Raw genomic sequence first — 57,671 nt, 5'->3', positions numbered from 1 at the left:
CTCGATGAAAACCATTGTGGTACCCGCCGCTCATGAATGGGATGATCCACGCTTTGTCATTGCGGATCACAAACTTGAGACTCTTAGCGACTTTACCTCAGAGATGCTGTAACACCGATATCGTTCATGGGCGTTTCCATAAGGCGGCATTGGCCGCCTCTTTTATTTCCATCACTCTCCCACCTCCCTCAGCACCTCGATACACTTTGCCCAAGGAGGGCCGCGCCTCATCATATCTTCTATACTTATCAAGAAAGCCTTATTGGAGAGAAAGTGACGTCCCATCATGAGGAGGAATAATGAAAGACATCACTGACCGGATCGTGAGCTGCCCCCATTGTGGGCACCGTTTTGATATTACGCTTGATTTAAGCGGCGGAAACCAAGAGTTCTATGAAGATTGCCCAAATTGCTGCAATGCCATTCACTACAATATGCAGATTGATGAGTTGCATAAAACGGTCAATTTATTTGTCGATGCAGACGACGAGCAAATCTTTTAACTGATAAGACGCTCTCGGGCCTATCTAACGCGACACACTCAGCGTTGTCCCGTCTGTCAGAAATAAAGGCGCCGTGCCGAGTTTTGCTTTCTCTTTCACCGCTCTAGCACGTATAATCTCCCTCGTATTATCTGTTCCCTCCTTCCCTTTTAGACAACCGTGTTGAGGCAGTCGTGCAGCAGTATCGTGATGAAGCGAGCGCCATAATTAGGCTCAGTATTCCAGTGTTTATCGCGCAAATCGCGCAAACGTCGATGGGCTTTGTCGACACCGTCATGGCCGGTGGCTATAGCGCGACCGACATGGCCGCCGTCGCCGTTGCATCCAGTGTGTGGATGCCAGCTATTTTGTTTGGCATTGGCCTGTTGATGGCTATGGTCCCGATGATTGCTCAGCTTAATGGCGCAAGCAAGGACGACCAGATCCCCTATCAATTTCAGCAAGGCCTCTATATGGCGCTGTTTCTGAGTATTCCTATCGGGTTGGTTTTGTATAAAGCTGGCGTCATCATCAACTTGATGGATGTTGAAGCTGCATTAACCGATAAAACAATCGGTTACTTACACGCGGTGATTTGGGCGGTTCCGGCCTTTTTGGTGTTCCAAGCGATTCGTAACCTTTGCGAAGGCATGTCGATGACCATTCCCGCGATGGTCATTGGTTTTATCGGCCTTGCCGCCAACATTCCGTTAAACTGGATGTTTGTGTATGGCAAACTCGGTGCGCCTGAGCTTGGCGGTGTCGGCTGTGGGGTCGCAACCGCCATTGTGTATTGGCTGATGGCCGTATTGATGTGGATTTATGTGGTATTCAGTAAAAAACTGAGCACCTTACAGCTGTTTGTTTCGCTTTATGCGCCTGCGTTTAAAGAACAAATCCGCCTGTTTCGCCTCGGTTTCCCTGTTGCCGCGTCACTCTTTTTTGAAGTGACCTTGTTTGCAGCCATTGCGATTTTGATTGCTCCGCTGGGACCGATTACCGTGGCCGCTCACCAAGTTGCGATTAACTTTTCGACCATGATTTTTATGCTACCGATGAGCCTCAGTGCAGCGGTCAGTATTCGCGTAGGTCATTTGCTGGGCAAACGCACCACGGTAGGTGCGGGCAATTCGGCCAAAATTGGTATTTGGCTTGGCGTAAGCACCGCGTGTATTACGGCTATTCTTACCGTTTGGCTCCGCGACCCTATCATCGCACTCTATTCGGACAATGTGGAAGTGGCGACACTGGCCTCATCCTTGATGTTATTGGCAGCGGTATATCAAATTACCGACTCTATTCAAGTGGTTGCCGCCGGTGCACTGCGTGGTTATAAAGATATGCGCGCCATCTTCCAACGAACATTGGTGTCTTACTGGGTGTTTGGTTTGCCACTCGGCTACGTATTAGGCATGACAGATTGGCTGGTACCGGCAATGGGCGCTCACGGTTTTTGGGTTGGGATCATTATTGGTATTTCCACCGCCGCCCTCTTGCTCGGTCTGCGATTGTTTTGGATGCGCAACCAGTCCTCTGAGTTTCAACTTGCCATGTCAGAACGCTAATCCTATCGCCCTGCTGAGGTTTTCTTTCAGCAGGGCAACCTCCTCTCCCACCTTTAATCTATTCCCAACGTAAAATCGTCCAATTGGGCTGGTCGGCTTGGGCGCGTAACTGCGAACAAGGGTTGACCAAGTAAACATAATCAGCGTACAAGCATAAAGGCAAGTCGTTGATCGAATCGGTGAAAAAGTGAATCGCTGAATAGTCGGTTGACTGACCATTTAGCCATGCCTCTAAACGTGCCACCTTCCCTTCTCGATAGCTTGGTATGCCAGCAATGGTAGCGGTATAACGATTGTGCGCTGTCACTAAATCAATCCCCAAGGCGTCAGGGATCCCAAGGTGGTGCCCCACCGCCTCGACAAGAAACGTAACGCTGGCTGAAATAATCACCCTATCGATGCCATCACGGTCTAACTGCGCCAGCAATGTTTTCGACTCGGCAAACTGCTTAGGTAAAATTTTGGTGTGCAAACACTCTTCTACCAACGCATGTACCTGTTCGACGGATAAGTCGGTCAGGGGCGCCATCGCAAATTGAAGGTAGCTCGCCATGTCGAGCTTTCCTTGCGTATAAAGCTGCATTAAACGCTGATCTTCCTTTAAAAAATCGGATTGCGTCACCACGCCTTTTTCTACCAAAAACGCGTTAAACAACATGGCACAGTCACCATTAATCAAGGTATCGTCCATATCAAAAACGTACAAAGGTGACGACATAGCTAAGGCCTCACGGGTTGGAGTTCATTAAGGTTAAAAAGCAGCTCGAGCTGACTACCGTTCGCCAACAAACGCTCAGATGAGCGATTGAGTAGATCCACGGTGAGCTGGCAGTCATCGACCGCCACTTGATAGCGAATCACATTACCAAGCAGTTGATGATTATGGATCCGACCGACACGTGGCGCAGAAATATGTGAGCCATATTGGCGTCCCGGCTCTTTGATATAAATGGACTCAGGGCGAATCGCCACTTTCCACTCGGTATCCAGATTAAACAGCTGTTTCGCTTTCTTGGCCTCCACCAAGTTGTAATGGCCCATAAACCCGGCAACAAACTCATTGGCCGGCTGGGTATAAATGGCTTCCGGCGTGCCCGCTTGTACGATTTCACCTTTGTCCATCAAGAAAATACGATCTGACATGATCATCGCTTCTTCTTGGTCATGAGTAACAAAGATCGTGGTCAAATCCATCTCTTTTTGAATGTCACGGATTTGCTGGCGAAGGTGTTTGCGAATTTTGGCATCCAGTGCCGAGAGTGGCTCATCTAGCAATAAAATTCGCGGTTTCACGACCAAAGCGCGAGCAAGTGCAACACGTTGACGCTGTCCGCCAGATAATTGGTGTGGATAGTGTTTTTCCTTCCCCGTCAGATCAACCAGCGCAATAACCTTAGCCACTTCACGTTGGATGTCAGCCGTCCCCCACCGCTTCATTTTCAATCCAAAAGCAATATTGGCTTCAACCGTCATATTGGGGAACAAGGCGTATGACTGAAACACCATGCCAATCCCTCGCTGCTGAGGCGTTTGGTGAGTAATATTTTCACCATTTACCCATATCTCACCATCATCAACGGGGTTCAAGCCAGCCAGGCTGCGTAGCAAGGTTGATTTACCGCAACCACTCGGCCCCAACAAAGTAATAAATTCGCCTTGCTCAATCGTGAACTCAATGTCTTCAAATACAGTGTTATCACCAAAGCGTTTCGTCAGGTTATTGGCACGAACGTAACTCATTATTTCACCCCTCGGCTAAAACGACTTGCGAGCCAAGTCAGTAAGAAAATAAACAGGAAATAGGTCATGACCAAGGCGGAAGTAAAGTGACCACTGGTTTGACGCATATTGTAGAGATAGATTTGCAGAGTCTCGTAACGGGTTCCCACCAAGATATTGGCAAAAACAAACTCGCCGAGTAGAAACGAAAACGACAAGAACAGTGACGCCATGAGGCCTTTCTTCACATTCGGTAGTACGATCAGTAAAAAGGCTTGGCGGGTACTCGCGCCGAGTAAATGAGCGGCATCCATCAGATCATGCAGGTGAATTGCCTCGAAGCTATTGGCAATCGCACGGTACATAAAGGGCAACGCAATGGTGAAGTAGGTGCCAATCAAAATCCAAGGAGTGCCAATCAGTGCAATCTCGCTGTCGGCATAAAGCTGAAGTAACCCCACCGAAGACACCACAGGTGGCACGGCAAAGGGAAGCAGGATCATCACATTCATAAGCTTGTCGAGGGATGGAAAGTAGTAAAACACGACAAAAATTGCCGGTAAGATCAACACCACACTGAGCGTCAACGCGGCGATACAAATAAACAGCGAGCGACCAAATGCTTCTAAAAAACGCGGATCGGTAACCAGCTTTAGGTACCAATCCAACGTAAATCCATCGGGTAACACTGTGGCGCCCCAACGCGATGAGAATGAATAGATTAAGGTCGCTAAGATCGGGACTAGCATCACGCCAACAATGCCGTAAACCACGGTTTTGTGGTATCGGGTATTCATCGTATCCATCGCTATTCTCTCCCCTTTTTGCCCGCGTAGCTTTTTGCAATAAGCCATTGGTTAACGACGGTAATAAACGCCAGTAACACCATCAGAATGACAGAAATCGCCGCTGCCAGATTGGGCTCAAGGAATAAATCGCCCGATACCAAACTGGCAATGCGCACGGTGACAAGGTTGTAATTACCCGACGTTAGCGCATAAACACTGGCATAAGCGCCGATAGCATTGGCAATGAGGATAATAAAGGTGCCAAATAACGCGGGAGAGAGAACAGGCAAGGCCACTCGCGCCCAGTATTGTGATGTGCGAGCCCCCAACAGGGCAGCGGCGGCTTGCCAGTCATCACTCAACGCATCAAACGCGGGATAGAGAAGCAACACCGCAAGTGGAATTTGAAAATAAATATAGATCGCCAACAATCCCCACTTGCCGTAAAGGTCAAACTCGCCCAGTACACCGTATTGCTTGAGGAGCAAGGTAATGGCGCCATTAGTGCCCAAAATAATGATAAAGGCAAACGCCAATGGCACGCCGGCAAAGTTGCTGCTCATATTGGTAAAGGCAATCACGCCATCACGAAGTTTAGAATCGACACGACGTAGCGAAGACACCAACAAGGTTGCGATGGCCAACCCCACCACACTCGACCAAAACGCCAGCCACAAGCTATTACTAAACGCCTGAAGCATAAAGGCAGAGTCGATGATTTCGACATAGTTATCGACGCTTAATGTGTCGTCGTAAATAAAGCTATTAACGAACACCCAGACCATGGGCGCAATCTGAAACAGATAGAAAAAGCAGCCAAAAGGAACTAACCACAGCGCGGGTTTCCAACGTTTAAGTCGAGTCACCCAAGCGAGCTTAGTTTTGGTCGGTGTATGGGTGTGCGTGGGAGTAAGAGAACTGTCCATCATGCTAACAATTCCTGAGTAAAAGGTTTGGGGTGGTCGAGCTGCAATAGCTGACACACAGTGCCGCACAGTTCGGTTTGTTTAACCTTGCAGGCTTGATGGCTAAAACGCTCACCGATAACAAACAAAGGTACATCGCGCTCTTCTGCCAACGTACCACCGTGCGACCTGTCATTATTCATCCCATGATCGCTGGTGATCAGCACTTGATAACCGTCGGCTACCCAAGCTTCGATGTAATTCGCGAGCAAACTATCAATATGCCGCGCACCATTGCGATATTGCTGAGAATCCAAGCCGTGTTTGTGCCCGAGATCATCCATATTCATGGGGTGGATGAGCAAAAAATCGGGCCCGAAAGTACGACGTAAATACTCTGCGTCCAACAACAAGGCTTCATCTGGGTAATGATCCCAATGGTAGAAACAGCCATGCTGAATATTGAGTGATGTGTCATGCGTAAAGCGATCTCTAACCGGCTCAAAAGGCGCACGATTATAGAGCTCGCTGATCCAATGATAGGCCGCAGCCGCGGTTACCTTGCCTTGTGCGCTCGCCAAGCTAAAAACTGAATCATGCTTGGATAAACGCACAATCGTATTGTTGACGATGCCGCTTTCTATCGGGCGGATCCCGGTTAAGATGCACTCATACAAAGGGCGAGACATGGATGGCAATTCACTTTGCAGCTGATAAAGCGTGGTGCGCAGCGCTGATTGGGAATGAGGTTGTTCTACAAGACCGTTCAGATAGCCCATGCAATCACGGGCTACCTGATAATTCAGTCCGTCAAGAACAACAAGGATCACCTTATTATTCATACTAACCGACTTCTATTGCTAGTGGATAAGCACACTTTCTTGCCATTGACGAGGTAGACGGCGCGCTGACTTTTCCCATGCCGAGAAGTTCGTCACTGGGCGCACATTGCTGTATTGGTCATTGGCGATCAGTTTGTCTTGGATCGACTGAGGTAAGGTGACATTGGTACGAATCGGACGAGCATATCCCTCGGCAAGATTAATTTGCCCTTGGTCACTAAAAATGTACTCACGCGCCAACTTCGCCGCGTTGGGGTTTTTCGCGTATTTATTGATAATGGTGGTGTAACCAGAAATCACGGAGCCATCTTGAGGAATATTTACTGTGAAACGCTCACGATCAATTTTGTCGCGGTAATTCAGCGCATTGAAATCCCACATAATAGCCACTTCGATTTCACCTTTTTCAAGGTTCGCAATGCTTGGGTTGGTGAACGATAAGCGTCCCTGCTTGGCCAGTTTTGCAAAGAAATCGATCGCTGGCTTTAGGTTGGATTCATCACCGCCATTGGCAAATGAAGCCGCTAAGACAGCATTGTTTGCCTGAGACGCAACGCCCACATCCCCGACCGTAACCTTGTAGTCCCCTTCAAGTAGGTCCTGCCACGATGTTGGCGCATCTTTCACCAAGTTATTGTTGGCGATAAACGCGATCGTGCCGGTATAAGCCAACGCCCAGTGGCCGTCTTTGTCTTTTGCCCAGTCAGGAATATCATCCCAAGTACTCGGCTTATAGGGCTGGGTGACACCCTTTTTCACCGCAACACGCGCAAATGCAAAGCCGACGTCACCAATATCCGCGGTGGCATTTTTCTTCTCAGCTTCAAATTTGGCAATTTCTTGTGCCGAGCTCATGTCAGTGTCTTGGTGGATTAACCCATAATTTGCCTTCAAATCCGCCCACGTGTCTTTCCAATTCGCCCAACTGTCGGGCATACCCACGCTATAAACAGCCCCCTCTTGCTGGGCAGCCTTGGTCAAAGATTCCAGGTTGGTCTCTTTAGCCACCGCAGGAAACGCCAGTGTAGCGGCGATCAGTGCTGCTGGCACCATACGCTTCGCCGGTAAAGCAACGGAACGACTTAGCAAAGTTTTCATTGTCTCTATCCTTCTGGACTAGGTCAGTAAGTTCGTTTTGCATGCTAGGGCGCAAATATGACGATTAGGCATCAATAGATTGACATTTCTGCTTACATTTCATGTCACTTTTATTGCAGGCATCCTGTGTCCAAGCGACTGATAGCTGTCATATTTCTGTTAACTCTGTGACTTATCTTGCGGGGATACTCTTTACTGGACTAGATCACTAATGAGCGTGACGACAACTCGCCAATACGGTACGCAACTGACATACATCAAGCAGAATCTGCGAGAGCAAATCCAAGCAGGTGTGATACATCAAGGACAGAAACTCCCTTCAGAACGCGAACTCAGTGAGCTCTACGGTACCACGCGTATTACGGTTAAAGACGCCTTGGTTTCACTGGAGACTGAAGGGCTGATTTATCGCGAAGAACGTCGAGGTTGGTATGTGTCCCCCGAGCGAATTGGCTATAACCCTCTATCTCGGACCCACTTCCACCAAATGATCCGCGAACAAGATCGCACCGCGGATACTCGATTAATCAGAGTGCGCAACGAAGTCGCATCCGGCGAGTACGCTCGTGCGTTGGACGCAGGCCCTATGTTGCCCATTCATATCATTGAGCGGTTACGTTATATCGATGGTCGAGCGGTACTGTTTGTCGAGAATGTACTTAAAGCCGCTTTGTTTGAAGGTATCTTAACTGAGGATTTAACCCAGTCACTGACAGGGATTTACCGAGACAAATATCACTACGAAACGAAACGCTCGCGGTTTGAAGTCATCCCCACCTCAGCCCCCGCTCACGTTGCCAAAGCATTGAACCTTGCCAATGGGCAACCCATCCTCAAAATATGCCGAATCAACTACAAGCAAGATGGTGAGTTGATGGATTGCGAATTTGAATATTGGCGACCCGACGCGGTGGTGATCCGTATCGACAGTGTCGACCCCGCTGTTCGATAATCGACCTTATCGGTTCTAGAGCGATGTAACGGGAATAAAACCATCCTACTGACATAAACTCAGTAAGTTGCGTAAACTATGAGACGTGGCGATCGGGTTGCGGGTCGCCTTCGTATCGACTGGCATCGACGCTAAAGGAATCACCGTGTTATGCGCTTACTCGCTCCCCTTCTGATTGTTCTATCGATAAGCTTGCTGACTGCTTGTGAACCAGCCGATCCGGCTAAAGCCATGATGGCCGACTACCAACAACGCCTCGGAAATGTGTTGGATGCTGATCCCTCTCCCCTTAGCCTACCGGCGCTGCCCTCTTTGCCTCGTAAACGGGAGCTGGTACAACCCATCGCCGATCTCCGTTTAGGGTTGCTCGATGCTTATGAACTGCGCCAATGCGGGCTGTTTAATTTAATTGCCGAGCGTAATTCCTCACTGGGGAAAGTCGCCGATCGCTTTCGTCAGCTTGATTACGAACTCAGTTTTATCCGTGTCGCTAAGCAATGCCTGCCAAAGGTGAAAGATGACAGCATCCGAACCGCGCTCAATGACGCCATCGTAAGCAAAACCCAGCAACTTCCCACCGTTATCTGGAATACGGTGATTGATAGCAGCGCCTGGCAAGCACAGTGGTCATTGCCGATTCACACGTTGCCGATTGAACTTCCCGCGCATAGCAATGCGGTCAGCGCGATGACACAATTCGGCCGCTTGGTTCAACAGCCATCGTCGACTCATGAAAGCATTCTTGAGTGGCAAGAAAGTATTGAAAAACAACCGATTTTAGGCGCATTATTCGTCAGTCTGACAGCGCATACGGATTGGCTCAATCAAACTAGCCAGTTGATTGCTGACAATCAATCCAAAGTACTGTGTGGTGAAAATTTTGATACTACCCGCCTCGAGCGATTAAAAACCGTGTTTTACAAATATTATGTCGGTGAAGTACAACCTTATTTAGCGCGCGTAGACGGCTTGTATCGTGATGTATCGCCAACATTAAATCAACTTGCCTCCCTAGAAACGCCTCCGCCTTTTTCTGCGTATAAATCCGCCTATTGGCAAGGCGAGGCATACACGGCGTATAAACAGGCCATTCGTCATCATGCCGATGTATGGCAACAGCTGTTCCAACGCTGCAACGTGACCTTAGGCGGGTAAGTGTCCGCCTGTCACGTCGCGATCATAAAGAAAAATGGTGAAAAACCATCAATTTGACCACCAAATCGCCAAACAGACGTCAATGTGCAAAAAAGTGCGCTCAAGCGCTTGCGTGACACAGATGAACTCGCTACTATTCATCCCGCTTTCAAGCACTGTGCGTCCGTAGCTCAGCTGGTTAGAGTATCGCCTTGACATGGCGGGGGTCGGTGGTTCGAGTCCACTCGGACGCACCACTTTGCTTGAAACGAAAAATTATGCGTCTGTAACTCAGTTGGTTAGAGTGTCACCTTGACATGGTGGAAGTCGGTGGTTCGAGTCCACTCAGACGCACCACATTTTGAAATTCGCGTCCGTAGCTCAGTTGGTTAGAGTACCGCCTTGACATGGCGGGGGTCGGCAGTTCGAGTCTGCCCGGACGCACCATTTCCAGAGAGCCTGCTTTTTAGCAGGCTTTTTTGTTCTCCGCGAATACCGCTACCTGTTCTTTAAAGCAAGATAGGCTCACGCCACATCAGTAAACGACACCATCAATACCATGAAATTAAAACGAGGCAGGCACAAACACCCGCCCCATTGATTTATGCTTGTTCGTTTTACGCTACGGCGCTATCCGCTGCTAACACAAACTTTTCAATCGCTTTGGCCACACCGTGCTCATCATTGCTTTCGGTAATGTAATCCGCGATTTGCTTGGTTGCTTCCATGGCATTAGCCATCGCAATGCCAAGGCCCGCGTATTCCAACATCGCGTGATCGTTTTCAGCATCGCCCATGCAAATCACTTCATCGGGTTGAATACCTAGATGCGCTGCAATGGCGGCCACCCCCGCCCCTTTATTGCTCGCAGGGTTTAGAAACTCGAGGAAGAAAGGCGCACTTTGCACGACCGTAAATTCCTCGCGTAGCGCGGATGGTAACGCACTGATCACTTCGTTTAACTTGCTTGGCTCTGCCACCATCAACACTTTGATAATCGGATGATCATCGCTTAGGGTCTCGAAATCCATCACGGTAATATCTAGGCCGTTGATCTTGCCTTCAATTTCGGTATACGGATTCTGTGCTGGTGTAATTAAACCGTGCTCAGTACTAAACGCGTGCACGTAGGCACCCAATGCTTCAGCATGTCGAGCCAGCGCTTTCGCGGCTTTGCCGTCTAGCCCTTTTTGCAAGATCACCTCATCGGTCCCTACGTTTTTCACCATCGAGCCGTTGTAATACAGCACAAAGTCTTTATCCGACCCGATTCCCAGTTCGTCTAGCTTAGGCTGCATGCCCTCAAGCGGACGGCCAGACGCTAATACCACAGTCACGCCTTTCTCACGCGCGCGGGCAATGGCTTGCTTATTCTCAGCAGATATTGCTTTCTCGCTGTTTAACAAGGTGCCGTCCATATCTAGGGCGATTAATTTGTACATCGTTTACTCGCTTCAACATCAACATAAAATCAGAAATTGTCCCAGAACCGCAAACTAAACGCCGTGCCTACAACAACATATCGTCTTCAATCGCAATAAAGCGATCGACACTGTTCACCAAGGAATTAGCCGTTAGGGAAGGCACACCAAGCACCACCGCTTCAGTGTGATAGCGCAAGCGGATTTTGTTCATCAGCAAATCAAAATCTCCGTCGCCGGATAACAGCACCACGGTATCAACCTCGGGCGCGGCTTCCATCACATCAATGGCAATCCCCACATCCCAATCGCCTTTAGTACTGCCATCGGCGCGTTGAATATAAGGTTTAAGCTTGACGGTAAAGCCAATGTGGCGAAGGGCATCTTGAAATTTGATTTGCTGATCGTCATCGCGGCGAATGGCGTAGGCATACGCGGTTACCACCTCCCCCATATCATTGAGGGTTTGCCACAACTGGCGATAATTAAACTGACGCCCGTAGGCTTGGCGTGTGGTGTAGTAGATATTTTGAACGTCGACAAAAACCGCGATTTTTTTCAAGTCAGGCTCACAGTCGGTGGGAGAATTAAGGTCAGAGAGGATACCACACCACGCTACCATGAAGACAATGACGAGCGTGGCCGCATCTAGCAAAAACAAAAAAGCCGCTGACAACAGCGGCTCTCGCGAGGGTTAGTCTCATTAACTCAACCCAACAATATTACCCTCATCATCAAGGTCAAGGTTCATAAACGCTGGTTTTTCCGGTAGACCGGGCATGGTCATCACGTTGCCACATAAGGCATAGACAAATCCGGCACCCGCGCATAATTTCAACTCGCGGATCGGTACATCAAAGCCTTTGGGAGCGCCTTTTATCGCATCATCGGTTGAAATAGACAGTGGCGTTTTCGCCAAACAGACTGCCAAGCCGTCATATCCTTGCGCTTTAAATTGTTGCAGTTGCTGTTTCGCGGTGTCACTTAACGTCACGCTTCCCGCGCCATAACTAACTTCCGCAACCGCCATTAGTTTTTCTTCCAAGCTTTGCTGGGCGTGATACAAGGGCGAGAATGATGCATTGGTTTTACATTGCGCGACCACTTGTTCCGCCAGTTCACGCGTACCCTCACCACCTTGGGCAAAGCCTTCACTGATCGCTACCCGCACCTTGTTGGGCAGCGCTTCAATCATCGCCTTGAGTGTCGCAAGCTCCGCATCACTGTCTTGTGGAAAGCGATTAATCGCCACCACCGCCGGCACACCATATTGAGTCACATTATTGATATGCCATTTGAGGTTTTCGAACCCTGCTACTAATGCCTCATTATCATCCGCAAAGAGCGCGTCGGGCATAGGCTGACCAGGCTGTAAATTGTAGTGACCCGAGTTGGCTTTTAAGCCGCGCAATGTCGCCACAATCACTGCACAGTCTGGCGCTTTACCGGATGCTTGCGCTTTAATGTTGCAGGCTTTTTCAAATCCCATGTCCGAGCCAAAGCCACCTTCGGTGACGGTATAATCACCTAGCTTAAGCGCAATGTTATCGGCGATAATTGACGAATTACCATGGGCAATATTGGCAAACGGACCGGCGTGAATCAGTGTCGGCACGCCTTCTAGGGTTTGCATCAAGGTGGGTTCAATCGCTTCTTTCATACTGACCGCCATCGCGCCAGCTACTTGTAAATCTTCGGTGGTGATCGGCTCACCGGTATGGCTATAAGCCAACACTATGCGGCCGATGCGCTGACGCAGATCGCGAAGATCGCTCGCCAACGCCAAAATCGCCATTAGCTCAGAGGCGGCAGAGATATCAAACCCGCCTTCACGCTCGTAGCCGTTGATGGTTTTGCCCGGCTCGTTTTTACCCACAGTTACCATACGCAAAGCGCGATCGTTGTGATCCATCACCCGCTTCCAGACCACCCGATTTGGGTCGATTTTTAACGCTTTTAAGCCACTGCGCGCCTCAAAATCGTCATAGCCTCGACGTTGCTCGTGATAAATTCGCGCATCAATAGCCGCAGCAGCCAAGTTGTGCGCCGCGGTCACCGCATGAATATCACCCGTCAGATGGAGGTTGAGCTCCTCCATCGGAGCCACTTGCGAATAACCACCGCCAGCTGCACCACCTTTCACACCAAATACGGGCCCCATCGAAGGCTGACGAATACACGCTGTTACAGAATGATTCAGTTTCGCCAAGCCTTGCGCAAGACCAATGGTGGTGACGGTTTTGCCTTCACCCAAGGGCGTGGGAGTGATGGCGGTGACCAGGACTAACTTTCCCGTTCGGTTGGGGGCAAGACGCTTTAAGCAATCGAGAGAGATTTTGGCTTTATAGCTACCTTGCGTTTTAAACTCTGAGTCAAGGAGGCCAGCTTGCTTGGCAATGGTAGATATGGGGGCGAGTGTGGTGTTACGACAGATCTCGACATCAGGTAGCATGAAACCCTCTCAATAGCGCACAATATGTTCAAAGCAAACGTTTGCGTGAGCATAATACCGCTAAATTGCATATTGTAAAGCGAAAGGACGCTTGCCGTAAGCGTCCTTTAACGTTTTTATCATGCCTTGCGCGTACGCTTTCGCGTGGGAGCGAATCAAGGGAGATTTAGGCGACTTTAAATTGCCCGACCAAGGTATCGAGATCTTGGCCAAGCGAGCTCAGCTCTTCCGCCGCATGTGACGATGCCTCACTGGAGGTCAACAAGCTAGCGACAATGTCGCGAATCGATACCAGATTACGATGAATATCTTCTGTGACCGTGGTTTGTTCTGACGCCGCGCTAGCTATTTGCGAGGTCATATCGTTTACTTGCGAGAACGCCGCACTCACCGAGGTGATTCGTTCGCCAATTTGCGCTGAAATCGTTGCCATGCATTGGCACTCTTGATCGCTATCAGCAATGGTTTTGACGGCACTATCCACATGCACGTGTAGACCATCAAGCATGTCACGGATCTCATGAGTGCTGGTTTGGGTACGACTGGCCAAGGTGCGCACTTCATCGGCCACCACCGCAAAGCCTCTGCCCTGCTCGCCCGCACGGGCGGCTTCAATCGCTGCATTTAGCGCCAGCAGATTGGTTTGCTCGGCAATTTCACCAATCACAGACAGTACCGAGGTGATTTTATCTGACTGAGCTTTAAGCTGATCCACTTGCTGACTCGACTCGCTCATTTTCGCCACCAACCGCTCAACCGACGCGATAGATTCATGCACTTGGGTTTGCGCGTTTTGCGCATCTTGGGTGGCAGACGTAGCGGCATCAGCAACCTGCGTGGTGTTTTGTGCTACTTCCTGCGCAGCAGAGCTCATCTCTGTCACCGCGGTCACCACTTGCTCGGTTTCGTTATCATGAGTTTGTAAGTGCTGGGCTACCGTCGCGGTCTGCCGCGCCATATCACTGGCAGTGCTATTCACTTGTGCGGTGACCTGAGCGACCCGTTGGATAGTTTGCTGTAGTTTGTCCACAAAGCGATTAAACGCATGACCAAGTTGGGCAATTTCATCATGGCCGTGCACATGCAAGCGCTGAGTGAGATCGCCCTCGCCACTGGCAATATCATTAAGCTTATCGAGCATGTTTTTCACTGGTTCACCAATGCGCTGCGTAAACCAGCTCACTAGCAACACTGTGATAATCACCGTGCCCAACCCAAGCAAGGTTAAACGCCAGATCTGAGCATCCAATGCTTGCTCTGCTTCACTGCGATAAGCGGCTACCTCTCGCTCGATATCATCGATATAGGCACCGGTACCAAGCAACCATCGACCATTATTGATCATCACCGCATAGCCAATTTTCTCAATCAGCTGGTCAGCGCCGGGCTTATCAAACATAAAATTGAAAAAGCCATCGCCTCGCTGTGCGGCCTCAAGCAGGCCTTGAATAACCTTGTTGCCTTTCGGATCGGTAAAATCAATCAGGTTTTTCCCTTCAAGGGCTGGTTTAACAGGGTGAAACACATTAATCCCCTGTTTGTTGTAGATAAAAAAGTAACCCGCTTCGCCAAATTTCACATCAGTAAGCGCCGTTTTCAGCGCCGCTAGACGTGCCTCACTGGTACCGGGATTGATGCGTTCTACAATGTTCTCGGCCACCTGAGTCACTTCTTCGAGTTGTTTTTTACGCTCGTTGACTAGTTTTTCCCGAAACGTGGCAATGTTCTCTTCTATTAGTGTCCGCTCGTTATGTGCCGTGATCGCACTCAAAATCAATATCGAGGCAATAAGCGGCACAATGGCAAGCAGCAGTATTTTTGTTTTAAACATCAGCTTCATTAGCATTTACCCTACAGACTAATTTTGTAAGCAAATGCTACTACTTAGCTAGACAGGATAAAACATAACCAGCTGTTTTCTATGAACTAAGCGACACTCAATTAGCGAAGCTGTGATACTGGTTGAAGTGTCATGTAACTGGTAGGAACCGTGTCATATCGTGGCGTGGGTGTGATTTTTCATCCCATGATTATCTGTGGAGAGAGGAACATAGGATCAATTATCGAGCGCACTATGACTTCGCTCTGTGTTAATGACTCTATTTTTACGGTCTAGATATGCACAGACCTTAGACGTCATGATGGAGATAAACGTTATCACACCAGTGTGAATACCTGCTTTGTACTCGCTGAAACCCCAGTATTCGTAGTTTGAAAACAGCTTTATGGTCCCGAAACTGACTAGAAAAGGAAGAGCAACAAAGAGTATTAGGCTTTCAAGTGTTTTTAGTAATAGTGACTTCATTTTGTTTTTATCACGCTTCTATAAAAGACTCTCATCCATGCTTATAACGATTACGTCACTTCCACGCAGGAGTGGGGAGCTAAGCACGTACAAGTTGACGATTATCCGGTGAGTTGCGCCTTAAAATCAAGAGCTTGTAATTACCACCAAACCATTCCCCTGCTTTTTCAGTACGTCATCCAATTGCCATACGCTAACCAACCTTATGCGATAGAGGCAAATAGCGACTTCTTTAAAGTTTATGTAAAATGGCATTAAACCACATTGTCTCATTTTGTGGCCTATTATCTGATGTAAGCCAGGTTTTTCTTATAGTTAGACCACCGACATCCCGAATGACCTGTTCAAAACGCTCTTCATTCATATCCGTGAAGTGACGTTCTCCCTCTTGACGCTCAGAGTCTCCATATTTAAAACTGACGATAAATTTCCCCTCGTTTGAAAGGAATTGAGCCAAATGTTCAAAAGTTTCTGGCAAATTTTTATGAGGGACATGAAGCAAACTTGCGCAGGCCCAGATCGCATCAAAGCTCTTTTGAGATGAGAACTCCATGAACGTACAGCAGTGTACTTTGTGCCCAATAAGTTGCGATGCAGCCTCCGACATAGCTTTACTTGCATCGAACGCTTCAACGTCAAACCCCATTTTTTTAAAATTCAACGCATCACGTCCAGAACCACAACCAGCATCAAGAATAGCAGCTCCAACTGGTAGTAACGGAGTCAGTTGCTGGTAGAGATTACTCATATCAACCTTTTGAGTTGTAAATATAAAAGTAGCGGCATGCTCGTTATAGTAGTGAACGGAGGATTTAACTGTATTACAGTATGTCATTATTCGGTCAATCCATTTTGATAAGCTCATCATTAACAGGATATGGCTCAGTGTCAGGACAAGAAGTTTCAACTTTAACTCAACATCCGGATGTTCTCACGACCGGATCGCAGCAGCCCTTATTGCCTCAACTACTCCATGCTATCAATCATGCCAATGAAATAGAAATAACGGTATCTTTTATCCGCCTTAGCGGTCTTACCCTTATTTTAGATGCCCTCCATGAAGCGCTTGAACGTGGAGCAAGCCTCAAGATATTGACATCTGACTATTTACATATCACTGATCCAAAAGCGCTAGAACAACTGCTCAGTCTGCCTGGGGCGGAGTTGCGGGTCTATCAATGTCAACCGAAAGATGGCTTTCATATGAAAGCGTACATTTTTATCTGCAATGAACAAAGAGAAGGCTGTGCCTTTATCGGCTCAAATAACCTCAGTCGACAAGCATTGACTGACGCCCATGAGTGGGCCTTACGCTATGATCTCATCAAGGATAACAGCTATAGTCAAAACCAGTTTTCCCGAATACGTGAGGCATTTGATTATATCTTTCATCACCACCAGACCACCGAGCTGACATTTGAATGGGTCCAGCAATATATTGTACGGCGTAATCCACCTCAAGTGACTCACTTGTTTCCTTCAGAAATAAAAGAGGCTATCTACCCAAAACCGGACCAAGAGCTAGCTTTAAAAGCTTTGGCTGACACTAGAGAACAGGGGTATCTTCGGGGTTTAGTTGTCCTAGCAACGGGAATGGGGAAAACTTGGTTAAGTGCTTTTGATGCACAGCAGATAAAAGCTGAACGAGTCTTGTTTGTTGCTCATCGGGAGGAAATTTTACGACAGGCTCAGAGTACGTTTTCTCAGCTACTGCCGGACTACAGCACGGGACTTTACGCTAGCAAGGTACGTCAAAAAGATGCTGACTGCTTATTCGCATCTATTCAGACCATCGGGAAAAAAGAGCATCTCGCCCAGTTTGATCCGAGCCATTTTGATTACGTTGTAGTCGATGAATTTCATCATGCAAGCGCGCCAATCTACCGTATCTTGCTTGATTACTTCAAACCTCAATTTATGCTGGGCCTTACCGCAACGCCGGAACGAAGTGACCAAGCTGATATTCTGAGTCTGTGTGATAATAATCTAGTCTTTGAACGCAACCTAGTTCATGGCATAGACAATGGCGCTTTAGTGCCTTTCCATTACTACGGGATCTGGGATGGTCATGTCGATTACACCTCTATACCTTGGCGGAATGGTAAATTTGATCCCGAAGCTTTGGAGCATCAGTTTGCCAGCCAACTTCGAGCTAAGCATGCTCTTGAGACTTGGAATAAATACAAACAGCATCGCACTTTAGCATTCTGTGTATCCACCAAACACGCCGATTATATGGCAGATTATTTTAATCGCCATGGCGTCACATCTGCCGCAGTTCATAGCAAGTCACCTTTGCGTCGAAATCAAGCTCTATCACTCCTAAAAGACGGACAACTGAAAGTCTTATTCACTGTTGACCTGTTTAATGAAGGGGTAGATTTACCGAGCATTGATACTGTTATGATGTTACGCCCCAGTGAATCTAAGATTGTATTTCTACAGCAATTGGGCCGAGGCTTACGATTGGCAGAGAATAAAACTCACTTAGTTGTTATGGACTTTATCGGTAACCATCACAGCTTCCTATTGAAGCCTATGGCCATACTCGGAGCTTCAAGCATCCGGCAAGCCGTGAAGAAGGTGAAATCTCCGGAGCTTCCAAAAGGCTGCTTTACCAACTTTGATCTAGAAATAACAGACTTCTGGCAGAAATTAGCGGAGCAACAGCGCACAACAGCTTTAGAAGATTTGATGTACTTGGAACAAAAACTGGGACATAGGCCAACAGCAACCGAATTTTATCATGAGTACAAAAGCCTGAAGAAAGCCGATAAAAATCATGGTAGCTGGTTTGAACTAGTGGCTGCCTACGAAAAAGATGACAAGGAAGTGCAGAAACTAATCCCATATTTTGAATTTCTGCGACAGGGCGTACAAAAAACAAGCATGACCAAATGTTTTAAAGCGATAACATTGCGGGCTTTTATAGCACTCGATGGCCTACTTACGCCCCCTAGCCTAAACGACTTGGCAGAAAAAAGCTGGTATCTTTTGCAGCATTACCCTCTCCTTGCTGAGCGCGATATCCTTAATAAAATGAAGGGAGAGCCCGCAAATTCTACCGCTTGGTTAGCCTATTGGAAAAATAATCCGATAGCTGCTTTCACCAAGGAGACGAAAACGGCAGCAGCATGGTTTCGCGTCGAAAATAACCGATTTGTTCTCAACTGTCCAGTTAGGCAGGACGATACGGAAGTGCTTAGTAGCGCCATAGTAGAGCTTGTTGACTATCTACTGACAACTTATGGTCAGCGTGGAAATAAAGAAACTTCTAGTTAAGTGTGCAAAAACTTGCTTTAAATAGAGTCAATTGACTCAAAGCCGCTAACCATGAACTCAACATAGTCACTGGACTTAAGTGCAAAGCAAGCTATTGCACAAAACTAGGTTACAGCACTTCAACGGTTCCTACATGTAGCCTAATTACATGCGCTCGGTGATTTGGTGACTATTTTACCTCAATATGCATTCCCACGCAGGAGCGTGGGAACGAGCGCAATAAACAAGGATAGTGTGATCAGCGTAAATCTCCACCAAACCATTCCTCGGTTTATACCGTACACTAAGTGGGTGATAAGGAGATGGTTATGAAAAGTAGCAAGGTTCCTCATGGGCGATATTCTCGGTTAGGAGCACTGGCTTCCCTAGCGGGGCGTGTGGCGTCGAATGTGGCGTGGGAAGGTGCGAAGCAGTTTGCACAAGGCAATCGGCCGAGCCGTAAAGATTTGGTGATGTCGCCGGCTAATATCGCCCATGTAGCGGACAAACTGGCGGATTTGCGCGGTGCAGCGATGAAGGTCGGTCAGTTATTGTCGATGGATGCGGGCGATTTAATCCCACCCGAGCTCAGTGATTTATTGGCTCGATTACGCAATCATGCCACGCCTATGCCATCTACCCAACTTAACCAAGTACTCACCGAGCAGTGGGGGCCCGAATGGAAGCAAGCTTTTACCCACTTTCGTTTTTCGCCCATCGCGTCAGCGTCGATAGGCCAAGTGCACGAAGCCTATACCGATGCTGGTGACAAAGTGGCGGTGAAGGTTCAGTACCCGCGGATTAAAGACAGCATCGATAGCGATGTCGATAATGTGATTACCTTATTGCGCTTGAGTGGCCTGATCCCCAAAGAAGCCAATTACCAAGCCTTACTCGATGAAGCGAAGCAACAGCTGCATGATGAAGCCGATTATCGTAAAGAAGCGAATGCCATGATGCGCTTTAACGAGCGGCTGAATGCCCTTACGGATTTAGTGGTGCCCAATATCCATTCAACCTTAACCACAGATCGCGTGTTGACCATGGATTTTATGGCGGGTGAACCGATTGAAACCCTAACAAAAGCCGAGCCTGCAGTGCGTCATCGCGCGGTGAGTCAACTCTTTACCCTACTCTTTGAAGAGGTGTTTGTGTTTGGGGAAGTCCAAACAGATCCTAACTTCGCCAATTATTTATACCAACCAGAAAGTGGCCGTATCGTCTTGCTCGATTTTGGTGCAACCCGTCAGTACACCTCACGATTTACTGAGGGCTATCGCAAGTTGTTCTTAGCTGCCATTGAAAAAGATAACCCCGGCATTGACGCAGCGCTGACCCAAATTGGCTTTTTTGCCGAGGCGATCTTACCGGAGCAAAAAGCCAGTGTGCTTGAGCTTGTGAACACCGCCTGTGAGCCAATAGCGACGGATGCGCCCTTTAATTTTGGTCAAGCCGATTTAGCCACCCGTTTACGTAACCGTGGGATGGCGCTGAGTATGGAGCAAGGCTATTGGCACACACCGCCGGCGGATGCGCTATTTTTGCATCGTAAAATTGCGGGACTATATTTGCTGGCTGCCAAATTGGATGTCACTTTAAATGTGCGAACCCTGCTAATGCCTTACCTCACGGCAGAGCGCGTAAAAACAGCCTAATCATGCAAGCGAATTAACCATTGTCTCGCAGCGCTTCACAATAGGCGACTAAGTCTTCGGCCACCCAATGAGAGGCCACACTGCGTGCGGTAATAGCGGCATCGATCCGGCCCGTTTGGACCACCTCAAACCAGTGGTTCAACATGGCTTCAAACCCTTTGCTGGCCTGCATGCCCGTCCAATCAGGGAGAGCCAATTGCGCGACTTGATTGTCTTGCATGCGTTCACCGCGCGTAAATCCATCAAAGAAGTAACACTCGTTACGGTAGGCTGCGGCAATGGTTTCCTTGGTGGCGCCATATTGGCGATTCATACTGGCTTCAAATAAGCTATTGTCGCGATGCCAACGAATATCTAAACGCGCGAGCAGTCCTTCATCAAACTGGGCAAACACATCCAAATCATCAATGTTCATGTCACCGTGCAGGTTAATACTGTCAAGCGGGTGAATAAAGTCATCGAAAATGAATCGACGGGGCGCATCTGGCAGCGCATGACGATGCTTTTCCCATCGCAACGACAACAGGAGCGAGCCGAGTTCATCTTCTGGGCGCTGGCCGTTTAAATGGGCGTTTAACAACGGCAAATAACGGCGATTAAATCCTGCAAACAAAGGCGTATTATGCTTTTCAGCAAGGTTAAAGAGAGCTTCAACATCCGCCCCCGATTGGGCCACCGGTTTGTCGACAAACACGGGAATACCTGCGGCTAAGAACGGACGCACCAACGCCGAATGAGCATGAGTGGCAGCATGAATCATCACCCCATCCACGTTCAGCGCCAATACTTCTTCAACATTGGCTGCTGTGTGCGCTACCCGATACTGCTGCGCCAATTTCGCGAGTGTATCGGCTTGGCGGCTACACAAGACCCAGTCGAGATCGGGCCAGCTTGCAAGTAGTGGCAGGTATGCCTTTTGGGCGATGTCACCCAACCCTATCGAGGCAATTCTCATGTTTTCTCCTTACCGCGCGCGACTTGCGTTGAGGCTGGAAGTCGCTAGTAGAAATCAGTAACCTAGCAGCATTCTACAGAGTGTGACGAATTATGAATATTATTATCTCTTGGCTTGCCCAAGGCGGCGCTTGGCTAACCCCTTGGTTAAACGAAATCGCCATTGCGGTCACCGCATCTTTATTGGTGGTGTTTGGTAACGACATTAACCGTACCCTGCGTCGTTTACTGACCGGCCACAACTTTTTTGTCCGCACCTTGGTGTTTATCGGCATCAATGCATTTGGCTACGGCGCATTTATTGTGGCAGTCTCCCCTTGGCTCGCCGCGAAAATGCGCGCATGGCCTGATCAATGGCTGATGTGCGCCGTGGTAGGTGTCTTTGTGTTTGTTGGCTATTGGGCGCAACGTCAACGACAGATCTAATCCTAGACCCAATTCGCTGTTTAAAACATCGGCATCCATACTTACTGATCAATCTGGATGTCGATTCTCGGCGTATTGGCGAGAAAAAGGAGATCAACATGCAACGCGGACTGATGTGGTTTCGCCACGACCTTCGAATTCATGACAACCCTGCGCTCGCCAATCTTGCTTCGAGCTGTGACGAACTCACCTGTGTGTTCGTCATTGATCCGCGCTGGTCACGCGCGGATCACTTCCAAAGTAAACATCTCGGCCCTCAGCGCGAAGCGTTTTTGTGGCAAAGCCTTATCGAGCTTCATCGCGCGCTCGACGTCATGGGACAAAAACTCATTATTAGAACAGGCACACCTTTGGAAGTGCTCGCCGACCTGTGTACTCAACATCAAATTGATGTTATTGGTGTCACCGATCACCCAGGCCCCTTTGAGCGCCAGCAAATAGATACCCTTGTTAGCCGGTTTCCACAACGTGTGGTGGTGTCTGATGCACATACACTGTTTAGTCAGCATCAGTTGCCCTTTGATTTACCGGATATTCCAGCCACCTTTACGCAATTTAGAAAAGCGGTCGAAAAGCGCGACATTCCGCCACGTTTACCGCTTGCCGTGCCAGAGTCCTTACCGCGTCCTATCGATGGTATAGTTACCGAGCCCGCACCTTTATCGGATCGCCGCATTGCACCATATCAAGGTGGAGAGATTGCTGGCCGCGCGCAACTGAATCATTACTTATGGGATACCCATCGTATTCAGCGCTACAAAGAGACGCGAAATGGTTTGGATGGTTGGGATTTTTCATCCCGTTTATCCGCATGGCTAGCCAATGGTTGTTTGTCTGTGCGTTGGGTCGCTGCAGAGCTGGACCGTTATGAGCGTAATGTGGAAAAAAATGAGTCTACCTATTGGCTCTATTTTGAGCTCCTGTGGCGGGAGTATTTCCAGTGGATGTTGTACCACTACGGAGCGCGCTTTTTCCGTTTTAGAGGCATTGCCGATAAACGTCCGCTCACCACGTTTTACGCCGAAGCCTTTATGGCATGGCGTGAAGGCAACACCGACTTCCCGATCATCAATGCCGCCATGCGCCAGCTAAAACACACGGGATGGATGTCGAATCGGAGTCGTCAATTAGTCGCGAGCTGCTTGGTGCATGAGCTCGGTGTGGACTGGCGTTACGGCGCAGCTTACTTTGAGCAGCAACTGATTGATTTCGATGTCGCCGCTAACTATGGTAATTGGCAATACCTCGCCGGTGTCGGTGCAGACCCGCGCGGCAGTCGCCGGTTTAATCTCGACAAGCAAACTGCACAATACGATCCTGAGGGGACGTTTATTGCTCGCTGGCTCGCCGATGAGGTTCCGTCACATTAGCGTTAGGGTTCAACTTGTGCGGCTTGGTCGGAAGCAGGCTGGTAGCTGTCGATAATGGCGATCACTTTATCGCTCACCCGACGAGAAAACAGCAATGCAATGTGGGTGAGCGGAAAGATATCATGGCTGCTCATGCCTTCGATTTTGGTTTCTTCGACCAGCACAGTACCGTCGCAAACTTGGTTCTTTATCAGCAGCGATGCTGGGCCCCACGGGCAATTTCCGGCAATACTGTGCAAAGGCGGTAATCCCTGCCAGGGCATCACCTCATCGGGCAACAAAATAGATTGGCTCCGTTGAAACAGCCAGCCGCCCCACCCTAAATCATCAAACACCTTGGCGAGTGTTGCTCCTTGATGGGGGGTGCCTAGGGTAATCACCGCGTGTACCGCATCAGCAGGGTTATCGTCTAATTGCACACTCTGCTCCAAATAGCGACGAATAATCAGCCCGCCCATCGAGTGGCCGATTAAAATCGTGGGCTGATGATCAATAAACGCATTGATGCGACGAGCAATTTGTTCAAAGTCCGGATCTAGGGTGTTATAAGAAAGGTTGAGCACCTCATGTCCTTGCTTTTCTAGGCGTTCACTTAGCGGGATCAAAAACACACCGTGCATGTACAGCCCATGAAGTGTCACTATTTTCATCCCATCTCCTTATTAAACCCTTACCGCTTATCATTTCGTGATAGACGAGTGGTGACATGCGAGATAATCCGCGTGCATTTACCATACCAAGCATAACGTGCTACTGCATGGATTCGTGACCCCAAAAAAACGCCCCACGTTGAAAACGCGAGGCGCTTAACAGACTGTTCTGGCCTATCGGCTTAGAAAATCAAATGTGCGACACCAGCGATCACCGGTAAGGTCACCAAGGTGCGCAAAATAAAGATCACAAACAGTTCCCAGATTTTGACTGGAATTTTACTGCCTAGCAGCAAAGCGCCCACTTCTGACATGTAAATCAACTGCGTGACCGACATCGCTGCAATCACAAAGCGAGTCATTTCGCTATCAATTTCCGCGGCAAGAATGGCAGGGATGAACATATCCGCAAAACCAATCACAATAGTTTCTGATGCTTTAACCGCCTCAGGAATATGCAGTAGCTCAAGCAAAGGAACAAACGGTGCACCTAGTACGTTAAAGATACTGGTGTACTCAGCCACCATCAACGCTGCTGTACCAATCGCCATCACGACAGGGAGTACGCCCAGTACCATATCAACCGCGTTTTGAGCCCCTTCTTTGAGTACGCTGTTCACCGAGCGAATTTTTTCAGCACGGTTAAGCGCGCACTGTAAGCCGTAGCTCAGCGTAGTATGACCTTCAGGCAACACTTCTTCGTTCGATTCGCGGGTTGAGCCGTCAATCAACTCGTCTTTTTTCCAGCAAAGCGGCGGAAGACGAGGAACAATAATCGCTGCAGCAATCCCCGCCAGACACACCGCCAAGTAGAACCAAGTAAACATGTGCATCAAGTCAACTTGGGCGATCACAACCAAGCTAAAGCTGATCGATACCGCTGAGAAGGTGGTACCGACAACCGCGGCTTCACGCTGCGTGTAAAAACCTTGCTCGTATTGCTTGCTCGTCATCAAGATACCGACACTGCCGTCGCCTAACCAAGATGCCGCACAGTCAACCGCCGAGCGGCCAGGCAAGCCAAATAATGGACGCATCACTTTGGTGAAAACGGCGCCTAACATCTCCAGCAGGCCAAAACTGGTCAGCAATGGCAACAGCAATCCGGCAAAAATAAACACAGACAGCAGGATAGGCAGCAGATCGTTAAGCACAAACGCGCCAGTAAGCTCACCCATGATCAGTTCAGAGCCGTAACCGAAGAAGGTCATGGCAACAAATACACCACCAATCACACGGGTGGCTAGCCAAATCGGTGAAACATTGAATAGGCCGTTGAGGAAACCGTGACGAGTAATAAAGCGGGGTTTGGCTAGCGTGACAATCAATGAGGTGACCGCACTGAAAACCACCAATGCGGTGACCACAGCGGTTGCCGAGCCGCCCAATAGATCAAGAACACTTCCGGCCATGACCGCAATGGGGATGGTGACACCGTCGCCGAAATTCACCGGCGTCATAAAGAGAAGTAAGCCAAGAAGCGATGGGATGGCGAACATCAGAATATTTCTCATCGAAGGCACCGTCGTCGAGAGATAGTCAGTTTTTTGCATACGTCTGAATCCTGAATTTTTATTTGTGTCACAGTGATAAAACGACAAATTGTCGATTAATTATTCACTCACGGTGACTATCTGCAATCGAGATTACCGAATCATGCATGCGATGTAAATGTTTATTTAGTCATAAATACTGAATAAATACATCCATAGAGCACAACTACTACGGCTCAATTGCGTTTTATAGTTCATCAAACCTTCATTTGTGAAAAGTTTGTTACACTATTTTATTGACCAAGATCAGATTCCGTTAGCAACTTGTAGGGTATAAGGTGGGCCAGCTCACAGATTATCGTAACCACGTTTTTGGATAACGGGTTGATATACACTGCGTATTGGTCCTGCTAACCGATTTTAAAGTCAATACGTGCATATTCTTTGATCAACCAGTCACCAAAGTCATTGAGGAGCATCATAACAGCACGTTTTTTTACAGGTTTGCGATCTAGCAGGATAAAAAGTCGCTCAATTGCTTGTTGTTTAGCAGGATAATGCTTAATAAACAATTCTGCACAGTCAGGTAGAGATTCCGTCCACGTTCCTTCTTTATGCAATACCAAGCCAAACGCACCACGAATTAAGGTATCGGCAATGCGCTGAGCTGCAGTCAGTTGCGTGTTCCATGTCGTGGCCGCTTGAATTTTATGCTTGGCACGTGCCAGTTTACCGCTCAAATCAGGATTCATCGCTTTCGCTACTTCCCAACTCGCCTCGAAATGGCCAAAACTCTCGGAAAGATCTTGACCATACAGGCACATTGCACGATGTTTGAAAAAGAAGCCCCAGTGAAAGATTTCGGCCAAATCACGAACTTGTGACACTGTCACAGTGTCGATATGACAGCCATCGATGACTTTGCTATGGCTGGTTTTAATTCGCCATAACAAGGTATTCATGGCACTGGATTGGTCAAGCGTTAGTGGTTGGTGGCATACCACGGTTAAATGCAGGACAGACTCCCCCACTGTCGCACGACGCCAGACAATATCGCCGCTCACGTAGACACTGTGAAGCCGCTTACCGATCAAAGCACGAAGCTGTTTGATCGCTTTGACCATGACAGGGATAAATTCAGATTGTAGCGGCGAGCGCCGATCCGGCTCTGGTAAATAAGCCGTTTGAGATTGCAACTGAGTCACGACTTTCACACAAGGTTGAATGCGTGCGCTATTGTTGGTCATCTGCATGGACAAATCAACGCTCTACCACCGAATCTCACGCTGTATCAACGCGCTTGCTTAAATTGAGTATAGGGCTCTGCGTAAAGTTAAGCATAATCCTTGCCAGCTGTCGCGTTGGATAATTGACGGGCTGAGAATTCGTAACCACCGTGGTATAGTCCGAGCACGCCCAGAACGAATAGAGAGCACCCAATGACGCAATCAGCGCTAATGAGCTTGGATGAAATCCTCGAAACCGCCTTTGAGATCTTCGCGGAGATGGCACCGGATAATTTGGAGTATGACGATTTGGCGGCATACGAATCCCATTTTGAGGAAGACGGCGGCGCCATCGTGGTTGAAGTCGGCAGCGATTGGCCTGAGCATGTCGGGCCCGACATCAACCTCGCCCACTGTGCGGAAGTACAAATTGGGATGGCAAAAGAAGGCGCCTTGGCCGATGTGTTTGTGCGTATGCTACTCAGCCGCGATCCGGAAGAAAAATTCTGCCACTTATTGTGGAAACGCAGCCCCACACAACTGCACTGATGGCAGACCTCACGTCTACGATTGACGTGACAGCTCGCCTTTCTCGACCGCTATGGTCTGGATGAGAAGTTAAAAACGGCAGCCCATGCTGCCGTTTGCATTTGTATCCTTAGTGGACCGGTGCCGAGGTAGGATCGTCCCCGTGTTGGTCCGCACGATAACTCATCATCAAGCCAATGCTCGCCAGTATGCCGAGAGCAAGCATCATTGAGCCCAGAGAAAGCTGACTCGCGACACCTAATCGACTGGCCGCTAGCGTCACAAGACCTGCAAGCAGGTTTTGAGCGCCCCCCAAGATAGCACCGGCTGTGCCCGCATGATAAGGAAATGGGCTCAGTGCCCCCGTACTGGCCGCAGGAAATAACACGCCTGCACCGGCAAAATACACACAACCGCCGCCAATCAAGCTATACACAGAAATCTCGCCCATTAATCCTGATACAACAAGGATCCCTGCCCCCATTAATGCCATTACGCTACCCAGCGTCAATGTCGCGTAGTAGCCTATGGTATCGGCAAAGCGGCTAGATAGGCCCGAGCCCACTAAATAGGCAGGCAGTGGCGCTACAAAAAGGACACTGATCAGCGTCGGTGATAAATGTAATCCATCAGACATAATCACCCCAGCGGCCGCTTCAAAGACCGACACGCCCGAGAAGACCGTGATCAAACACAGCAGGTAACCTCGAAAACGCCGCGAGCTCATGACATGGCGGTAACGACCGATAAAATTACCAGGCTGACGTGCCTCTTGCGGTAACGTTTCGGTAAAACGCAGCGCCATCACTGCATAGACCACGATCGCTAGCAGCAGCAAGAAAAAGTAACTCGCCCGCCAGTGCAATACCTCGGTAAGGTATCCTCCTAATAAAGGCGCCATTAATGGTGAGAAGATAAGCCCCATACTCACCAAACTGTTAGCACGGTGCAACTTCGCGCCAGAGAAACAATCTCGGGTTAAGGTGCGCGCCATGGCGCCACCACAGCCAATCCCAGCGCCTTGCACCACACTGCCCACTAAAAACCACGAATAGGAATGCGCCAACAGCGTGATCCCTGTCCCGACCAAGAATATGGCAAGGCCGGCCAAAATAACGGGCTTACGCCCAATGCGGTCGGAGATGGGGCCATAAATAAACTGAGACAGCCCGTACGGGATCAAGTAGCACGCCATCACCGCCTGCAATAGCGCCGGTGATACCGAGAAATCTGCGGCCATCGCTGCAATCGATGGAACATACATGGTTTGAGTCATTTGACCCACCGCAGCCAGCATTACAATGAGCAGCAACAACTTACCCATAGGCATTGCCGAAGACATTCCTACACTCCTAAAAATGAATTATGCGAAATAATGATTTGATAAGTGGATGTTGCAAAGTTCTACGCTAGGCACACGAAAAACATCACAACCAAAGACAGCGCGATAATAGGCCTGAGCAGTGGGGAAAGCAATGGGCGTTTAGTCGCCGCAACACGATTCTTTATCATGATTGAGATTAGTTTTTCTAATCTCAAATCCAGCGTCTGACTTGTGCCCGATATTCAGCAAAAGCGTCGGGCCAATGCGCAGCGAGTCGCTGCTCTTCAGAGAAGATAAAGGTCATTGACAGGTAGGTCATATAGGCGGGAACCAAGCCCCAACACCAAAGAGAATTAAAGTAGAATCCAGCACTAACGATGATCAGTACCAAAGCGAGATACATCGGATTGCGCGTATAGGCATAAATGCCGGTTGTGACTAAGGCTGATGGCTCTTTGATTGGATCAACGGTGGTGTGATGACGATGAAATGCCCACTTCGCCGCCACCAGCAGCCCGATGGCCAGAGCAAGCGGAAACCCAGCCCAATATGGCGAACCTAATCTGAACGGAAAAGAAAAATAGTGGTTGAGCAACACACCGAAACCCACGGTGAGTAACATCGCAATGGGTGGCAAAGGTGGGAAAATATACTGCCAAAATTGCGTTTTCATGACTCGTCCTTGAGTGAAAGCTTATATATCGCGCCGCACTGTATCGAAAAAGGGCAGTGACTGTCACTGCCCTTGTGTAAAGTTTGCGACTAAGCACAACTCACTACCGCTTAATCTTGCTCGATATTCAGACGATGTTTGCCATGCTCAATTTTGGCTTTTAAATAATTGCGATTGCCTTCTTTGAGGTGCGCTTTGGTGCCAATCACTTCTTTGAGATCAATACCGGCAGCTTGGAGTTCTTCGATCTTTTTCGGGTTGTTGGTCACTAACCGAATGCGATGAATGTCCAAGGCTTTTAGCATTTGTACGGCTTCAGTAAAGTCACGTAAATCGTCTGCAAAGCCAAGATGGTTATTGGCTTCGTAAGTGGTCATGCCTTGGCTTTGTAGCTCATAAGCATCAAGCTTATTGTACAGGCCAATTCCACGCCCTTCTTGACGAAGATAGAGGATAATCCCGCCATCTTCCCCCATCTTTTGGATCGTTTCTTCGAGCTGCTCACCACAATCACACCGTGATGAATGGAATACATCGCCCGTTAAGCACTCAGAATGCATTCGCACTAGGGGAGTTGGATCGGTCACGTCCGCTTGTTTAAAAATAAGCGCAACGTGCTCCTGTCCAGACGCTAGTCCTTCAAAAGATAGAATTTCGGCAGGGATGTGGCTCCCTACTCCAACGTTCAGAGGCACCCGAGCCCTTACTTTTACCATTAGAATTTGTCTCTTACTACTGACACCCGAATCAGGGCGTTAACATTACTACAGCGTTACCAGGATGCCAATTAGAAAATGTTATATTATAACATTTTCCACCCAAGTAATGGCTACCTCTATTGTAAACGCCGGACAACCTCGGCTGGATTACCTGCCACAATGGAAAAAGGTTCGATATCTGTATCCACCACTGATCCCGCCTCAATCACCACACCCTCACCAATCGCAACGCCTGCTTTGATCACAGTGTTGCCCTCGATAATGACGTTATTGCCAACAATCACGCTTTGTGAGGTTTCACACTCTCCACGAGTAATGTCGAGCGGCAGTACGCGATGGCGCGTGGTATAGATACCCACATTGGGACCGATGCTGACATTATGCCCGATCCGAACATGGGCCCCATCAAGCATGGTGCAATTAGGTCCAATACTAACGTTATCGCCGATTTCAATATTCATCCCGTAGTGACAAAAAAACGGCGCATCAATGTCCACATTGGATCCGATCCCTGCAAATAGCTTGGTCGTTACTATCGCAAGGTTATCGGCGTCTTCAGGATCGATACGATTAAACTGTTGGCATAAGCGGCGCGCAGCATAGCGAAATAAGGTTAATTCCTCATCGGCTGGGGAATACGGCAACCCCCGCTGCATTTTTTCAAACTCCGTCATCGCCTATCCTTGGTGTGGTAACGCTACTGAGGTGGGCTCAAAAGCCTCACTTTTAACGGTTGATATGGTATTGAGAGCATCGCCGTATTGCGCCATAAACTGATTGCCAAGCGATAAGCCCAGTTGATAGTCCGCATCGAGTTGTTCAGGCTTACTCAATAATGCACTGCTTTGTAGCGGTGCGCTCGGCGCAATTTGTAACACCTGTGCCCGAGGTGGTGGCTCGGCTAAAAACTGCAATTCGTTTTGATAGCTTTGATAGTGCGTAGTGAGCATTTTGAGCATCTCGCTGCTCAGCGGTTTACCCGATAACGACTGCAACCGGTAAATCGTGTCGCCGCCAAAGAGCCAGCGTCCACCGTTTTGCATCGCTTTTTCTCTCATTCCATCGCGAACACGGCTCACCCATTGCTCACGGCTGGACTTGTAGCGTTCGGAGAGTTCGGCCAACTGCTTGTTCAACTCCTTCTGAAAGGTCTCAAACCGGGTTAGACGGTACTTAAATTCAAAATTAGAGAGATAGTCAGAGAGCTTAAACTGCGGCTTTTTGGCTTCAAACTTGGTCCGTAATGTATCCAAAAAGTGGCTTTGATCTTCTGAGCTGCCTTTGTCTTGCTCCAACGTCGGCTCGGTGCGAATCACCACAATAATATCCGCCCCACGAGCGAAGGCTTCTTTCGCTGGAACAGCGGCACTCACGCCACCGTCAACATAGCGCTTACCATTAATGCAAACCGGGTGCGGATAAAGCAAAGGGATGGCACAGGTTGCTTTGAGTGCATCTGGCCAAGTGTCATCGGTAATCGAGAAAAAGGCCGGTTTCAGGGTATCAACTTCAGTCACGCACGCGTAGGCCTCTCTTCCGTTCAAGTGTAGCTTCGCTGTTTCAATGTCCAGCGCAGCCTCATGACCCGGCAATGCCGTACTAAGCGCCCAATCTAAATCCATATGGTGTTGGCGACGCACATACTTCATCAGGTGGAAAAAGCGCTCTTGCGTGGTGAGCTCAGTGATAAACCGATGTCCATAACGGTGCTGCTGGCATACATATGCCGTCAAGTTGAGTGCGCCGGCAGACGTCCCCAAATAAAGTTGAAACGGATCAAAGCGGGCACTAAGAAATGCATCAAGCACGCCTGCGGTAAAAATCCCGCGTTGCCCGCCTCCCTGCAGTACCAGCGCGATACGCTGTGGCCGGGTAAAATGGCGCGGTGCAATTGGCATTGCCGTACCGGGAGAGTTGTCTGTCAAAGCTTGCTTACTTCTTAACACTTTCGCCCCTTATTCATCGTGCATAACGCTTTATACGAGCATAGCTATTTATTAGCGTGTAGCTTTTGATTAGCGTATCGCTTTCAGTGTATTCGACCACTTCCTGCGCGCTCGCCGCTATGCATGGTAACGCTTACCGCGCAACGTCGCTACTCACAATTAGGGCGCCAGTGTCCATTCTCGTTAACAGCGAACCGATGATAATTAAGACAACACAGCGACTGCAGCAAAAGTGAAAATCATACCCAGCGCGCAAACAGCGGTTGTCAGTGCGTATGCAAGTGTTTTATCCATGCTGATACTCCTTGTTGACATAATGATTAACCCAAAGACGCCGCGGATAAGTTGCAATACCTATTAATCCAAGTATATACCCTCTCCTGTCAAAGCTGCACCGACGTCGATTAGGTTGGCTCTTACAAAGCTAAACTACTGATTAAAAGATGAAAAACATCGCTATTATGTAGCGAATAAAATGGCGAATCTGAGGCGGTCATCATGTTTTCCCTATCCTCATCGTGAGGATCCGCGAGTAAAGACACCTGTGTGAACTTCAATTCAAGGGGGCATTTTGCTGTTTTTTTCGTCACCCAGACAGCAAATCAAAATAACGATCATTCGCCTTTATTGATAACTTTGACAGCTCAATCGTCTACCTAAAAAGCAAAAGTCCAGCATGAAACACCATTTATAATTGTTTACACCAAGTTAACAAAAATTTTTGTGCTAACTGCTTGGTTTTGCGGCTATTGATTTAGGCCTGACCAGTGCTTAATCTGCCATCAATGCCCGTCCTAGATAAAAATTTCAACATACGGGCAACAGGAAGTTAAAACTTATAATTGTGGGAATGTGCTATTTCTTTCATATAAGCCATAAAACGATCTGCAGCCTCACAACACTGCGATACCTATATGGTGAAAGATGGTAGCGATTCGCAAAGGAGTAGATATGAAACGAGAACAATGGGGCTCGCGCGCTGGCTTTATTTTAGCCGCTGTCGGGTCAGCGATTGGCTTAGGGAACATTTGGCGATTCCCTTATATGGCCTACGAAAACGGTGGCGGCGCCTTTTTTATTCCATACCTTTTCGCCATGCTCACCGCCGGTATCCCCTTTATGATCATGGAGTTTGGGTTAGGCAAAAAACTCCGCGGCTCGTCGCCTGTGGTCTTTTCTAAACTCAATACCAAGTTTGAATGGTTAGGCTGGTTCCAAGTTCTGATCGCCGCAACCATCGGTATTTACTATGTTGCCGTTATTGGTTGGGCCATCTCTTATTTTGGCTTCTCGTTTGGCCAAGATTGGGGCACAGATACCAACGCGTTCTTTTTCTCTGACTATTTGAAGCTAGGAGAAAATTCACCCACCAACTTAGGCGATTGGCAATGGCATATTGCAATTCCGATGATCATCGCATGGGCAATCACTTATGCAGCTGTCTACCGTGGTGTCAAAGGTGGGATTGAAAAAGCCAGCAAGATTATGATGCCGCTGCTATTTATCATGGTGATCTTACTGATTGGCCGCGTGGTGATGCTGCCAGGTGCCCTTGATGGCTTGAACTACTTATTTGCGCCTGACTTTAGCAAGTTGTTGGATGCAAAAGTCTGGTCGGCCGCCTATGGACAGATTTTCTTCACCTTGTCCGTTGGGTTTGCCATCATGCTGGCCTACTCCAGCTACCTGCCTGAAAAATCGGACGTAAACAACAACGCCTTGATGACAGTGCTGATCAACTGCGGCTTCTCCATTGTGGCAGGGGTATTGATCTTCTCCATTTTGGGCTACATGGCAGCAGAGCAAAGTAAAGGTATTACCGATGTCGTCAGTGGTGGTGTAGGGCTTGCCTTTGTCACGCTACCAGCGGCGATCAACTTACTGCCGATCCCCTATATCCTCGGGCCATTGTTCTTCCTGGCGCTTGTCGTCGCGGGGCTGAGCTCACACATTTCGATTATCGAAGCAGTGACTGCATCGATCATGGATAAGCTGAACCTTGCACGTGAAAAGGCAGCGACAGCCGTCTGCGGCGTTGGCTTCGTGGTTTCGATGGCCTTTGCAACCAATGGCGGCCTGCTGCTTCTCGATTTGGTGGACTACTTCGTCAACAACGTAGCGCTGCTAGCAAGCTGTTTGATTGAGCTCATTGTCGTCGGCTGGTTGGTGAAACTTTCCGATATTCGCCAATACGTTAACCGCGTGTCTGAGTTTAGTGTTGGCCAGTGGATGGAAGTGTGTATCCGCTTTGTCAGCCCAATTATGTTGGCCGTGATCATCACCAAAAACTTGATCAACACGGTTAATGAAGGATACGGCGGCTATGCACAATTCGAACTCATCACCCTAGGTTGGGGGCTCGTCGCAGCCATGGTTGTCGTTGGCATTATCGTGAACTCAACCACAACGCCCGCACGCGATATGGAGACAGAATCATGACCACAGGCGCAATTGTAATGATGATCATTGGTTTCGCGGTCACATGGGGTGGCGCGGCACTGTGTATTCACAAAGCAATGCACAGCGATAGCGAGTAATCCTGTCGAGCATCTCGCTAAGATTTCTAAAGCCCTCTTCGGAGGGCTTTTTCGATTTCGGCTATTTTATTCTTTGTTTGCCTGCATTCTCGTTCGTTCTGTCTAAAGGATGTGGTCTGACCTTGATCAAGTCGCTGATTAATTATGCAAAGTGCGTCATTGTCAGTAGCATCACAGGCCCAAACCACCGATAATGGCGCTCATTGATGTTGGTAAAAAAGGGTATCGGCGCTATGGCTGCAGCCAAACGCATTTTAGTGGTTGATGACGATGTAGAAATTCGCGAGCTTTTGCAGGCCTATCTGTCCAAAGCAGGATATGAAGTGACCACCGCGCAAAATGGTCATGAAATGCGCTCGAAGCTTGCGGTCCAATACCCAGACCTTATCTTACTTGACGTGATGCTTCCCGGTGATGATGGCTTTACCTTATGTAAAGCCATTCGCAAAGACTCCAGTGTGCCAATCATTATGCTCACCGCAGTGTCTGATGAGACCGATCAAATCGTTGGCCTAGAACTGGGCGCAGATGATTATATTGCCAAACCCTTTAGTCCTCGCCAGCTCATTGCGCGTATTCGTGCTTTGCTTCGCCGCACCCAACAATTGCAAGAAACGACCTTATCGCGGCCGAAAGCGATTCGGTTTGGGCAATGGCGCTTGGAGCCGGCTACACAACAGCTACATCAAGTGGTCACCGGCATGGAGATTGAACTCTCGGCATCGGATTATGCACTGCTGATGTTGTTTATAGATAACCCCCACCAATTGTTAGATCGCAACGCCATTAGCCAAGCCACCCGCGGTCGCGACGCTCAGCCACAAGAACGAGGCATAGATGTCCAAGTGAGTCGCCTACGACAGCGCCTGCGTGATAATGGTAAAGCAAACCTAATCAAAACCGTCCGCGGTGCGGGCTATATGTTTGTCGCTGAGATCCAATATGAATCATGAGTGGTTACAACGGCTCGTACCGCGCTCGCTCCTCTCGCGTACGCTGCTCCTGACCCTATTGTCCGTCGTGCTCGCACAGGTGATCGCGACATCAATTTGGTACACCCAATCCAAACGCACGCAGCTGGCGGGTTTAGAGTCCGCGTCAGCCAGCTTGGCGAATATGTTCGCATCGACAACCACCTTTTTTCAGTCCTTGCCCGTCGCGTACCGCCATATCGCATTAAATCAGCTACGCAATATGGGCGGAACCCGTTTTTTTGTCTCTTTCAACAAAGAAAAAATCAACATCACCCCCATAGAAGAGACCCAAGCGAAACAGGTAGCGGTCAATACCGTCTCGCAAGTGCTAGAGGCGCAATTGCCCGCGCTGAGCACCATTGACGTGGAATTTTCCCGCCCCGAGACGCTGCGCGTCTTAAACAACGACATATTACTCCGCGACCTACCCAAATCATGGGCGCATCATACTCTGAGCCTTGAGCCACTTAATCCCCCGATTTTAGTGGTGCAAATGGAGCTCAAAAGCAATGAGTGGATTTACATCGCAGCCTTGCTCCCCGCGCCGTATGTCACCTTAGACGATACGTTGATCACGGCGGATCAGGTGGTCTTTATTGTGGTGATCACCGCGTTACTGTTGTTGTTTACTTACAGTTTAATTCGTCAACAAGCGCGGCCACTCAAACGTTTAGCGAAAGCGGCGAACCTGTTTAGTACAGACATTGAACAACCACCACTCAAAGAAGAAGGCGCTGCAGAGATCGCGATTGTGACGCGCGCATTCAACCGTATGCAGCGTCGATTACAACGGCATTTGCGAGAGCGTGAAACCCTATTTCGCTCGATGTCACATGATTTAAAAACCCCGATAACCCGATTACGTCTGCGGGCCGAATTGATTGATGATGATATCCAAGCCGCCAAAATGAACAAAGACTTGGATGAGCTCGAAATCATGGTAAAAGGTGCCGTTCAAACCGTGCGTGATACCGACATTCACGAAAACATGGCCGAGATTGATGTGATTGATTTCTTGGCGGTGATTGCCGAGCCCCACAATCAAGATCGGGTGCGTGTCACCATCGAATGTGAGGCGGTGAAAGGCTTTACCTGTAAACCTCTGGCGTTTAAACGCTGTTTATCCAACCTGATTGATAACGGCGTTAAATACGGCGAACAAGTCACCATCTATGTGATGGATGCCGAACACACGCTGGATATCACCCTCATCGACCAAGGGCCAGGGATCCCGGAAGAAGAGCTCGACTCAGTCTTTGACCCCTATGTGCGCCTTCATACCGATAACGAGGGCTCAGGGTTAGGGCTTGGCATTGCGCGTGATATTATTCATGCCCACGGCGGTGACATGGTACTCAGCAACCGCAATGAAGGTGGCCTGCAAGTCGATATTAGTTTTCCACGGGTAGAAGAATAATGCGATTGACTCTTAAAGCACTGTGCGCCAGCGTCATTCAATCGACACTGCTGTATGTGACGCCTGCCGCCCATGCCAGCGAAGTGGAAGTTCTCCATTGGTGGACGTCGGCAGGAGAAGCCAAAGCGGCCTCTGTTTTACGCGCTGGGATCGAGCAACGCGGTCATCAATGGCGTGATTTTGCGGTCGGCGGACAAGCGGGGATCAGCGCGATGAATACCTTAAGGATCCGCGCAATCAGTGGTAATCCTCCCCTCGCCGCACAGATTAAAGGACCAGAGATTACCGAATGGGCGCGTTTAGGCTTTTTACGCAACCTCAATGACATTGCGGAAGCAGAACACTGGGAAGACAAAATCCCTGCCCCGCTTCGTGACGTGATGCAATACCAAGGGGATTATGTCGCGGCCCCGATTAATATTCACCGCGTGAACTGGCTTTGGATCAATCTGCGTGCCTTTGAGGACGCGGGGGCGGCCATTCCCCATGATTTTGAGAGCTTTTTTACCGCTGCTGACAAGCTACAGCAGGCTGGCTATATCCCACTGGCATTAGGCGGAGAACCTTGGCAGGTGGCGACCTTGTTTGACACACTCGCCTTATCCGTAATGGGGCCTGAACATTATCAGCAAGCCTTTCTCGACTTTGATCGCGAGGCGCTATTAAGTGACGGCGTCACAAAATCATTTTCTCTCTTAGCCCAAATGCGCCCCTACACCGACTCCGACAATCTCGGCCGGAATTGGAGTGATACCACACGGCTATTGATCGATAACCAAGCGGGCATGCAAGTGATGGGCGATTGGGCGAAAGGCGAATTTCTTGCTGCGGATCAGCAAGAGGGAAAAAGCTTTACCTGTGTCGCGGTCCCCGGTACAGAGCAAGCGTTTAGCTATAACATAGATAGCTTTGTCTTTTTTAAGCCAAACAATGCCGAAGAGCGACAAAGCCAAACAGATATGGCCGAATACTTGCTAACACCCCAGTTTCAACGCGATTTCAATCGCTACAAAGGCTCACTGCCTATTCGCTTTGATATCCCACTCCCGAACGGGGACACCTGTGCCGAAAAATCGCGTCAGGCCTTTCTCTATGCCGAGCAGCACAACACGCTTAGCCCAAGTATGTCGCATGGATTATCGACCACCCGTTACGTCCAAAGCGCGATTTTTGATGTGATTAATGAATTCTTTTATAACCCTAAGCAAACACCCGAGGAGGCGACCCAAGCCCTCTATCGCGCCATTTTATCTGCACAGGCCTAATTCAACAGATTAGGCCTCATCCGTTGGCCCATCATGCTGACACAGTACGCGGGGAATGGTGTCATCTAATCCGGTGTAATTGGTAAAGACACAATCAAACGTCGCAAGCGATGTCACACGAACCGGCGCTTGGCGTTGCCATTTTGAGCGGTCCGCCACCAGCCATCGCGCGGTTGCATTGGCTAAAATCGTTTCGCTCACCGCCGCTTCATCGGGAGTAAACTCGCACGCCCACCCTTGTTCACTGACAGCCGCACAACCAATAATGGCAATATCAGGCTGAAAACGAGACAAAAATTGGATCACCGAATGGCCAACCATATCTTGATCATTGGCGCGTAGTTTTCCCCCCGCTAACCATACATCAATATGCGGATTCGCCCCCAAACGATGCGCCACCTTAAGGTTATTAGTCACCACCCGTAGATCTTTGCGAGAAAGCAATTGATCCGCAATCGCCGACGCCGTAGTACCGATACCTAGCATCACGGTGACACCATCAGGGATACGCGCAGCAACCGCCTGAGCAATCGCTTCTTTTTCGCGTGAGTGACTTTGTAAGCGTCGCTGATAATCGGTATTGGCCAACGCTGCCGGCACACTGATCCCGCCATGATGGCGTCGCGCTAACCCGAGTGCACACAGTTGATTGATATCGCGACGGATAGTTTGGGTAGTCACCGAAAATTGGACCGCCAAGGTATCCGTTTCTAAGTGTTCTACCTCATTGAGCTGGCGGATAATCGCCTGCTGACGTCGATTTAAATCAGCCACGTCTGTCAACGTATTCCTCTCCTAGATTCGCTCATTCCGTTGGCTCAAAACCTAAATAGTTAGATGGCGCGTCGGTGATCATCATATCGACCCCCCATTCCCAAAGGTGCGCAACCTCTTCAGGGTGATTAGGGGTGTAACATTTAATCTTTAAACCGCTCGCTTTAATCGCTTTGGCTTGTACCTCTGTTATGCCGCGATAGTGACAATGGATACTGTAGGTTGCGAGATCTTGATAACGTTGCCAGTCTTCGGGCACCACATCCCATAAAATCGCTCTTGCCACGCTCGGCATCGTCGTTTGACAGTAGGCAAGCGCCTCGAGAGAGAATGAAGAAAGCAGTACCCGCTCGAGTGGGAATTCGGTTTCACTCAGTGTGGCGGCAACTGCATCACACAAACGTGGAATATCCGTTTCAGGGTAGGTTTTTATTTCGATATTGATGTGCAATTCATCGGCAGCCACTTGGGCTAGCACGGCGGCCAAGGTGGGAACGCGCTCGCCTTGATATTGCGTATCAAAATATCCGCCAGCATCGAGCTGCGCAAGCTGGGCATAAGGTGTTTCTCCTAGCCGACCCACACCATTAGTGCAACGACTCAGTGTGTCATCATGAAACACAACGGGTACCCCGTCTTGTGTCAGTTGGACATCGATTTCAACCCATTCCATTCCCCATAAGCGCACTTGGCGAATCGAAGCCAAGGTATTTTCAGGAGCATCCGCGGCGACACCTCGGTGGCCACAGAGTTGTTTGGGGCTAATTTTCATTTGAACATTTCTCTTTAGTCAGTAATGGCAGCGCCAATTTGGCGATCCTTAGACGCATTGTCGCCGAATTAGCTTACAGTTTTGTTACTTACAGGTGTCAGATATTTCAGCACTTTCATGCACAAAGTCTGCGCTCGTTAACAGAGATTTAACCTTAAGTGCGACCCCAGTCAAAAGTCATCAAATCGTCATCTCCCTTTTCGTATCCGTTCATATTATGTTCATTTTTGTTCATTAAGTTGCGTCATGTTCACACCCACTCAAAAGGAGTTATGCATGAAAACCCAACGCTTAACCGCGATCTCTTCGGCCCTTCTGTTGGCCTCTTTTTCTGCCAACGCAGCAACCGAAATTGAATGGTGGCACGCGATGGGCGGGAACTTAGGCGAAAAAGTGAATGAAATCGCTGAAAAGTTCAATGCCAGTCAGGATGACTATATTGTTAAACCGGTATACAAAGGCAACTATACCGAAACCATGACCGGCGCCGTCTCTGCGTTCCGCGCCAACAAACAACCTCATATTGTGCAGGTGTTTGAAGTTGGCACCGCGACCATGATGTCAGCAAAAGGCGCCGTCTATCCGGTGTACAAGCTGATGAAAGATGCCAACGAGCCCTTCGATCAATCTGATTATCTCTCGTCTGTCACCGGCTATTATTCGGATGAAGACGGCAACATGCTGTCAATGCCTTTCAATAGCTCAACGCCCGTCCTGTATTACAACAAAGACTTGTTCAAACAAGCCGGTGTTCAGCCTCCTAAAACCTGGGAAGACGTTGAAACCGCATCGAAAAAGCTCCTCGCGAACGGCGCGAAATGTGGCTTTACCACAGGTTGGCAATCGTGGGTACAAATTGAAAACCTTGGCGCCCGTCACAACGCCCCCATTGCGACCAATGACAATGGCTTTGCCGGTATCGACAACAAAATGTTGATCAACAAAGCACCTTTTGTCGATCACATTCAGAAGATGGCCGATTGGCAGCAAGCTGGCATTTTCGAATACGGTGGCCGCCGCTCTGACAGTGCACCACTGTTTTACAGCGGTGAGTGTGTCATGTACATGAATTCATCGGCCTCTTATGCCGGTGTGAAAGAAAGCGTCAAGGACTTCGAGTTTGGCGTTGCAAAACTGCCGTACTGGAACAAAGCGGTCGAGCAGCCACGCAATACCATTATCGGTGGTGCTACTCTATGGGTTCTGCAAGGCCACGAGTCTGAAGAATACAAAGGTGTCGCCCAGTTCTTCTCTTTCCTCTCAAAGCCTGAGATCCAAGCTGATTGGCACCAATTTACTGGCTACTTACCCATCACCCATGCAGCGTACGAGCTGAGCAAGAAACAAGGCTTCTATGCGCAGAACCCAGGGACTGACATTGCTATCAAGCAAATGACAGAAGTCGAGCCAACCCCTGCATCAAAAGGGATTCGCTTGGGCAACTTCGTGCAGATCCGCGATGTGATCAACGAAGAGCTTGAAACGGTTTGGTCTGGCGACAAATCGGCACAAGAAGCACTCGACGAAGCGGTTGAGCGTGCCAATGGTCTGCTGTCTAAATTCGCGAAAGCGAACAAATAAGTTAGTTGTTGTATGAAGGAGCGGTGCCTTAGGCCCGCTCCTGTTATTGAGAAAGCCTATGTCCAATAAACCCACATTTAACCATTGTGCGTTTCCAATACTGCTCCTCACGCCTCAGTTATTGATTACGTTTGTCTTCTTTTTATGGCCCGCCGCACAGGCCATTTGGCAATCAACCTTATTAGAGGATCCATTCGGCCTGAGCACCGAATTTGTCGGGGTGGAAAACTTTATCGAACTGCTCGGTGATTCAAGCTACTACGGCTCCTTTTTTACCACGCTGTTTTTTAGTTTTGCCGTCGCAGGCACCGCGTTGATCTCTGCCCTTATCCTCGCAGTCATGGCCGACCGTGTGATTAAAGGCGCCACAGGCTACAAAACGTTATTAGTATGGCCCTATGCCGTCGCACCAGCTGTCGCTGGGGTACTGTGGCTCTTTATGTTTAACCCGACCGTCGGTGTATTGGCACATGCGCTGAAAGCGCTGGGGCTAGACTGGAACCCGTTTACCCTCTCGGGAGACGCAATGACCATGGTGATCATTGCCGCAACATGGAAGCAGATCAGCTATAACTTTCTGTTTTTCCTCGCAGGGTTGCAGTCTATTCCTCGCTCCTTGATTGAAGCGGCTGCCATTGATGGCGCCGGCCCAGGTAAACGGTTTTTTACCATTATCTTCCCGCTGCTCTCGCCCACCTCTTTCTTCTTACTGGTGGTCAATTTGGTGTATGCCTTTTTCGAAACCTTTGGCGTGATCCATGCCATGACACAAGGTGGCCCAGGACAGTCCACTACCACCTTGGTTTACAAAGTCTACGCCGATGGGTTTGTCGGTCTAAATCTGGGCTCATCAGCAGCGCAATCTGTGGTGCTTATGCTATTGGTCGGTGCGCTGACCGTTATCCAATTTAAATATGTTGAAAAGAAGGTGGCTTACTGATGGTTGAACGTCGCCCTTGGTTAACTTTTTTCTCGCACTTGGTATTGATGCTGGGTGTTGCGTCAGTGGCCTTGCCAGTATGGCTTGCACTTACTGCCGCTACGCACGATAGCAGTGCGTTTGTGAGTGGCATGACGCCGCTGTGGTTTGGGGATAAAGGTTTGTCGGTGTTTCAAGAGGTCCTCACAGAAGGCACCTCGCGCGAACTCAAGATCTCGGTCGCAGGCATGTTGTGGAATTCTTTTTTAATGGCGATGGGAATTTCACTGGGTAAGCTGGTCATTTCTATTTTATCGGCCTATGCGGTGGTGTACTTTCGTTTTCCCGGTCGCATGCTGGCTTTTTGGGTGATCTTTATGACCCTGATGCTGCCTGTTGAAGTCCGCATTATGCCCACGTTTCAGGTGATTGCTGACCTCAATATGCTCAATTCAATGCCGGGATTAACCATTCCGTTAATTGCCAGTGCCACCGCCACTTTCTTATTCCGTCAGTTTTTTATGACGGTCCCCGGAGAAATGCTAGAAGCGGCACGCATTGATGGAGCAGGCCCCTTTAAGTTTTTCAAAGACATTTTATTGCCGCTTTCTCGAACAAATATCGCGGCTTTGTTTGTAATTACCTTTATCTATGGATGGAACCAATACCTTTGGCCCATTTTGATCACCACCGACGATCAGTACTACACCATTGTGATGAGTATTCAACGTATGCTCTCAGTCGGTGATGGTGAAGTGGAATGGAACCGCGTAATGGCGACCACATTGATGGCCATGCTTCCCCCGGTTTTAGTCGTGTTGGGGATGCAAAAGTTGTTTGTAAAAGGTTTGGTGGAGACGGAGAAGTAAATGGCGACGGTAACCCTTAATCATATTGAGAAAACGTACCCAAACGGGTTTAAAGCAATTCATGGCATTGATTTAGCCATAGACGATGGCGAAATGATCGTACTCGTCGGTCCCAGTGGGTGCGGTAAATCGACCTTGCTACGAATGATTGCCGGTCTGGAAGGGATCTCTAAAGGCGATCTGATTATCGACCAGAAAAAGGTCAACGACTTGGAGCCCGGCGAACGTGATATCGCGATGGTGTTTCAAAACTACGCGCTCTACCCGCATATGAGTGTGTTCGATAATATGGCCTATGGCTTGCGTAACCGCGGAACGCCAAAGGACAAAATCCAGCAATTGGTCCAAGAAGTCGCGACCATGCTTGAACTCGACCACTTACTAGACAGACGCCCAAATCAACTCTCTGGCGGACAACGCCAACGTGTTGCCATGGGCCGCGCCATTGTGCGTCGACCAAAAGTCTTCTTGTTCGATGAGCCGCTATCAAACCTGGATGCAAAACTGCGGGTACAAATGCGGCTCGAGATAAAAAGCCTACAACGCAAACTGAATACCACGGCGGTGTACGTCACCCATGATCAGGTCGAAGCCATGACGTTAGCGGACCGCTTGGTGGTCCTTAATGGTGGCAACGTCGAGCAAATTGGCACACCACTCGAGGTTTATGACGCACCGGCAAGCTTGTTTGTCGCGACCTTTATTGGCTCACCCGCCATGAACATTGTTACCGGAAGCCTCGAGCACGGTCAGCTCAACATCGGTGCACACACACTGGCAACCTGTGATGTGGTAGGTCATCAATCCGTCTCTGTTGGGTTACGACCAGAGCATTTGAAAGTGGTTGACACGAGTAAAGCGTTGTTCACCATGACGGTAACCCTTACCGAGTCACTCGGTGCAGATTTGCTGGTTTATGGACACATACGTGACACCGACAGCTTGCTGACGCTCCGCCTTGAAGGCCATACCAAAGTGAACGAAGGCGATCAGTTGCCGCTGACGATCGCTGCTCATAACCTGCACGTATTCGACGGTGAGCATGGCAAACGACTGGATGTCACGCTACAACAACCAGAACGTCAGATTGAGACGGTATCCTAACATCGGAGTATCACCATGACCGCCCCTTTGCCGATTGACCAATTGTCACAGTCTGCTGCAGACTGGCATGATCTGCGTTGGTTGCTAACAGACGTGGACGACACGCTCACTTGGCAAGGGGCGCTGCCTTGGCAAACGTTACAAGCACTTAGCCAACTTCGTGATGCGGGAATCCGCGTGGTACCGGTAACGGGGGCGTGTGCAGGTTGGTGTGATCATATTGCAAATGCATGGCCCGTTGACGCCGTGATTGGAGAAAATGGTGCATTCGTGATGCAGCGTCAAAACGGAACCTTAAACACCACCATCAATCACACTGCCCAGCAAGCACAAGCGGCATTACTCGCTTTCGTACAAACGCTTTTATCTCAGTATCCGGCACGACGCATTGCCAGCGACCAAGCCTACCGTGTCGCAGAAGTGGCGATTGATATCGGTCAGCACACTCCGGCTGCGCCAAAGGATGAAATCCGAGCCCTTCTTGATGCGCTCCACGCCTATGGTGCCAATGCGACAGCAAGCTCCATTCATATCAATGCCTGGGTGGGCGATCACAGTAAGAAGGTATCGAGTTTTCGCTATTTAGCCGAGCAAGGTTTATCCGGTAAACAATACAGTGAACAAGTTGCGTTTATTGGCGACTCGCTAAATGACAGCCAAATGTTCGCTTCGTTTCCCTTGAGCGTCGGCGTCGCGAATATCGCGCACCATTTACCCTCACTGCCCCATCCCCCACAGTGGATCACCACCCAACCGGGCGGTTTTGGCTTCGCGGAATTTGCGCACCAACTTCTCACTCTCAAGCGTCAATAACCGGCTAACCGAAGGCGCGCTATGTCGGGATAATAGGACGCAATTTAATATCGTTCGGACGAAAAATCACCACTAAATCTGCGACCTGCCTCATACCTAGCTAGACAGATGGCTTTTTATATCAATGTTTTATTTAACTTTAACAAAGGCTCGTTCTACAATGTCGCCCGTTAACGTTTAAACTAACGCCCAAAACCTCACGTATCGCTCGCGGTTATGTCGCCCTGTCACCACCAACTGTGGCAGTGAAACGCATAGAGCGATGATAATAACGATAAGGATAATGTTATGAAACGCTATGCCCTAGCGCTGTTAGCAGCGGTAATGCCAGCGATGTCACAGGCGGCTCCCGTCGAGAATGCGGATTGCTATACCGCCAAATACCACGATTACGTTGACGCCTCGATCAACTGGTACCAAGATTTAGTATCCTTGACTGTCAGTAAAGACGAGTCGTTAAAAGACGTTGCCGATTGGTTCTTACGTGGCCGAGAAAACCATTTTAAGCTCAACGCACAAGCCTTTGACTATTATCTCAGCAACGATACCGCCAAGCTAAGCCTCGATGCCCCAGTTGAATCTTGGCTACAACTCACGCAAGAAGACGTCAAAGCCCTTTCACAATCGTCATTGCCACCAGCTAAGCTCGCCAAAGAAGTCTTTGAGTTTCGCCAAGGCGAAGCCATGGAAGGGAACTATGCGCTGCGCAGTGCACTTGCTGACTTGCTCAGCCATCCCAAAGAAATTGATACCGCGCTTAATCAGTACAACAACCAAATGGCCGCGATTAATCAGCGCCAGTGTAAATAGTCTGTACGCTTAAACGCCACCTAGTTTTATATGGTTGCAGGTAGAGCCGGTTCACCCCGGCTCTTTGTCCATCTACCGGTGAACAAAGCACGACGTCATTTCGCTTTCACTCCCCTACGCGTTGGGGATAACACCTTGCTGACTGATAAAAAAAGCCTGATGCTAGCCGGTTTTTTTGCTATGTTGTGGCCATTTCTCAGCAAGTGCTCTCGTGACCATCAGTGACCCTGTCACTTAATGATGGCCAATCTTGAACTGCGAAGCAGATACAAAAGAAGAATTCCATGGCAACACAAAACAAAGCTGCGGACGCCACACCGGAAACGCTGCACCGGATTTTTACTGTTCCAGAAGCGCCCGATTCAACATTGAGCAAAATCGAGCAAGAGATCTCGCAAAACCTCAATCGATTTTTGCAAAACCATATTGCCGCCAGCGATCGCTCTTTGGCAGATATTGAAAGTGACTTTAGTGATCCGACGATCCCTGAAGATCCTGCGTTTGTGTCCGACCATACTCAGTTTTTGCTCGATAAATTGGTCGCACAGTCTGTACATACTTCCTCGCCGCGATTTATCGGTCACATGACATCGGCGCTGCCGTACTTTTTGATGCCGTTATCTAAAATTATGATCGGGCTAAATCAAAATACGGTGAAAATCGAGACATCGAAGGCCTTTACGCCATTGGAGCGTCAAGTCTTGGGCATGTTACATAACTTGATTTACGGCCAAGACGATGCCTTCTACCAAAGCTGGATGCACAGTGCTAACCACTCTTTAGGGGCATTTTGTTCGGGAGGCACCATTGCCAATATGACCGCCCTTTGGGTCGCCCGTAACAATGTATTGAAACCAGACGGTGATTTTCCCGGCATTCATAAAGCGGGACTATTCAGTGCTATGCGCCACTATGGCTGCCAAGATCTGGCCATATTGGTGTCTGAGCGCGGTCATTATTCACTCGGCAAAGCCGCCGATGTATTAGGCATCGGTCGAGACCAGCTGATTTCTATTCCTGCTGATGACAATAACCGCATTTGCATTGATGCACTGGAAGAGAAAATTGTTGAGCTTAACCAAGCCAATATCAAGCCAATTGCGATTGTCGGTGTCGCAGGGACCACAGAAACAGGCAACATTGATCCGCTTAATGCTCTCGCAGACATTGCCGAGCGTGAAGGGATCCACTTCCACGTCGATGCGGCTTGGGGTGGTGCGACCTTGATGTCGAATAATCAGCGACATAAGCTGGCGGGCATTGAACGGGCCGACTCTGTCACCATTGATGCGCATAAGCAACTCTATGCGCCTATGGGTGCCGGTATGGTGCTGTTTAAAGACCCGTCTCTCGTCGCATCGATTGAGCATCACGCTGAATACATTTTGCGTAAGGGTTCAAAAGATTTGGGCAGCCACACGCTTGAGGGCTCACGGAGTGGAATGGCGATGCTAGTGTTCGCGTGTATGAACATTATCTCGCGACGTGGTTATGAGTTGTTGATCGATCAGAGCATCGATAAAGCCTCTCATTTTGCACGCATGATTGACGCTCACTCTGACTATGAGCTGATTTCTGAGCCCGAATTATGCCTACTCACCTATCGCTTTGTGCCTCAACGTGTTCAAGCGGCACTTGCAATTGCCAGTGATGAACAGGTCGATTTGATGCACGATCTGCTCAACGATCTAACCCAATTTATTCAAAAACGTCAGCGAGAGTGCGGCAACACCTTTGTGTCACGGACGCGTCTCACCCCCGAGCAGTGGCAACGTCGCACCACCACGGTTTTCCGCGTGGTATTGGCCAACCCACTCACGACCCATGACATTCTCCATGAGGTGTTAGAAGAGCAAGCCCGCATTGCACAGCAGAGCGAGTTTGCCTATCCGCGACTGATGACACTAGCCGAAAGCATTCTCAAAGCCTGTTAACCCATTGCTATAGTGCTAAGTTGCCGGGTAAGAGACAAAAGGCAGTCATCGACTGCCTTTTGTTATTTGAGCGGTCCCGTTTTCGGGGGATCGGTCGATTGTAAACAGTGTGTTTGGCCCAAGGCCAACTCCCGCTCATGTTCAATTTGCAGTCTCGCTTGCCGCCATTGCATCAGCACTTGCGATTCGTTCATGGCCTTGCCGGGCTCAGAGAACAAAAAGCGCTGCAGGGTGTGATTGAACTCATGCGTGTTTTCCTGTTCATCATAGGTCACCCCCATTAGCTCAAATGCACGCGCTTTCTCTCTTTCTGTGCCGACCACAGTATACCGCTGCGCAATATCTAATGTGTTGTCGTATCGACAATGGACCAGCGCTTGTTGCGCACCACGCAATTCTTCATTAAGGCCAATGGTGCTGTAATTACGCCATAAGTCAGAAAACTGTGGTACCGCGCAGCCGGTTACGGCCAGCGATACACTTAAAATAACCACCTTTTTAATCATGACCTGTCCCTGATTGCCCCTGACTTCACTGATGACCTAAAACAATGCAATTTAAATGCCGACTAAGAACCTATCCCAAAAGGGATTTATTCCAAACAATGAGGCCACAAGCAAAATGCAACATGGCCTCGTAGTTTTCGATTTTCTTTTCCCAACGAACAAGCAATCTACGATAACGGTTTAGCCAGCTATGAGTTCGCTCAACAACCCAACGATGAGCCTTAAAATCATCCGATTGCTTCAAGCTCGCGGCCTCTTCAGCACGTGATTGAACATGGGGAATGTAGTTCAAAGCAACCAGTTCATCATGTAACCACTGGCCTGTATAACCTTTGTCTAGGTACAAAGGTACTTTCAGCGGCGGCCGATAACACTCTAGTGCATCTAATGTTTGAAGTACCAGCTTAATGTCGTGGACGTTTGCGCCATCGCTAACAACAGCCAGTGGCAATCCATTCGCATCCGTCAACAAACTGCGTTTTACGCCTTGTTTCGCACGGTCTGTTGGGTTCTTACCTGTTTTTTTGAGCCAGCTAAAGGTGCTTTAGTTTGGCACCCGTCCATTGATATGGAACTCCAATCAACCCCTTCGTAAATCAGGCCATTTTGCCAAAATCGCTCAAAGACTCCTGCATCTCGCCACTCTTGAAAACGACGATGTGCAGAGCTAGAGGAACAAATACCTGTCGCGTTAAGCGCATTCCACTGACAACCAGTTCTGAGAACAAAGAGGATGCCGTTCATAGCATCACGATTATCGACTCTCTTTCGATGTGTTCCTAGAGGATGGTTCGTCTTGTGGATTGGTAAAAGCGGCTCAATTTTTGCCCAAAGGGCGTCAGAGATTAGGTATTGTGTCGAATTCATTTACAGTATTTTCAATAGGTGTTGATTTACTCAGACAACACCTATTGAGATAGGTTCTAAGACTGGCGCGTTCCGATAACCACCTCACCCGATTGCTCAAACATGGCCACCTCTTTACGGCGGCGGCCAAGCAAGATGGGTTTATCATCATAGAATAGAAAGTTCTTCCAATATTTTTTAAAGATTCCCCAGCGAGACTCCACGACATTGTGTTTGTCGTAACAAAAATAGATCGCAATGTTGTCCTCCCAGGGGAAATGCGCCAAGAACTCATCAGGAAGATCCTCATCATTATCCCATGCGCTCTGCCATACCAAGCGGTTTTTCCATACGCTTTGGTGAGTTGGCCAATCTTGTTTGCCAAAATGATCGGGCGTAGGACTGTCTTTGCTGACAAACTCTTGCCATAGTTGTCCAGCACGGGCCTCCGTCATGGGTTTAATATCGGCGAGATCGCTCTCCGTAATCGGTAATGATTGATGGGTGAAGATCCACTTGCGCTTATAGTCGGATAAAGGGATATAGTTCATGGTGTTGTTCGTTATCACATTGGCGTAAGACGCCACTTTACCATATCCACAGATCGGTTGTTACTGAGGCGCGCGCATACAAAAACGGCAATGCGCGAGGCATTGCCGTGAATGACTAAATGGCCGTGGTTAATATTAACTGTTTACCGCAATCTCGTCGGTCGATTTAACGTCTTCGTCGCTACCCACTTTGCGGTGGCCTTGATCAAGGTGAACCATTCCCACCAAATCATCATTGCCTACTTGGAACGCTTGACCAAACCCTTTTACGTACAAGCCATTTTCTGGCACCAAGCGGAATAAACGGAAGTCTTCCAACCCACTTAAGTTACCAATAATGTCACCAAAGCGTGCTTTCAATGCCTCAATACCAGCATGCCACGCCTCAGTATTGCGGGCCACCATCTCGGCTTGAGCGTCAAAGCTGAGTCGTTGACGGGCAAAAATCTGCTTCGCACTGCCCTCATCTTCGATCATCATCAAAGACAGGTTGGGATTTTCTTGCAGGTTACGTGCATGGCGAGCAATTTCACTGATCAAGATATAAAAGCCATCTTCACGCTGAGCAAAAGGGGCATAACTGACGTTGGGTTTACCTTGCGCGTCGAGTGTTGCAAGCTGCAGGGTACGGCAGTTTGCACGAAATTCTTTAATTTCAGGGCCAAGACGATTTTGTAGACGTTCTTGTTTAGTAGCTTGATCCATGATTATTGCTCCGATTCTGTCAATTGAGAGGTTGCCAACTGTGTTTTTAGTTGATTGAAGGCTTCAATCTGATGTTCAAGAAGCTGACGCTTTTCGTCACGCCCCAAGTAAATTTTAAAAATTGAGTCACCTTGTTCGGTGAAAAAGCCGATGTAGTGGGTGACTTTGCCGCGAAAAGGCTTACTGACAAATGCAATACCCGCCATGCGCTCTAGTTTTAGGTGGCCATGCATTTCGCCCGGCTTTCCCATCAAGTTGTAGTAGCCATAAGCGATCTTGCCTTTAGGAAAAGGGGCCTTCACTTCAAATATCGAGCCGCCAGAATGCACGATCGCGGTCACCGGACCGCCCCACTCGGCCACCTGACTTAACACCGTTTCGGCGTGTTGCCCATCCACCCAAGTTTGATATTCGGATGGCATCGCGCGTACCACCTCACCTTCACTGACACCCAGCGTATTAGCCATATCGACGGGCAGCATGGAGGCGTTCTCGGTGAGTAAGGCATTGACTTGCTCGGTCAATGTAGTTGTCATGGTTTACTCCCAGCCTATTGTTATCGTTTTCTGTTGGGCAGGGACAACCCTGCCCATGTTTAGTGATTCATTAAAATTGATAGCGAACGTTGAGTTTAATATCTCGCCCCGGTGAGGCGACTTCAGACCACGCCGTGGTGTAATACTCATCGGTGAGGTTTTCGATCGCGAGATCAAACTTCACACCATCCCAAGCACCTTTAGGGCTATAGCTTGCATACAGGTCCCACAATGTATAACCGTCATAGGTCTTCTGATCGGGGTTCTCGTTTTGATCTGCATAATGAGACACTCGCGCACCCAAGTTCACCGGTAACGTCGCTAAACGATAATCCGTTTCCGCGACCAGTTTATGTGCGGGAATTTGCTCTAAGTAACGACCATCTGCTTTATCCTTGCCTTCCATTTGGCTATAGCTCAAATCGTTTTTAAACTGACCATATTCATGATGGAAGCTCAGCTCTACCCCCTCCAATTTGGCATTGCTTACATTCTGGCGGGTGGTTGTCGCTCCCATAAAATCCACGTTCATTTCGATAAAATCTTCTACATCATTGCGGAAAACACGCGCATCGATATAGCCACTATCCAGATAAGCCATCGGAGCAAACTGGTAGGTCAGCGCTAATTCTTTGTTTGCACTGTGTTCAGGTTTGAGGTTTGGATTAGGGACAAAACGGTTGATCAGTTTTGAGGGTCCCATTGGCACCACAAAATGGGATCCACTGGCATACATTTCCTCTAAACTTGGCGCGCGAAAAGCTTCCTGATAGCTTGCCGTCAACGCCAACTGTTCGGTCACATTCCACGTCAGTGCAGTCGATGGTGACCATTGGCTGTCACTGGCATCCTCAATGGTTGATGTTGCTCGCGTGTCTTCATTTTTGTAATCGTCGAACCGCAGACCGGCAGTCCATTGCCAAGATTCTGCAAGCGGAATCTCTAGCTGGCCAAACACGCCAATGCTTCTCGCTTTCGCATCTTGTCCCTCAGGACGCTCTCCCGGCGCACTTTTATCGTCACGCTGAGTTTGGTAGTGATCGAGATAACCATCAAATCCTGCGATAAATTCAATATCGTTGAAATGAGCACGATTGGTGAGTGACAATCCTAAGGTTTGCATTTGGTTGTCATCATGCTCATCGGTTACTAAACGATATTCTTTCATTTGCGTATCGTTCCAATACACTCGAGATGAGAGGTCAATCCAATCATTCATTGGTGTGTATTGATAGGCTACAGCAAGGCTTTGGTCTTGAGTTTGGCGATACACCAATGGATAGTTACTTGACGGGTCTTGAACCGAGGGATTCGACGGTGACATGGCATCACGGTCGCCTTGGCGCGCCGAGAAAGTCCACTGGTGCACGAGAGACGGGGTATAGGTGACCTTAGCAAGCCCTCCTTTCTCACGACTCGCGGAGTAGGATAAAGTTTTACCATTGCCCAGTTGATTGTCATCAGCGTCGTGATAATAGCTCTGCACTAGCCAATCAATCGTATCCGTACGCCCAAATACAGCGCCACTCGTACGCGACGCATTGTCGTTACTGTGGAAACCCTGCTTTAGGTAGCCACCAATGTCTTGGTCAGCATCTAAAAAGTCATAGGCAGACTTGGTGCTTTGCGCCACCACACCACCAATCGCCCCCGATCCCCACACGGTACTCGCAGGGCCACGAACAACATCAACAGTCTTGAGTAACTCTGGATCGATAAACAAGCTTGAGCGATGTCCCAGAGAGAAATTCTGGCGTGCACCATCAATCAGTTGAATCACGCGCCCGTTATCACTACTGAGCCCACGAATCACAATCGCTTGTGATTCATCACGCCCACCACCGGCAATAGATACATTGGGTAAATGGCTAATTAGATCCGCTACGCTGGTCCCCTGCCGTTTTTCAATTTCTTCGAGTGATACCGTGCTGACCGCAGCGGCACCGTTCGCTTTTTGTGCGTCAATGCGGCTTGCATACACCGCGATAACGTCTGATGACGAATCCGCCGTGTTTTGCGTCTCTGCCAACGCTGAAGGAACAAATGCCAATGTGCCAAGGGCAGCACCGATAGCAAGCTTGATCGTAGAAGGAGTTAATACTTCCGAGACGTCCGTTTTTACCAGCATGGATCTTCCTATTGAGCCAATCAAAAATGAGAATCATGAACAATTTGGCAGGATTGTATTGATCATTAACGGCAATGTAAACGATAATTGCTCGTAATTAGGTTTGTAACTCATAATTACATTTCCGTTCACTAACAGTGTGTAATGGACTGACGTCGAGCATTGCACTCACATTGACTGGTTTAATAAATAAAGGAATTCATCATGGCAACTGCCGCGGTTAGACTGCTTGCCCTCGCCTCAGCACTACTCTCACTCTCTGTCACAGCATCACCACGCATTGTCAGCGCGGGGGCCGGTGTAACAGACTTACTGGTTGAATTAGGTGCAACAGAACAGATAGTTGGCATTGATGTCACCAGCCATCTACCGAACAAAGACGTGCCGAATGTCGGCTATCATCGCCAGCTCGCCGTCGAAGGTGTGCTGTCTTTATCACCGACTCTAGTCGTAGGCTCAGATGAAATGGGCCCTACCCCGGTTTTGGAGAAAATCGAAGCGTCAGGGGTAACCGTGGCTCGACTGTCTAGTGAACCCAGCGTCGATACACTCAAAACACGGATTAAAAAAGTCGCGAGTCTCACCCACACAGAGTCCAAAGCCGCAGAGTTACTGACCGACATAGACACCAAGATTGCGACATTAAAAGCGCATGCCCCCAAAACCGCGCTCAAAGGCGTGTTTCTTCTGGTTCACCAAGGACGTCCTGCCAGTGTCGCGGGTGCCAATACCTCACCGGATACCTTGTTGTCGCTGATGGGTGCGACTAACCCTGCCGCCACGGCGCTCAGTAGCTATAAACCACTGTCGCCAGAAGCGTTACTGGGCTTTGATCCGGACTTTATCTTGGTCATGCAACGTTCTCTCGATCAGCTAGGCGGTGTTGAAGGACTCGCTGATGCCGTGCCTTTACTCAATGCCACGCGCGCATTCCAACAGCAGCGTATTATTCCAATTGACGGCAGTGTGTTAGTGGGAGGGCTTAGCCTGAAATCACTGGATGAAGCCATTCGTATTCAGCGCACCGTCGTTGGAGAGAACGACTAATGCAAGCGTCTTTTCGATCCTCACAGTCGCATGTTTTTCCAGCGCTCATCGTCGCACTTGTCGTCGTAGGGGTAACGTCTATCGCGGTGGGACAATGGCAACTTGGCTGGCTGACCAGTTTACAGAGCTTAACCCCTTGGCATGACAATGTTGAGCCGCATGTACTCGCCATCGTTCAACAAGTTCGATTACCTCGAACCTTGCTGTGTATTTTTATCGGTGCATTGCTCGCCGTTTGCGGCACTTTGATGCAGGGGCTTTTCCGCAACCCTCTCGCTGACCCGGGTATTATCGGTGTCTCTGGCGGCGCATCATTAGGAGGCGCACTGGGCTTGCTATTGCTCTCTTGGGGCAGTATCGAGGCTAGCTTTGTGTTTTCGGTGCCTGCCTTTGCGTTTATCGGTGCACTACTGGCGACCCTGTTTGTATACAGAATTGGCACAACGGCCATGGGCAGTTCGGTGACCATCATGTTGCTAGCGGGCATTGCGATCAGTGCTTTGTCCGGCGCTGCATTAGGCTTAATTAACTATGTTGCGGATAATCAAACGTTACGAGACATCGCCCTTTGGTCGATGGGGTCGCTGACCGGTGCGACTTGGGGACAAATTGTTCTCACTGGCATCGCTGCATGCTTACTCACGGTATTTGCCTACCAGCGCGCACGCCACTTAAATGCCCTTTTGCTCGGTGAAAACGAAGCGGCGTATTTGGGCATTGATGTACACCATTTAAAACGCCTACTCATTGTTGTGACCGCGGCGGGAATGGGCATTGCGGTAAGTGCTGCCGGTCTTATCGGCTTTGTGGGTCTAGTGATCCCACACATTGGACGTTTAATTGCCGGCCCGGATCATCGCACACTGGTGCCCTTATCAGCCATTCTTGGTGCCCTGTTACTGACCTTGGCCGATATTGTTGCCCGTGTCATTGTCGCCCCCGCCGAATTGCCTGTTGGCATTATTACCGCCCTAATGGGTGCTCCTTTCTTTCTATGGCTTCTTATTCAACAACGAAAAGCAGTGGTTCACGAATGACAGATTCTGCCCTTCAAATCTCCAAGCTCAGCTATGCGCTTAACGGCCGTCAACTGCTAAGCGAGATTGATATAGCCTTTACTGCCGGCCAGTTACACGTTTTACTCGGGCCGAATGGTGCGGGGAAAAGTACACTGTTAAAGCAATTGATTAGCGACAAACATCAGCATGGCAGTGTGCAGTTTTGGCAACAGCCAAAAAGCCAGTGGCAAGGTGATGAATTTGCCCGACGAGTTGCCTTCCTTCCCCAACATAGCGGGCTCACGTTTGCATTCTCCGCGCAAGAAGTGGTCGAGATGGGGGCGACACCACTAAAGGCAAACCGAGAACAGATCGCGGCCCTTGCCAGCGAGCAACTAACGGCATGGGATATTAGCCATCTTGCTCATCGACCGTATCCGATTTTATCTGGCGGTGAAAAACAACGCGTACACATGGCACGCGTGTCATTACAGCTAGCACAAACCGCACCGGATCAAGCGATACTGATGCTGGATGAACCCACTTCGGCCTTAGATATTACCCATCAGCATTACACCCTAAAGCGCTGTCGAGCACTCGCAGACCAAGGAATGACAGTGCTATTGGTGTTGCACGACCTGAATTTGGCGGCGCAATACGCCGATCAACTGCATTTTTTAAAAGCGGGTCGAATCGTCCTATCCGGCGACCCGTGGCAGTGTTTTAGTAGTGATAGAGTGGCAGACATCTACCAATACCCGCTGACCGTTCTGACTCATCCGGAGCATGACTGTCCACTGATCGTGTCTTAATTGATAAATACATCATAGCTGGCTCACAAAACCGTCTGTTGGTCCATTTTCGCTGATCAGACCAATTGCGAGTGTGCGCCAACCTAAGTAAACTGAGAGCGCAACCGATTAGCTATGAGAATGAATGAAATCGGATTCGTTACCTTCGCAACCGTCTGATGTGCCGGGATTGTGAAAGACATCGCCGCTGACGAACAGCGGCGTTTTTCTGTAAGGTCGCGAGTAACGATCCCTACGCATTACTACAAAGAAGAATCAAGATGGCAACGATTAAAGATGTCGCGCGTCTCGCCGGTGTATCGACCACGACGGTGTCACACGTGATAAACAAAACCCGCTTTGTCGCCGAGAAGACGACTGAGAAAGTATGGCAAGCGGTTGAAGAATTAAACTACGCCCCAAGTGCTGTGGCGCGAAGCTTGAAATGCAACACAACACGTACACTGGGTATGTTGGTGACCAAATCCACTAACCCCTTTTTCGCCGAGCTTGTTCACGGTGTGGAAGACTATTGCTACAAGCAAGGCTACACACTGATTCTCTGCAATACCGAGGGAAACCTCGAAAAGCAACGCGACTACCTGCGTATGTTGTCAGAAAAGCGCGTCGACGGACTCATTGTGGTGTGCTCTGATCTCAACGAAGATTTGATGCTGTTATTGGAAAAAAAACGCGATCTGCCTATGGTCGTGATGGATTGGGGCAGTCACCATATTGATACAGACCGTATAGAAGATAACGCTGAATTAGGCGGTTACCTTGCCACCAAACACTTTATTGATAATGGACATACTAAAATTGGCTGTATTTCTGGCCAAATGGATAAAAATACCTGTAAGCATCGCTTAAACGGTTATTTCCGTGCGTTAAAAGAAGCCAATATTCCAGTGAATAAAAATTGGCTGATTGAGGCAGATTTCGAAGCCGATCAAGCGCAAATTGCCGCGAAGCAATTGGCGACGATGTCAGACCGCCCGACCGCTGTCTTTTGTTTTAATGACATTATGGCATTAGCGGCCATTAGTACATTTAACGAGCACGGCTTGAAAGTGCCAGATGATATATCGGTGATTGGTTACGATAATATTGATCTCACCGAGTATTTCTCGCCACCATTGACAACTATTCACCAGCCCAAACGCCGTCTAGGCAAAACGGCCGTCAAGCTCTTGCTCGCGCGAATTGCCAACAACGAGACTCAACAGCAAGTGTTCGAAATGCAACCTGCACTAGTGAGTCGACAGTCAGTTAAAACACTATCTTAATGTTTTAATGAAACTTTTATGAAGAGCACCGTCAATGTCTTGGCGGTGCTTTTTTACGCGACTACTCTTCCGGTAGTGCTTTTACTCTAGTTCATCAATTACACCCACCCTGAACCAAGATCACATTTTGTGTGATGGGAGAGGACGACATCGGTGTCTAATTATTATATGCTTAATAGCGTTTGAACAAGGCAAACCATGGCGAAAGCATGGGACGCAAAGCCTCCGGCCTAACGGTAATTTGACATGATGTCAAAATATCAACGGTAGCGGGGTTGCCAACATATCAAAGCTGACAAATTTGATGGCTCGTTGACAATTCTGCGATCTTGCCTTGTTACATTATGACGTCTTTTTTAGGCATTAGTAATTCATCGAGATTTTAATCAAATGGATAAACCAGCTTTAAAGAACGCAATGAAGTTATTTGCCAAATTTGGCAGCATAAAGTCCCGTTCAATGTTCGGTGGATTTGGTATCTTTTGTGAAGACACCATGTTCGCGCTTGTCGTTAACAACACTCTCCATTTACGTGCTGGAAAAGAAAACGAAGCACTATTAAAAAAACAAGGCTTGGCACCCTACGTGTATAAAAAGCGCGGCTTTCCTGTCGTGACGAA

Annotated in this window: 55 protein-coding genes, 3 tRNA genes and 1 riboswitch (2 of these 59 running past the window's edge); of the genes, 30 read left to right on the top strand and 28 right to left on the bottom strand. The window is 48.9% G+C overall.

Translation table 11 applies throughout. The features are described 5' to 3' along the window. From hxpB to N7E60_RS06845, 3 genes are all read left to right on the top strand, one after another. Positions 1–112: the final stretch of a hexitol phosphatase HxpB gene (hxpB, locus tag N7E60_RS06855; RefSeq protein WP_269598483.1), read on the top strand. 533 nt of this gene lie to the left of the window's left edge; only the last 112 of its 645 coding nucleotides appear in the window; the start codon falls outside the window, past its left edge; it ends in the stop codon at positions 110–112. A 187-nt stretch (positions 113–299) separates the two neighbouring features. Next, positions 300–503, top strand: a complete 204-nt coding sequence (locus N7E60_RS06850) for a CPXCG motif-containing cysteine-rich protein (RefSeq protein WP_069587628.1) — start codon at positions 300–302, stop codon at positions 501–503. 173 nt (positions 504–676) lie between these two features. Beyond that, positions 677–2,047 carry an MATE family efflux transporter gene (locus N7E60_RS06845; protein WP_069587627.1) on the top strand — a complete coding sequence of 457 codons (1,371 nt, stop codon included), beginning with the start codon at positions 677–679 and terminating at the stop codon, positions 2,045–2,047. Between the two features lie 58 nt (positions 2,048–2,105). On the opposite strand, the gene N7E60_RS06840 is transcribed toward N7E60_RS06845, so the two are convergent. The 6 genes from N7E60_RS06840 to N7E60_RS06815 are packed head-to-tail and all read right to left on the bottom strand — an operon-like array spanning position 2,106 to position 7,399. After that, on the bottom strand, positions 2,106–2,765 hold the full coding sequence (locus tag N7E60_RS06840) for an HAD family hydrolase (RefSeq protein ID WP_269598482.1): 660 nt from the start codon (positions 2,763–2,765) through the stop codon (positions 2,106–2,108). A 2-nt stretch (positions 2,766–2,767) separates the two neighbouring features. Next, on the bottom strand, positions 2,768–3,787 hold the full coding sequence (locus N7E60_RS06835; protein ID WP_077480533.1) for an ABC transporter ATP-binding protein: 1,020 nt from the start codon (positions 3,785–3,787) through the stop codon (positions 2,768–2,770). Further along, on the bottom strand, positions 3,787–4,572 hold the full coding sequence (locus tag N7E60_RS06830; protein WP_269598481.1) for an ABC transporter permease: 786 nt from the start codon (positions 4,570–4,572) through the stop codon (positions 3,787–3,789). The genes N7E60_RS06835 and N7E60_RS06830 overlap by 1 nt, the downstream gene beginning before the upstream one ends. 2 nt (positions 4,573–4,574) lie before the next feature. Continuing rightward, on the bottom strand, positions 4,575–5,483 hold the full coding sequence (locus N7E60_RS06825) for an ABC transporter permease (RefSeq protein WP_269598480.1): 909 nt from the start codon (positions 5,481–5,483) through the stop codon (positions 4,575–4,577). Beyond that, on the bottom strand, positions 5,480–6,301 hold the full coding sequence (locus tag N7E60_RS06820; protein ID WP_269598479.1) for an alkaline phosphatase family protein: 822 nt from the start codon (positions 6,299–6,301) through the stop codon (positions 5,480–5,482). Before N7E60_RS06820 ends, N7E60_RS06825 begins: the two co-directional genes overlap by 4 nt. A gap of 18 nt (positions 6,302–6,319) precedes the next feature. Next, positions 6,320–7,399 (bottom strand): ABC transporter substrate-binding protein, encoded by a 1,080-nt coding sequence (locus N7E60_RS06815; protein WP_269598478.1) that lies wholly within the window; start codon positions 7,397–7,399, stop codon positions 6,320–6,322. A gap of 211 nt (positions 7,400–7,610) precedes the next feature. Between N7E60_RS06815 and N7E60_RS06810 the strand changes: the two genes are divergently transcribed. The 5 genes from N7E60_RS06810 to N7E60_RS06790 all read left to right on the top strand — a co-directional run bounded on the left by N7E60_RS06810 (position 7,611) and on the right by N7E60_RS06790 (position 9,932). Further along, positions 7,611–8,351, top strand: coding sequence for a UTRA domain-containing protein (locus tag N7E60_RS06810; RefSeq protein ID WP_069587621.1), 741 nt, complete (start codon positions 7,611–7,613; stop codon positions 8,349–8,351). A 150-nt stretch (positions 8,352–8,501) separates the two neighbouring features. After that, positions 8,502–9,506: a DUF3080 domain-containing protein gene (locus tag N7E60_RS06805; protein WP_269598477.1), complete on the top strand. Its 1,005-nt coding sequence runs from the start codon at positions 8,502–8,504 to the stop codon at positions 9,504–9,506. 159 nt (positions 9,507–9,665) lie between these two features. Beyond that, positions 9,666–9,742: transfer RNA gene (locus N7E60_RS06800), tRNA-Val, on the top strand. A 23-nt stretch (positions 9,743–9,765) separates the two neighbouring features. Further along, a tRNA-Val gene (locus tag N7E60_RS06795) sits at positions 9,766–9,842 on the top strand. Positions 9,843–9,855: 13 nt separating this feature from the next. Beyond that, positions 9,856–9,932: transfer RNA gene (locus tag N7E60_RS06790), tRNA-Val, on the top strand. Between the two features lie 170 nt (positions 9,933–10,102). On the opposite strand, the gene N7E60_RS06785 is transcribed toward N7E60_RS06790, so the two are convergent. The 5 genes from N7E60_RS06785 to N7E60_RS06765 form a co-directional block, all read right to left on the bottom strand. Then, the gene (locus tag N7E60_RS06785; protein WP_077666288.1) at positions 10,103–10,927 is read right to left on the bottom strand and encodes a Cof-type HAD-IIB family hydrolase; all 825 of its coding nucleotides are present in this window, start codon (positions 10,925–10,927) and stop codon (positions 10,103–10,105) included. 67 nt (positions 10,928–10,994) lie between these two features. Further along, positions 10,995–11,468, bottom strand: coding sequence for an NYN domain-containing protein (locus N7E60_RS06780; RefSeq protein WP_269598556.1), 474 nt, complete (start codon positions 11,466–11,468; stop codon positions 10,995–10,997). Between the two features lie 141 nt (positions 11,469–11,609). Beyond that, positions 11,610–13,358 (bottom strand): formate--tetrahydrofolate ligase, encoded by a 1,749-nt coding sequence (locus N7E60_RS06775; RefSeq protein WP_269598476.1) that lies wholly within the window; start codon positions 13,356–13,358, stop codon positions 11,610–11,612. Positions 13,359–13,524: 166 nt separating this feature from the next. After that, positions 13,525–15,198, bottom strand: a complete 1,674-nt coding sequence (locus tag N7E60_RS06770; protein WP_269598475.1) for a methyl-accepting chemotaxis protein — start codon at positions 15,196–15,198, stop codon at positions 13,525–13,527. A gap of 697 nt (positions 15,199–15,895) precedes the next feature. Beyond that, positions 15,896–16,570 carry a class I SAM-dependent methyltransferase gene (locus tag N7E60_RS06765; protein WP_269598474.1) on the bottom strand — a complete coding sequence of 225 codons (675 nt, stop codon included), beginning with the start codon at positions 16,568–16,570 and terminating at the stop codon, positions 15,896–15,898. Here N7E60_RS06765 and N7E60_RS06760 point away from each other — a divergent pair. Continuing rightward, the gene (locus N7E60_RS06760) at positions 16,549–18,945 is read left to right on the top strand and encodes a DEAD/DEAH box helicase family protein (RefSeq protein ID WP_269598473.1); all 2,397 of its coding nucleotides are present in this window, start codon (positions 16,549–16,551) and stop codon (positions 18,943–18,945) included. The two genes, N7E60_RS06765 and N7E60_RS06760, sit on opposite strands and share 22 nt — an antisense overlap. Before the next feature lie 302 nt (positions 18,946–19,247). Then, positions 19,248–20,579, top strand: coding sequence for an ABC1 kinase family protein (locus N7E60_RS06755; RefSeq protein WP_269598472.1), 1,332 nt, complete (start codon positions 19,248–19,250; stop codon positions 20,577–20,579). 13 nt (positions 20,580–20,592) lie between these two features. Here the strand turns inward: N7E60_RS06755 and N7E60_RS06750 are convergent, their stop codons facing one another. Beyond that, on the bottom strand, positions 20,593–21,534 hold the full coding sequence (locus N7E60_RS06750; RefSeq protein ID WP_269598471.1) for a Gfo/Idh/MocA family protein: 942 nt from the start codon (positions 21,532–21,534) through the stop codon (positions 20,593–20,595). 92 nt (positions 21,535–21,626) lie between these two features. Here N7E60_RS06750 and N7E60_RS06745 point away from each other — a divergent pair, with 92 nt between their 5' ends. Then, positions 21,627–21,959, top strand: coding sequence for a DUF3392 domain-containing protein (locus N7E60_RS06745; RefSeq protein ID WP_077640328.1), 333 nt, complete (start codon positions 21,627–21,629; stop codon positions 21,957–21,959). A 98-nt stretch (positions 21,960–22,057) separates the two neighbouring features. After that, positions 22,058–23,329, top strand: coding sequence for a DASH family cryptochrome (locus N7E60_RS06740; RefSeq protein WP_269598470.1), 1,272 nt, complete (start codon positions 22,058–22,060; stop codon positions 23,327–23,329). 2 nt (positions 23,330–23,331) lie between these two features. On the opposite strand, the gene N7E60_RS06735 is transcribed toward N7E60_RS06740, so the two are convergent. The 3 genes from N7E60_RS06735 to N7E60_RS06725 form a co-directional block, all read right to left on the bottom strand. Beyond that, positions 23,332–23,979: an esterase/lipase family protein gene (locus N7E60_RS06735; RefSeq protein WP_269598469.1), complete on the bottom strand. Its 648-nt coding sequence runs from the start codon at positions 23,977–23,979 to the stop codon at positions 23,332–23,334. Positions 23,980–24,161: 182 nt separating this feature from the next. Then, positions 24,162–25,532 (bottom strand): YjiH family protein, encoded by a 1,371-nt coding sequence (locus tag N7E60_RS06730; RefSeq protein ID WP_269598468.1) that lies wholly within the window; start codon positions 25,530–25,532, stop codon positions 24,162–24,164. Positions 25,533–25,882: 350 nt separating this feature from the next. Further along, entirely contained in the window at positions 25,883–26,725 is an 843-nt protein-coding gene (locus N7E60_RS06725; RefSeq protein WP_077674888.1) for a hypothetical protein, read from the bottom strand. A gap of 186 nt (positions 26,726–26,911) precedes the next feature. Between N7E60_RS06725 and N7E60_RS06720 the strand changes: the two genes are divergently transcribed. Beyond that, the gene (locus tag N7E60_RS06720; RefSeq protein ID WP_077479363.1) at positions 26,912–27,247 is read left to right on the top strand and encodes a DUF440 family protein; all 336 of its coding nucleotides are present in this window, start codon (positions 26,912–26,914) and stop codon (positions 27,245–27,247) included. A gap of 109 nt (positions 27,248–27,356) precedes the next feature. On the opposite strand, the gene emrD is transcribed toward N7E60_RS06720, so the two are convergent. From emrD to N7E60_RS06695, 5 genes are all read right to left on the bottom strand, one after another. After that, entirely contained in the window at positions 27,357–28,568 is a 1,212-nt protein-coding gene (gene emrD, locus N7E60_RS06715) for a multidrug efflux MFS transporter EmrD (RefSeq protein ID WP_269598467.1), read from the bottom strand. A gap of 193 nt (positions 28,569–28,761) precedes the next feature. Further along, on the bottom strand, positions 28,762–29,223 hold the full coding sequence (locus N7E60_RS06710) for a methyltransferase family protein (RefSeq protein ID WP_096628245.1): 462 nt from the start codon (positions 29,221–29,223) through the stop codon (positions 28,762–28,764). A gap of 110 nt (positions 29,224–29,333) precedes the next feature. Beyond that, positions 29,334–29,939: a GTP cyclohydrolase II gene (locus N7E60_RS06705; protein ID WP_269598466.1), complete on the bottom strand. Its 606-nt coding sequence runs from the start codon at positions 29,937–29,939 to the stop codon at positions 29,334–29,336. A gap of 119 nt (positions 29,940–30,058) precedes the next feature. Beyond that, positions 30,059–30,616 (bottom strand): sugar O-acetyltransferase, encoded by a 558-nt coding sequence (locus N7E60_RS06700; protein WP_269598465.1) that lies wholly within the window; start codon positions 30,614–30,616, stop codon positions 30,059–30,061. Positions 30,617–30,619: 3 nt separating this feature from the next. Next, a complete protein-coding gene (locus N7E60_RS06695; RefSeq protein ID WP_269598464.1) occupies positions 30,620–31,867 on the bottom strand; it encodes a patatin-like phospholipase family protein in 1,248 nt (415 codons plus the stop codon). Between the two features lie 972 nt (positions 31,868–32,839). Between N7E60_RS06695 and N7E60_RS06690 the strand changes: the two genes are divergently transcribed. From N7E60_RS06690 to N7E60_RS06670, 5 genes are all read left to right on the top strand, one after another. After that, positions 32,840–34,327 carry a sodium-dependent transporter gene (locus tag N7E60_RS06690; RefSeq protein ID WP_069587598.1) on the top strand — a complete coding sequence of 496 codons (1,488 nt, stop codon included), beginning with the start codon at positions 32,840–32,842 and terminating at the stop codon, positions 34,325–34,327. Continuing rightward, positions 34,324–34,425: a MetS family NSS transporter small subunit gene (locus N7E60_RS06685; protein ID WP_096628241.1), complete on the top strand. Its 102-nt coding sequence runs from the start codon at positions 34,324–34,326 to the stop codon at positions 34,423–34,425. The genes N7E60_RS06690 and N7E60_RS06685 overlap by 4 nt, the downstream gene beginning before the upstream one ends. Before the next feature lie 233 nt (positions 34,426–34,658). After that, positions 34,659–35,378: a response regulator gene (locus N7E60_RS06680; protein ID WP_069587752.1), complete on the top strand. Its 720-nt coding sequence runs from the start codon at positions 34,659–34,661 to the stop codon at positions 35,376–35,378. Continuing rightward, positions 35,368–36,816: an ATP-binding protein gene (locus N7E60_RS06675; RefSeq protein ID WP_077456085.1), complete on the top strand. Its 1,449-nt coding sequence runs from the start codon at positions 35,368–35,370 to the stop codon at positions 36,814–36,816. The genes N7E60_RS06680 and N7E60_RS06675 overlap by 11 nt, the downstream gene beginning before the upstream one ends. Beyond that, complete coding sequence (locus tag N7E60_RS06670; protein WP_269598463.1) at positions 36,816–38,081, top strand: ABC transporter substrate-binding protein; 1,266 nt, start codon at positions 36,816–36,818, stop codon at positions 38,079–38,081. Before N7E60_RS06675 ends, N7E60_RS06670 begins: the two co-directional genes overlap by 1 nt. A 9-nt stretch (positions 38,082–38,090) precedes the next feature. Here N7E60_RS06670 and N7E60_RS06665 read toward each other — a convergent pair whose 3' ends face one another. Both N7E60_RS06665 and N7E60_RS06660 read right to left on the bottom strand, forming a co-directional pair. Beyond that, on the bottom strand, positions 38,091–38,855 hold the full coding sequence (locus N7E60_RS06665; RefSeq protein ID WP_269598555.1) for a DeoR/GlpR family DNA-binding transcription regulator: 765 nt from the start codon (positions 38,853–38,855) through the stop codon (positions 38,091–38,093). Between the two features lie 31 nt (positions 38,856–38,886). Continuing rightward, positions 38,887–39,627 carry a glycerophosphodiester phosphodiesterase family protein gene (locus N7E60_RS06660; protein ID WP_269598462.1) on the bottom strand — a complete coding sequence of 247 codons (741 nt, stop codon included), beginning with the start codon at positions 39,625–39,627 and terminating at the stop codon, positions 38,887–38,889. Positions 39,628–39,903: 276 nt separating this feature from the next. Between N7E60_RS06660 and ugpB the strand changes: the two genes are divergently transcribed. The 7 genes from ugpB to panP all read left to right on the top strand — a co-directional run bounded on the left by ugpB (position 39,904) and on the right by panP (position 47,657). After that, positions 39,904–41,208 carry a sn-glycerol-3-phosphate ABC transporter substrate-binding protein UgpB gene (gene ugpB / locus N7E60_RS06655; RefSeq protein ID WP_269598461.1) on the top strand — a complete coding sequence of 435 codons (1,305 nt, stop codon included), beginning with the start codon at positions 39,904–39,906 and terminating at the stop codon, positions 41,206–41,208. Positions 41,209–41,266: 58 nt separating this feature from the next. After that, the gene (gene ugpA, locus N7E60_RS06650; RefSeq protein ID WP_269598460.1) at positions 41,267–42,148 is read left to right on the top strand and encodes a sn-glycerol-3-phosphate ABC transporter permease UgpA; all 882 of its coding nucleotides are present in this window, start codon (positions 41,267–41,269) and stop codon (positions 42,146–42,148) included. Continuing rightward, positions 42,148–42,996 (top strand): sn-glycerol-3-phosphate ABC transporter permease UgpE, encoded by an 849-nt coding sequence (gene ugpE, locus N7E60_RS06645; protein ID WP_069587592.1) that lies wholly within the window; start codon positions 42,148–42,150, stop codon positions 42,994–42,996. The genes ugpA and ugpE overlap by 1 nt, the downstream gene beginning before the upstream one ends. Next, positions 42,997–44,100 carry a sn-glycerol-3-phosphate ABC transporter ATP-binding protein UgpC gene (ugpC, locus tag N7E60_RS06640; protein ID WP_269598459.1) on the top strand — a complete coding sequence of 368 codons (1,104 nt, stop codon included), beginning with the start codon at positions 42,997–42,999 and terminating at the stop codon, positions 44,098–44,100. Between the two features lie 15 nt (positions 44,101–44,115). Next, positions 44,116–44,913 (top strand): HAD family hydrolase, encoded by a 798-nt coding sequence (locus N7E60_RS06635; protein ID WP_269598458.1) that lies wholly within the window; start codon positions 44,116–44,118, stop codon positions 44,911–44,913. 288 nt (positions 44,914–45,201) lie between these two features. Beyond that, entirely contained in the window at positions 45,202–45,723 is a 522-nt protein-coding gene (locus N7E60_RS06630; RefSeq protein WP_069587589.1) for a hypothetical protein, read from the top strand. A gap of 284 nt (positions 45,724–46,007) precedes the next feature. Further along, entirely contained in the window at positions 46,008–47,657 is a 1,650-nt protein-coding gene (gene panP / locus N7E60_RS06625; protein ID WP_269598457.1) for a pyridoxal-dependent aspartate 1-decarboxylase PanP, read from the top strand. A gap of 62 nt (positions 47,658–47,719) precedes the next feature. Here panP and N7E60_RS06620 read toward each other — a convergent pair whose 3' ends face one another. The 6 genes from N7E60_RS06620 to N7E60_RS06595 all read right to left on the bottom strand — a co-directional run bounded on the left by N7E60_RS06620 (position 47,720) and on the right by N7E60_RS06595 (position 52,929). Then, positions 47,720–48,163 (bottom strand): hypothetical protein, encoded by a 444-nt coding sequence (locus N7E60_RS06620; RefSeq protein WP_269598456.1) that lies wholly within the window; start codon positions 48,161–48,163, stop codon positions 47,720–47,722. Positions 48,164–48,233: 70 nt separating this feature from the next. Then, positions 48,234–49,030 (bottom strand): IS5 family transposase gene (locus N7E60_RS06615; RefSeq protein WP_269597063.1). Its coding sequence is split into 2 segments (ribosomal slippage): positions 48,234–48,689 and positions 48,692–49,030, totalling 795 coding nucleotides; the frame shifts between segments, so codons are not numbered across the junction. Positions 49,031–49,086: 56 nt separating this feature from the next. Further along, a complete protein-coding gene (locus N7E60_RS06610) occupies positions 49,087–49,560 on the bottom strand; it encodes a DUF2947 domain-containing protein (protein WP_269598455.1) in 474 nt (157 codons plus the stop codon). Positions 49,561–49,695: 135 nt separating this feature from the next. After that, on the bottom strand, positions 49,696–50,265 hold the full coding sequence (hutZ, locus tag N7E60_RS06605) for a heme utilization protein HutZ (RefSeq protein ID WP_269598454.1): 570 nt from the start codon (positions 50,263–50,265) through the stop codon (positions 49,696–49,698). A gap of 2 nt (positions 50,266–50,267) precedes the next feature. Further along, positions 50,268–50,801 carry a heme utilization cystosolic carrier protein HutX gene (gene hutX, locus N7E60_RS06600; protein WP_269598453.1) on the bottom strand — a complete coding sequence of 178 codons (534 nt, stop codon included), beginning with the start codon at positions 50,799–50,801 and terminating at the stop codon, positions 50,268–50,270. A gap of 70 nt (positions 50,802–50,871) precedes the next feature. After that, positions 50,872–52,929: a TonB-dependent hemoglobin/transferrin/lactoferrin family receptor gene (locus tag N7E60_RS06595; RefSeq protein WP_269598452.1), complete on the bottom strand. Its 2,058-nt coding sequence runs from the start codon at positions 52,927–52,929 to the stop codon at positions 50,872–50,874. 204 nt (positions 52,930–53,133) lie between these two features. On the opposite strand from N7E60_RS06595, the gene N7E60_RS06590 reads away from it, so the two are divergent. From N7E60_RS06590 to N7E60_RS06570, 5 genes are all read left to right on the top strand, one after another. After that, on the top strand, positions 53,134–53,976 hold the full coding sequence (locus tag N7E60_RS06590) for a heme/hemin ABC transporter substrate-binding protein (RefSeq protein ID WP_269598451.1): 843 nt from the start codon (positions 53,134–53,136) through the stop codon (positions 53,974–53,976). Continuing rightward, positions 53,976–55,013 carry a FecCD family ABC transporter permease gene (locus tag N7E60_RS06585; RefSeq protein WP_269598450.1) on the top strand — a complete coding sequence of 346 codons (1,038 nt, stop codon included), beginning with the start codon at positions 53,976–53,978 and terminating at the stop codon, positions 55,011–55,013. The genes N7E60_RS06590 and N7E60_RS06585 overlap by 1 nt, the downstream gene beginning before the upstream one ends. Then, the gene (locus tag N7E60_RS06580; protein ID WP_269598449.1) at positions 55,010–55,786 is read left to right on the top strand and encodes a heme ABC transporter ATP-binding protein; all 777 of its coding nucleotides are present in this window, start codon (positions 55,010–55,012) and stop codon (positions 55,784–55,786) included. The genes N7E60_RS06585 and N7E60_RS06580 overlap by 4 nt, the downstream gene beginning before the upstream one ends. Positions 55,787–56,046: 260 nt before the next feature. After that, positions 56,047–57,051, top strand: coding sequence for an HTH-type transcriptional repressor PurR (purR, locus tag N7E60_RS06575; RefSeq protein WP_269598448.1), 1,005 nt, complete (start codon positions 56,047–56,049; stop codon positions 57,049–57,051). A gap of 180 nt (positions 57,052–57,231) precedes the next feature. Continuing rightward, a riboswitch (cyclic di-GMP riboswitch) is annotated at positions 57,232–57,334 on the top strand. A 107-nt stretch (positions 57,335–57,441) separates the two neighbouring features. After that, positions 57,442–57,671 carry the 5' end (the start) of a TfoX/Sxy family DNA transformation protein gene (locus N7E60_RS06570; protein WP_096628211.1) on the top strand. The gene runs 364 nt beyond the window's last position, so only the first 230 of its 594 coding nucleotides appear in the window; the start codon lies at positions 57,442–57,444; its stop codon lies off the right edge, out of view.

Origin of the sequence: Salinivibrio proteolyticus (genome assembly GCF_027286365.1) — a bacterium.
GTDB lineage: Bacteria > Pseudomonadota > Gammaproteobacteria > Enterobacterales > Vibrionaceae > Salinivibrio > Salinivibrio proteolyticus.
This window is presented reverse-complemented; position numbering and strand designations above follow the sequence as displayed.

Bases quoted from the DNA above. Each gene is read 5' to 3' on its own strand.
- N7E60_RS06820 (WP_269598479.1), bottom strand. From the start codon at position 6,301: ATGAATAATAAGGTGATCCTTGTTGTTCTTGACGGACTGAATTATCAG.
- N7E60_RS06740 (WP_269598470.1), top strand. From the start codon at position 22,058: ATGCAACGCGGACTGATGTGGTTTCGCCACGACCTTCGAATTCATGAC.
- N7E60_RS06630 (WP_069587589.1), top strand. From the start codon at position 45,202: ATGAAACGCTATGCCCTAGCGCTGTTAGCAGCGGTAATGCCAGCGATG.
- N7E60_RS06755 (WP_269598472.1), top strand. From the start codon at position 19,248: ATGGTTATGAAAAGTAGCAAGGTTCCTCATGGGCGATATTCTCGGTTA.
- hutX (WP_269598453.1), bottom strand. From the start codon at position 50,801: ATGACAACTACATTGACCGAGCAAGTCAATGCCTTACTCACCGAGAAC.
- ugpB (WP_269598461.1), top strand. From the start codon at position 39,904: ATGAAAACCCAACGCTTAACCGCGATCTCTTCGGCCCTTCTGTTGGCC.
- N7E60_RS06775 (WP_269598476.1), bottom strand. From the start codon at position 13,358: ATGCTACCTGATGTCGAGATCTGTCGTAACACCACACTCGCCCCCATA.
- N7E60_RS06720 (WP_077479363.1), top strand. From the start codon at position 26,912: ATGACGCAATCAGCGCTAATGAGCTTGGATGAAATCCTCGAAACCGCC.
- N7E60_RS06680 (WP_069587752.1), top strand. From the start codon at position 34,659: ATGGCTGCAGCCAAACGCATTTTAGTGGTTGATGACGATGTAGAAATT.
- N7E60_RS06825 (WP_269598480.1), bottom strand. From the start codon at position 5,483: ATGATGGACAGTTCTCTTACTCCCACGCACACCCATACACCGACCAAA.
- ugpC (WP_269598459.1), top strand. From the start codon at position 42,997: ATGGCGACGGTAACCCTTAATCATATTGAGAAAACGTACCCAAACGGG.
- N7E60_RS06770 (WP_269598475.1), bottom strand. From the start codon at position 15,198: ATGAAGCTGATGTTTAAAACAAAAATACTGCTGCTTGCCATTGTGCCG.
- N7E60_RS06835 (WP_077480533.1), bottom strand. From the start codon at position 3,787: ATGAGTTACGTTCGTGCCAATAACCTGACGAAACGCTTTGGTGATAAC.
- ugpA (WP_269598460.1), top strand. From the start codon at position 41,267: ATGTCCAATAAACCCACATTTAACCATTGTGCGTTTCCAATACTGCTC.
- N7E60_RS06685 (WP_096628241.1), top strand. From the start codon at position 34,324: ATGACCACAGGCGCAATTGTAATGATGATCATTGGTTTCGCGGTCACA.
- N7E60_RS06815 (WP_269598478.1), bottom strand. From the start codon at position 7,399: ATGAAAACTTTGCTAAGTCGTTCCGTTGCTTTACCGGCGAAGCGTATG.
- N7E60_RS06635 (WP_269598458.1), top strand. From the start codon at position 44,116: ATGACCGCCCCTTTGCCGATTGACCAATTGTCACAGTCTGCTGCAGAC.
- ugpE (WP_069587592.1), top strand. From the start codon at position 42,148: ATGGTTGAACGTCGCCCTTGGTTAACTTTTTTCTCGCACTTGGTATTG.
- N7E60_RS06710 (WP_096628245.1), bottom strand. From the start codon at position 29,223: ATGAAAACGCAATTTTGGCAGTATATTTTCCCACCTTTGCCACCCATT.
- panP (WP_269598457.1), top strand. From the start codon at position 46,008: ATGGCAACACAAAACAAAGCTGCGGACGCCACACCGGAAACGCTGCAC.
- N7E60_RS06830 (WP_269598481.1), bottom strand. From the start codon at position 4,572: ATGGATACGATGAATACCCGATACCACAAAACCGTGGTTTACGGCATT.
- N7E60_RS06585 (WP_269598450.1), top strand. From the start codon at position 53,976: ATGCAAGCGTCTTTTCGATCCTCACAGTCGCATGTTTTTCCAGCGCTC.
- N7E60_RS06850 (WP_069587628.1), top strand. From the start codon at position 300: ATGAAAGACATCACTGACCGGATCGTGAGCTGCCCCCATTGTGGGCAC.
- purR (WP_269598448.1), top strand. From the start codon at position 56,047: ATGGCAACGATTAAAGATGTCGCGCGTCTCGCCGGTGTATCGACCACG.
- N7E60_RS06805 (WP_269598477.1), top strand. From the start codon at position 8,502: ATGCGCTTACTCGCTCCCCTTCTGATTGTTCTATCGATAAGCTTGCTG.
- N7E60_RS06700 (WP_269598465.1), bottom strand. From the start codon at position 30,616: ATGACGGAGTTTGAAAAAATGCAGCGGGGGTTGCCGTATTCCCCAGCC.
- N7E60_RS06610 (WP_269598455.1), bottom strand. From the start codon at position 49,560: ATGAACTATATCCCTTTATCCGACTATAAGCGCAAGTGGATCTTCACC.
- N7E60_RS06705 (WP_269598466.1), bottom strand. From the start codon at position 29,939: ATGGTAAAAGTAAGGGCTCGGGTGCCTCTGAACGTTGGAGTAGGGAGC.
- emrD (WP_269598467.1), bottom strand. From the start codon at position 28,568: ATGTCTTCGGCAATGCCTATGGGTAAGTTGTTGCTGCTCATTGTAATG.
- N7E60_RS06620 (WP_269598456.1), bottom strand. From the start codon at position 48,163: ATGATTAAAAAGGTGGTTATTTTAAGTGTATCGCTGGCCGTAACCGGC.
- N7E60_RS06840 (WP_269598482.1), bottom strand. From the start codon at position 2,765: ATGTCGTCACCTTTGTACGTTTTTGATATGGACGATACCTTGATTAAT.
- N7E60_RS06670 (WP_269598463.1), top strand. From the start codon at position 36,816: ATGCGATTGACTCTTAAAGCACTGTGCGCCAGCGTCATTCAATCGACA.
- N7E60_RS06745 (WP_077640328.1), top strand. From the start codon at position 21,627: ATGAATATTATTATCTCTTGGCTTGCCCAAGGCGGCGCTTGGCTAACC.
- hutZ (WP_269598454.1), bottom strand. From the start codon at position 50,265: ATGGATCAAGCTACTAAACAAGAACGTCTACAAAATCGTCTTGGCCCT.
- N7E60_RS06590 (WP_269598451.1), top strand. From the start codon at position 53,134: ATGGCAACTGCCGCGGTTAGACTGCTTGCCCTCGCCTCAGCACTACTC.
- N7E60_RS06690 (WP_069587598.1), top strand. From the start codon at position 32,840: ATGAAACGAGAACAATGGGGCTCGCGCGCTGGCTTTATTTTAGCCGCT.
- N7E60_RS06750 (WP_269598471.1), bottom strand. From the start codon at position 21,534: ATGAGAATTGCCTCGATAGGGTTGGGTGACATCGCCCAAAAGGCATAC.
- N7E60_RS06660 (WP_269598462.1), bottom strand. From the start codon at position 39,627: ATGAAAATTAGCCCCAAACAACTCTGTGGCCACCGAGGTGTCGCCGCG.
- N7E60_RS06735 (WP_269598469.1), bottom strand. From the start codon at position 23,979: ATGAAAATAGTGACACTTCATGGGCTGTACATGCACGGTGTGTTTTTG.
- N7E60_RS06725 (WP_077674888.1), bottom strand. From the start codon at position 26,725: ATGCAGATGACCAACAATAGCGCACGCATTCAACCTTGTGTGAAAGTC.
- N7E60_RS06675 (WP_077456085.1), top strand. From the start codon at position 35,368: ATGAATCATGAGTGGTTACAACGGCTCGTACCGCGCTCGCTCCTCTCG.
- N7E60_RS06580 (WP_269598449.1), top strand. From the start codon at position 55,010: ATGACAGATTCTGCCCTTCAAATCTCCAAGCTCAGCTATGCGCTTAAC.
- N7E60_RS06810 (WP_069587621.1), top strand. From the start codon at position 7,611: ATGAGCGTGACGACAACTCGCCAATACGGTACGCAACTGACATACATC.
- N7E60_RS06595 (WP_269598452.1), bottom strand. From the start codon at position 52,929: ATGCTGGTAAAAACGGACGTCTCGGAAGTATTAACTCCTTCTACGATC.
- N7E60_RS06785 (WP_077666288.1), bottom strand. From the start codon at position 10,927: ATGTACAAATTAATCGCCCTAGATATGGACGGCACCTTGTTAAACAGC.
- N7E60_RS06730 (WP_269598468.1), bottom strand. From the start codon at position 25,532: ATGCAAAAAACTGACTATCTCTCGACGACGGTGCCTTCGATGAGAAAT.